49 protein-coding genes and 1 pseudogene (1 of these 50 cut by a window edge) are annotated in these 57,174 nt (G+C 68.7%); 27 read left to right on the top strand and 23 right to left on the bottom strand.

All coding sequences use genetic code 11. From position 1 onward, the window contains the following. The first annotated feature begins 661 nt into the window (after positions 1–661). The 3 genes from ACGH7X_RS40205 to ACGH7X_RS40215 all read left to right on the top strand — a co-directional run bounded on the left by ACGH7X_RS40205 (position 662) and on the right by ACGH7X_RS40215 (position 4,206). Positions 662–1,495: a hypothetical protein gene (locus tag ACGH7X_RS40205; protein WP_399895840.1), complete on the top strand. Its 834-nt coding sequence runs from the start codon at positions 662–664 to the stop codon at positions 1,493–1,495. A 201-nt stretch (positions 1,496–1,696) separates the two neighbouring features. Beyond that, a complete protein-coding gene (locus ACGH7X_RS40210) occupies positions 1,697–2,962 on the top strand; it encodes a ParA family protein (protein WP_399895843.1) in 1,266 nt (421 codons plus the stop codon). Continuing rightward, positions 2,959–4,206, top strand: a complete 1,248-nt coding sequence (locus ACGH7X_RS40215; protein ID WP_399895846.1) for a ParB/RepB/Spo0J family partition protein — start codon at positions 2,959–2,961, stop codon at positions 4,204–4,206. The genes ACGH7X_RS40210 and ACGH7X_RS40215 overlap by 4 nt, the downstream gene beginning before the upstream one ends. A gap of 163 nt (positions 4,207–4,369) precedes the next feature. On the opposite strand, the gene ACGH7X_RS40220 is transcribed toward ACGH7X_RS40215, so the two are convergent. Continuing rightward, positions 4,370–4,651: a WhiB family transcriptional regulator gene (locus tag ACGH7X_RS40220; protein WP_399895849.1), complete on the bottom strand. Its 282-nt coding sequence runs from the start codon at positions 4,649–4,651 to the stop codon at positions 4,370–4,372. A gap of 495 nt (positions 4,652–5,146) precedes the next feature. On the opposite strand from ACGH7X_RS40220, the gene ACGH7X_RS40225 reads away from it, so the two are divergent. Next, positions 5,147–5,779, top strand: coding sequence for a peptide deformylase (locus ACGH7X_RS40225; RefSeq protein ID WP_399895852.1), 633 nt, complete (start codon positions 5,147–5,149; stop codon positions 5,777–5,779). Positions 5,780–5,882: 103 nt separating this feature from the next. Here ACGH7X_RS40225 and ACGH7X_RS40230 read toward each other — a convergent pair whose 3' ends face one another. After that, a complete protein-coding gene (locus ACGH7X_RS40230; protein WP_399895855.1) occupies positions 5,883–6,797 on the bottom strand; it encodes an SGNH/GDSL hydrolase family protein in 915 nt (304 codons plus the stop codon). Positions 6,798–7,306: 509 nt separating this feature from the next. On the opposite strand from ACGH7X_RS40230, the gene ACGH7X_RS40235 reads away from it, so the two are divergent. The 7 genes from ACGH7X_RS40235 to ACGH7X_RS40265 all read left to right on the top strand — a co-directional run bounded on the left by ACGH7X_RS40235 (position 7,307) and on the right by ACGH7X_RS40265 (position 16,928). Then, entirely contained in the window at positions 7,307–8,173 is an 867-nt protein-coding gene (locus ACGH7X_RS40235; RefSeq protein WP_399895858.1) for an alpha/beta fold hydrolase, read from the top strand. A gap of 109 nt (positions 8,174–8,282) precedes the next feature. Further along, positions 8,283–8,729: a VOC family protein gene (locus tag ACGH7X_RS40240; RefSeq protein WP_399897691.1), complete on the top strand. Its 447-nt coding sequence runs from the start codon at positions 8,283–8,285 to the stop codon at positions 8,727–8,729. Positions 8,730–8,781: 52 nt separating this feature from the next. Then, positions 8,782–10,236 (top strand): dihydrolipoyl dehydrogenase family protein, encoded by a 1,455-nt coding sequence (locus tag ACGH7X_RS40245; protein WP_399895861.1) that lies wholly within the window; start codon positions 8,782–8,784, stop codon positions 10,234–10,236. Between the two features lie 492 nt (positions 10,237–10,728). Next, a complete protein-coding gene (locus tag ACGH7X_RS40250) occupies positions 10,729–11,844 on the top strand; it encodes a bifunctional DNA primase/polymerase (RefSeq protein WP_399895864.1) in 1,116 nt (371 codons plus the stop codon). Beyond that, positions 11,841–13,361, top strand: coding sequence for a phage/plasmid primase, P4 family (locus ACGH7X_RS40255; RefSeq protein WP_399895867.1), 1,521 nt, complete (start codon positions 11,841–11,843; stop codon positions 13,359–13,361). Before ACGH7X_RS40250 ends, ACGH7X_RS40255 begins: the two co-directional genes overlap by 4 nt. Further along, positions 13,361–13,762: a DUF6009 family protein gene (locus tag ACGH7X_RS40260; protein WP_399895870.1), complete on the top strand. Its 402-nt coding sequence runs from the start codon at positions 13,361–13,363 to the stop codon at positions 13,760–13,762. The genes ACGH7X_RS40255 and ACGH7X_RS40260 overlap by 1 nt, the downstream gene beginning before the upstream one ends. A 370-nt stretch (positions 13,763–14,132) precedes the next feature. Then, entirely contained in the window at positions 14,133–16,928 is a 2,796-nt protein-coding gene (locus ACGH7X_RS40265) for an ATP-binding protein (protein WP_399895873.1), read from the top strand. Positions 16,929–17,166: 238 nt separating this feature from the next. On the opposite strand, the gene ACGH7X_RS40270 is transcribed toward ACGH7X_RS40265, so the two are convergent. After that, positions 17,167–18,432 (bottom strand): hypothetical protein, encoded by a 1,266-nt coding sequence (locus ACGH7X_RS40270; protein WP_399895876.1) that lies wholly within the window; start codon positions 18,430–18,432, stop codon positions 17,167–17,169. Between the two features lie 308 nt (positions 18,433–18,740). On the opposite strand from ACGH7X_RS40270, the gene ACGH7X_RS40275 reads away from it, so the two are divergent. The 3 genes from ACGH7X_RS40275 to ACGH7X_RS40285 all read left to right on the top strand — a co-directional run bounded on the left by ACGH7X_RS40275 (position 18,741) and on the right by ACGH7X_RS40285 (position 21,840). Further along, positions 18,741–19,904 carry a ParA family protein gene (locus ACGH7X_RS40275; RefSeq protein ID WP_399895879.1) on the top strand — a complete coding sequence of 388 codons (1,164 nt, stop codon included), beginning with the start codon at positions 18,741–18,743 and terminating at the stop codon, positions 19,902–19,904. Beyond that, complete coding sequence (locus ACGH7X_RS40280; RefSeq protein WP_399895882.1) at positions 19,901–20,938, top strand: ParB/RepB/Spo0J family partition protein; 1,038 nt, start codon at positions 19,901–19,903, stop codon at positions 20,936–20,938. Before ACGH7X_RS40275 ends, ACGH7X_RS40280 begins: the two co-directional genes overlap by 4 nt. A 425-nt stretch (positions 20,939–21,363) precedes the next feature. Continuing rightward, on the top strand, positions 21,364–21,840 hold the full coding sequence (locus tag ACGH7X_RS40285) for a hypothetical protein (protein ID WP_399895885.1): 477 nt from the start codon (positions 21,364–21,366) through the stop codon (positions 21,838–21,840). Positions 21,841–21,931: 91 nt separating this feature from the next. Here ACGH7X_RS40285 and ACGH7X_RS40290 read toward each other — a convergent pair whose 3' ends face one another. Next, positions 21,932–22,141, bottom strand: coding sequence for a hypothetical protein (locus ACGH7X_RS40290; RefSeq protein WP_399895888.1), 210 nt, complete (start codon positions 22,139–22,141; stop codon positions 21,932–21,934). Positions 22,142–22,144: 3 nt separating this feature from the next. On the opposite strand from ACGH7X_RS40290, the gene ACGH7X_RS40295 reads away from it, so the two are divergent. Next, positions 22,145–24,217 (top strand): AAA family ATPase, encoded by a 2,073-nt coding sequence (locus tag ACGH7X_RS40295; protein ID WP_399895891.1) that lies wholly within the window; start codon positions 22,145–22,147, stop codon positions 24,215–24,217. A 91-nt stretch (positions 24,218–24,308) separates the two neighbouring features. Further along, positions 24,309–24,674, top strand: a pseudogene (locus tag ACGH7X_RS40300) (DUF3710 domain-containing protein); the annotation flags it as partial. Between the two features lie 352 nt (positions 24,675–25,026). On the opposite strand, the gene ACGH7X_RS40305 reads toward ACGH7X_RS40300, so the two are convergent. The 5 genes from ACGH7X_RS40305 to ACGH7X_RS40325 form a co-directional block, all read right to left on the bottom strand. Further along, a complete protein-coding gene (locus tag ACGH7X_RS40305) occupies positions 25,027–25,275 on the bottom strand; it encodes a hypothetical protein (RefSeq protein WP_399895894.1) in 249 nt (82 codons plus the stop codon). Positions 25,276–25,278: 3 nt separating this feature from the next. After that, on the bottom strand, positions 25,279–25,518 hold the full coding sequence (locus tag ACGH7X_RS40310) for an antitoxin MazE7 (protein WP_399895897.1): 240 nt from the start codon (positions 25,516–25,518) through the stop codon (positions 25,279–25,281). Positions 25,519–25,936: 418 nt separating this feature from the next. Beyond that, positions 25,937–26,425 carry a hypothetical protein gene (locus ACGH7X_RS40315; RefSeq protein WP_399895900.1) on the bottom strand — a complete coding sequence of 163 codons (489 nt, stop codon included), beginning with the start codon at positions 26,423–26,425 and terminating at the stop codon, positions 25,937–25,939. A 160-nt stretch (positions 26,426–26,585) separates the two neighbouring features. After that, a complete protein-coding gene (locus ACGH7X_RS40320; RefSeq protein ID WP_399895903.1) occupies positions 26,586–26,921 on the bottom strand; it encodes a hypothetical protein in 336 nt (111 codons plus the stop codon). 114 nt (positions 26,922–27,035) lie between these two features. Continuing rightward, positions 27,036–27,632 (bottom strand): hypothetical protein, encoded by a 597-nt coding sequence (locus ACGH7X_RS40325; protein ID WP_399895907.1) that lies wholly within the window; start codon positions 27,630–27,632, stop codon positions 27,036–27,038. A 211-nt stretch (positions 27,633–27,843) separates the two neighbouring features. On the opposite strand from ACGH7X_RS40325, the gene ACGH7X_RS40330 reads away from it, so the two are divergent. Continuing rightward, complete coding sequence (locus ACGH7X_RS40330; protein ID WP_399895910.1) at positions 27,844–28,932, top strand: integrase; 1,089 nt, start codon at positions 27,844–27,846, stop codon at positions 28,930–28,932. Between the two features lie 469 nt (positions 28,933–29,401). Continuing rightward, positions 29,402–30,118 carry a hypothetical protein gene (locus ACGH7X_RS40335; protein WP_399895913.1) on the top strand — a complete coding sequence of 239 codons (717 nt, stop codon included), beginning with the start codon at positions 29,402–29,404 and terminating at the stop codon, positions 30,116–30,118. A gap of 87 nt (positions 30,119–30,205) precedes the next feature. On the opposite strand, the gene ACGH7X_RS40340 is transcribed toward ACGH7X_RS40335, so the two are convergent. From ACGH7X_RS40340 to ACGH7X_RS40355, 4 genes are all read right to left on the bottom strand, one after another. Then, entirely contained in the window at positions 30,206–32,215 is a 2,010-nt protein-coding gene (locus ACGH7X_RS40340; protein ID WP_399895916.1) for an RHS repeat-associated core domain-containing protein, read from the bottom strand. A gap of 7 nt (positions 32,216–32,222) precedes the next feature. Further along, positions 32,223–32,465, bottom strand: coding sequence for an integrase core domain-containing protein (locus ACGH7X_RS40345; protein ID WP_399895919.1), 243 nt, complete (start codon positions 32,463–32,465; stop codon positions 32,223–32,225). After that, a complete protein-coding gene (locus tag ACGH7X_RS40350) occupies positions 32,393–33,403 on the bottom strand; it encodes an IS3 family transposase (protein ID WP_399895921.1) in 1,011 nt (336 codons plus the stop codon). Before ACGH7X_RS40350 ends, ACGH7X_RS40345 begins: the two co-directional genes overlap by 73 nt. A 170-nt stretch (positions 33,404–33,573) precedes the next feature. After that, positions 33,574–33,999 (bottom strand): hypothetical protein, encoded by a 426-nt coding sequence (locus ACGH7X_RS40355; RefSeq protein WP_399895924.1) that lies wholly within the window; start codon positions 33,997–33,999, stop codon positions 33,574–33,576. A gap of 446 nt (positions 34,000–34,445) precedes the next feature. Between ACGH7X_RS40355 and ACGH7X_RS40360 the strand changes: the two genes are divergently transcribed. The 5 genes from ACGH7X_RS40360 to ACGH7X_RS40380 all read left to right on the top strand — a co-directional run bounded on the left by ACGH7X_RS40360 (position 34,446) and on the right by ACGH7X_RS40380 (position 43,140). Then, entirely contained in the window at positions 34,446–34,919 is a 474-nt protein-coding gene (locus ACGH7X_RS40360) for a DNA starvation/stationary phase protection protein (RefSeq protein WP_399895927.1), read from the top strand. A 127-nt stretch (positions 34,920–35,046) separates the two neighbouring features. After that, positions 35,047–35,226: a hypothetical protein gene (locus ACGH7X_RS40365; RefSeq protein WP_399895930.1), complete on the top strand. Its 180-nt coding sequence runs from the start codon at positions 35,047–35,049 to the stop codon at positions 35,224–35,226. Between the two features lie 338 nt (positions 35,227–35,564). Beyond that, positions 35,565–39,590, top strand: coding sequence for a glycoside hydrolase family 3 C-terminal domain-containing protein (locus tag ACGH7X_RS40370; protein ID WP_399895933.1), 4,026 nt, complete (start codon positions 35,565–35,567; stop codon positions 39,588–39,590). Positions 39,591–39,687: 97 nt separating this feature from the next. Continuing rightward, positions 39,688–42,117 (top strand): DUF5010 domain-containing protein, encoded by a 2,430-nt coding sequence (locus tag ACGH7X_RS40375; RefSeq protein WP_399895936.1) that lies wholly within the window; start codon positions 39,688–39,690, stop codon positions 42,115–42,117. Positions 42,118–42,285: 168 nt separating this feature from the next. After that, positions 42,286–43,140: an LLM class flavin-dependent oxidoreductase gene (locus tag ACGH7X_RS40380; protein WP_399895939.1), complete on the top strand. Its 855-nt coding sequence runs from the start codon at positions 42,286–42,288 to the stop codon at positions 43,138–43,140. Between the two features lie 141 nt (positions 43,141–43,281). Here the strand turns inward: ACGH7X_RS40380 and ACGH7X_RS40385 are convergent, their stop codons facing one another. Then, positions 43,282–44,724 carry an aldehyde dehydrogenase gene (locus tag ACGH7X_RS40385; RefSeq protein WP_399895942.1) on the bottom strand — a complete coding sequence of 481 codons (1,443 nt, stop codon included), beginning with the start codon at positions 44,722–44,724 and terminating at the stop codon, positions 43,282–43,284. A 195-nt stretch (positions 44,725–44,919) separates the two neighbouring features. On the opposite strand from ACGH7X_RS40385, the gene ACGH7X_RS40390 reads away from it, so the two are divergent. After that, positions 44,920–45,408, top strand: coding sequence for a TetR/AcrR family transcriptional regulator (locus ACGH7X_RS40390; RefSeq protein ID WP_399897693.1), 489 nt, complete (start codon positions 44,920–44,922; stop codon positions 45,406–45,408). Between the two features lie 58 nt (positions 45,409–45,466). Here ACGH7X_RS40390 and ACGH7X_RS40395 read toward each other — a convergent pair whose 3' ends face one another. Further along, positions 45,467–46,984: an MDR family MFS transporter gene (locus tag ACGH7X_RS40395; protein ID WP_399895945.1), complete on the bottom strand. Its 1,518-nt coding sequence runs from the start codon at positions 46,982–46,984 to the stop codon at positions 45,467–45,469. Between the two features lie 290 nt (positions 46,985–47,274). On the opposite strand from ACGH7X_RS40395, the gene ACGH7X_RS40400 reads away from it, so the two are divergent. Further along, positions 47,275–47,763, top strand: coding sequence for a TetR/AcrR family transcriptional regulator (locus tag ACGH7X_RS40400; RefSeq protein WP_399897696.1), 489 nt, complete (start codon positions 47,275–47,277; stop codon positions 47,761–47,763). Positions 47,764–47,871: 108 nt separating this feature from the next. On the opposite strand, the gene ACGH7X_RS40405 is transcribed toward ACGH7X_RS40400, so the two are convergent. From ACGH7X_RS40405 to ACGH7X_RS40420, 4 genes are all read right to left on the bottom strand, one after another. Further along, positions 47,872–48,069, bottom strand: a complete 198-nt coding sequence (locus tag ACGH7X_RS40405) for a hypothetical protein (RefSeq protein WP_399895948.1) — start codon at positions 48,067–48,069, stop codon at positions 47,872–47,874. A 197-nt stretch (positions 48,070–48,266) separates the two neighbouring features. Next, a complete protein-coding gene (locus ACGH7X_RS40410) occupies positions 48,267–49,502 on the bottom strand; it encodes a cytochrome P450 (RefSeq protein ID WP_399895951.1) in 1,236 nt (411 codons plus the stop codon). Between the two features lie 169 nt (positions 49,503–49,671). Continuing rightward, the gene (locus ACGH7X_RS40415; RefSeq protein ID WP_399895954.1) at positions 49,672–50,538 is read right to left on the bottom strand and encodes a Bax inhibitor-1/YccA family protein; all 867 of its coding nucleotides are present in this window, start codon (positions 50,536–50,538) and stop codon (positions 49,672–49,674) included. Between the two features lie 219 nt (positions 50,539–50,757). Then, complete coding sequence (locus ACGH7X_RS40420; protein WP_399895957.1) at positions 50,758–51,870, bottom strand: alpha/beta fold hydrolase; 1,113 nt, start codon at positions 51,868–51,870, stop codon at positions 50,758–50,760. Between the two features lie 562 nt (positions 51,871–52,432). On the opposite strand from ACGH7X_RS40420, the gene ACGH7X_RS40425 reads away from it, so the two are divergent. Continuing rightward, positions 52,433–53,452, top strand: a complete 1,020-nt coding sequence (locus ACGH7X_RS40425; RefSeq protein WP_399895960.1) for a M28 family peptidase — start codon at positions 52,433–52,435, stop codon at positions 53,450–53,452. Between the two features lie 27 nt (positions 53,453–53,479). Here ACGH7X_RS40425 and ACGH7X_RS40430 read toward each other — a convergent pair whose 3' ends face one another. From ACGH7X_RS40430 to ACGH7X_RS40440, 3 genes are all read right to left on the bottom strand, one after another. Further along, positions 53,480–54,262, bottom strand: coding sequence for a creatininase family protein (locus tag ACGH7X_RS40430; RefSeq protein WP_399895963.1), 783 nt, complete (start codon positions 54,260–54,262; stop codon positions 53,480–53,482). Between the two features lie 83 nt (positions 54,263–54,345). Continuing rightward, entirely contained in the window at positions 54,346–55,425 is a 1,080-nt protein-coding gene (locus tag ACGH7X_RS40435; RefSeq protein ID WP_399895966.1) for an alpha/beta fold hydrolase, read from the bottom strand. A gap of 90 nt (positions 55,426–55,515) precedes the next feature. Further along, a complete protein-coding gene (locus tag ACGH7X_RS40440; protein ID WP_399895969.1) occupies positions 55,516–55,986 on the bottom strand; it encodes an SsgA family sporulation/cell division regulator in 471 nt (156 codons plus the stop codon). 252 nt (positions 55,987–56,238) lie between these two features. Between ACGH7X_RS40440 and ACGH7X_RS40445 the strand changes: the two genes are divergently transcribed. Then, positions 56,239–57,096, top strand: a complete 858-nt coding sequence (locus tag ACGH7X_RS40445; protein WP_399895972.1) for an alpha/beta hydrolase — start codon at positions 56,239–56,241, stop codon at positions 57,094–57,096. On the opposite strand, the gene ACGH7X_RS40450 is transcribed toward ACGH7X_RS40445, so the two are convergent. After that, positions 57,068–57,174: the 3' portion of a hypothetical protein gene (locus ACGH7X_RS40450; RefSeq protein WP_399897794.1), read on the bottom strand. Its footprint extends 43 nt past the window's final position; 107 of the gene's 150 nt are visible here — the last part of the coding sequence; the start codon falls outside the window, past its right edge; it ends in the stop codon at positions 57,068–57,070. The two genes, ACGH7X_RS40445 and ACGH7X_RS40450, sit on opposite strands and share 29 nt — an antisense overlap.

Consider the following 57,174-nt stretch of genomic DNA (forward strand, 5'->3'; position numbering starts at 1 on the left):
TGGCGTCTGACCTGTGAAAACGTCAGGGACTGAGTGTCAGGGACCGAAGGGGCCAGAGCCCCTTCGGTCCCCCGCAGGGACCCTGTCCTCTTCCTGTGGTCGACAACGGGCAAAATCCTGTGAACCTTTTCGGTCCCTGCCCCCGTCATAGGGATGTGGGGCTGCGCAGGGGCGCCACGACGGGCGGTGGGTTGGAGGGAAGACGAGCCTTGCCGGGCCCCCCTCGGGCCCTCCCCCTATTACGCCGTAATAGATCCGGCCGCCTTCCAAGCTGACTCGCCGAGGTGGAAGCGCCCCAGGGCAGGCCCGTCCGGCCAGGGCAGCTGTCGGCGTAGCACCGGGCGGCGGACTTCCGGGACTTCCTGGCCGGGCGCGACCGACAGCTGACGCCTTTGGAACGCGGGCTGGGCTATTACGCCGTAATAGCCCAGCCCCCCACGACCGGCGTTTCCCCGCAGCCGGAGGCCGCCGGAGTGAGCCCGGTCGGTTGCTCCCACAGCCCCCTGTTGATGGGGCTGCCTTCTTCAGTTTTCCCTCTGGGCCATCGTTGCTGGTCAGAGCCCCGTCCGGCAGACGGAGTCTGCAAGACAGTCCGTGGCCACTCCCCCACGACCCATGATTCACATTCTGTGAATCGGGCTCGGCACGACAGAATGCCGTCATGGCAAAGCGAGCGCGAAGGCTGTCCCCACCCACGAAGCCCCTGATCAAAGCGCCTATCAGGATCGGTGCTCTCGATGCGGCGGCTGTTGTCGGTGAGCTGCGCCAGATCCATGAGGACGCCGAGGACCCTGACGTGGAACGTATGCCGGCCGACGAGGAACTGTTCGGTGCCCTGCTGTACGCCGAGAAGCACGCCGACGCCCTGCGGAAGCTGTCCCGGGAAGTTCAGTGTGCTGCCGCTTTGAAGCGCGTACGGCTGTGGGAGTACCTCCGTGAGCAGAGCGACCAGCACCAGTTTCGTGCCGTGGCCGACGCACGGGACTCGGGCGCGGAGTGGGCGAGCCTTGCCCCGGAGCTGGCAGTCAGAACGCCGAGCGCTGCCTACAACAAGGCCAAGCGTTTGCAGGCTGTCGACTTCACGGACGAGACTCCCGGCGCTCGGCCAGTACGTCGAACACCCGAAGCGGTCCTGAAGGCGGAACGTCGGCTCCTCCTGGAACAGGCGGTGGAGCGGCGTGCACAGGAAGCGGCGCAGCGGCGGCACGAGTTGGTGATGCCGCTGGCTGTCCGGCTCCTGGAACAGCGGGACGGGCTGGTGGAGGACGAGGACTCGGAGTACTGGCTCGAGGAGATCGAAGCGGTACTGCCCAACTGTCGTACGCCGCTGCAGATGGTGAGCCTCAGCCGATATCTGGAAGCGGCCGTCCGTGCCCTGGACAAGGTGCAAACGAACACCGGTCGTCCTGTCGCGGTCACCGAGGAGGCTCGCCACACGGTGGCTGCAGTTGCGGAGTTCCTCCGCGGTGTCGAAGCTCCGAGCACGAAACAGTGAGCGGGCGGGACGACGGGGTCGCAGGCTATTACGCCGTAATAGCCTGCGACCCCACAGGGGGAGCGAAGAGCTTGCGTGGCCGAGTGAACTCCGCGGGGCTATTACGCCGTAATAGGGGTAGCGGGCGCTGACACACCAACAAGTGTCACTAACTAACGTGTCGATGCGGTCGATGATCTACCACGTTAGTAAGGTAGCGCCATGAGTATGCCAGCCACCTCAAACGACCGGGTCAAGGTCGTCTCCAAGCTGCCGGGCTGGCTCCGGCAGAACCTCAAGGTGAGAACCGCTCAGCTCGGCGTCGAGATCCAGACTGCGGTGGAGCAGGGCATTGCCGCCTGGTGCGAGCTCGCCTCAGCGACTGCCGCAGTCGACACCGCGGGAGCCGAGTCCTTCTCCACATTCCTGCCGCCGGGGCAGTGGGAGGCGTTCCGGAGTATCGCGGAGGACCGGCGGGTCTCCCTCATCCAGGGTCTCGCCCAGTCCGTCCAGCTCTGGCTCGACACCAACCCTGCTCCCGATGTGCAACGCCCCGACATCACCCGTCGCATCATCGTCTGCAATCAGAAGGGCGGAGTGGGCAAGACCGCCATCACCGCCGGAGTGGGCGAGGCCCTGTCGGAGAACTCCAACAGCCTGTACCCCGTACGGGTCGCCAAAGCCTTGGCGAAAGCGCTCCGCGCCGGCGAGGCCACGGCAGACGACGGCGAGACGGGTACAGATCCACTCGACATCGAGAAGCTGCCCGGACTCGGACTCCGCGTCCTTCTGGTCGACTTCGACCCCCAGTCCCACCTCACCAATCAACTGGGGGCCGCGCCCCTGGCGATGAACGGCGACAGCCTCACCAACCACATGGCCGGAGACCCCAAGGGCGAGCTGCGGGAACTCATCGTCTCCATCGACGACGAGCACTTCGGAGGACGGCTTCACCTCCTGCCCGCGTGCCACGATGCATTCCTTCTCGATGTCCGCTTGTCCGCGGTCCGGGCCAGGGAGGCGGCCCTCGAACGGGCGTTGAAGCCCCTCGAAGCCGATTACGACGTAATCCTCGTCGACTGCCCGCCCAGCCTGGGGCTCAGCATGGATGCCGCCGCCTACTACGGGCGTCGACGCGACGGTGAGCGGCCGGGCCAGTCGGGAGCGCTCATCGTCGTCCAGGCCGAGGACAGCTCCGCCGACGCCTACGACCTGTTGACGAACCAGATCGAGGACCTCCGCAACGACCTCGGCATCGACATCGGCTATCTGGGGGTCGTCGTCAACCTCTACGACGGTCGACGGGGCTACATCGCCACGTCGTCCCTTCAGGGGTGGGTCGACATAAAGGATCCTCGAGTCGTCGGTCTGGTCAGCGACCTGAAGGAACAGAAGGAGGCAGTACGGATGAAGCAACCCCTGCTCAGTTATGCTCCCGCCTCGCAGCAGTCCGTCGGCATGCGTGCTCTTGCCCGGGAGATCTCATGAGCAAGGCCGATCAGCTGGGTGCCGGACGTTTCGGGGGAGGCGCCCGACCGGTCAGCGCCCGCCGTGCGGCGATCGGTGCCGCCACCGGGGTCCCGACCGAGGGTGTGGCCCCTCCGACTCGGCTGCCGATCACCCGCATCAGTCCAAACCCCGACAACCCACGTACCACGCTCGGTGACCTCGCCGAGCTCGCGGGCAGTCTCCAGGAGCATGGGCAGAAGCAGGCCATCACGGTCATGAACCGGGACGCCTACGTCAAGGCCAACCCTGAGCGCGAGAGGGACCTGGAACGGGACGCGACCCACGTCGTAGTGGATGGGAGCAGCCGTCTGGCCGCGGCCCTCGAAGCGGGTCTCACCCACCTCAACGTGATGGTCGACGACGACCAGGGGAGCGATGCCGACGCGATCCTCGAGTCCGCGCTCGTGGCGAACATCCATCGCAACGACCTTGACCCGTTGGACGAAGCGCATGCCCTCCAGCGACTGCTTGCCCTGCACGGATCACAGGTCAAACTCGCCAAGCGGCTGCGGAAGTCGCAGGGTTGGGTGTCCCAGCGCCTGGCGCTGCTGAACCTGGCTCCTCAACTTCAAGCCGTAATCGGGGAAGAGCCCGTCGAGTTGCTCCGCTCGGTGGCCAAGGAGCCGCAAGACCGCCAGGAAGCCGCCCTTGCGGAACTCAAAGCCGCACGTGCACGCAAGGATGCGGAGCGACGCGCGCCCGAGGAAGTTCTTCCGCCGGCTCCGACCCCGACCCCGACCCCGGAGCCGGTAGCCGCCCCTGTTCCGCAGGCCGCCGACACGCGACCGGAAGTCGTTGAGACACCGCGGGCTGTCGCGGACACGCCTCCCGCCGGGGCTGAACCGACCCCCGAAGCCAAAGCTTCGGACAAGGACACGGCTCCGCCGTCCCGTGTGGAGAAGCGGAAGCGCCCGCAGGTCCCGGAGACGGCGGTCACCCCGCCCGAGCCGGACACTGGGGGAGCGGCAGATGGTTCGGCTCCCGACAGGCCTGCCGCGCGAGTCGAGACTGTTCCGGAGCCTCGATCCGATCGCATGACGGTTGTTGATCCGGACCTGACCGAGAGCGGCTCGGCACTGGCTCGGCGGCTTCCCTACGACGACGGTGCGTTCATCGCGATGCATCTCATCCGCAAGATGAGCGATGTGGAGATCGACAGGATGCTGGAGATCCTGAACAAGCATCAGCGAGACCGTCAGGAGTCCAAGAGCAGCTCTCACTGATCGGCCCGGGAAGTGGGGGAGTGGTGGGGGCAGGGATATTACTCAAATCGGTCGACTGTGCGGAAAGGGAGCGCTCGTTCGAACAGTTCGATTCTTCGCTCAGAGCGATTTTCCCGAGAACCCCGCTCAGCCTCCCGAGCGGGGTTCTGCGGAAATGGGCCCGCTACGCCGCCCGGGCGGCGTACGCATCGTTCCTGTCGGGGAACAGGCGGCGGTGTGTTCGGCGCTGCTGCGGCGTGAGGCCGCCCCAGATCCCGTGTGTCGTCAGGGTCGGATGAGCGAGGGCCCACGCCCGGCAGGTCACGAGGGCCGGACAGGAGGCGCAGAGCGCCTTGGCCTTTCCCACCTCGACCGCGTTTTGGTAGTCGTCGGGGAAGAAGACGTCTTGTCCTGCGCAGGGCTCGTCCCCTGTCGTCGGAAAGAGAGAGGGAATGTTCGTGTTCATGGCTGCTCTCTTTCATGACGCGGCCATGCCGCAGTCCCCTCAATGGGTGTGATGATGGTGGGTGATGTGTGATCGACTCATCATGACAACGTGACCCGTCACCAGTCAAGCCGGTGACTGAGGCGTCGCGAATGCGAAGGATCCGCGGTGGGCGTGTGCGGTCGCCAAAACGAGGCAGGCGGCGTGGGCGCCCGCGGTTGTGACACGCGGCGCCCGTAAGTACCTGATGACACGTCAACTCCATTACGGCGCAGGGAAGTCTGAACTCTGGGGAGTGCCGGGCCCGTAGGTGTCCTGCCCCTTTGTCGGGCACTCGCCGGCGGTCTGTGTCCTTGGTCACTGATCGTCGATCGGCATGAACCTCCATTGCCTCGCTCTCGCTTGTGCAAACGCGGGGAGCCACACACCGCGTCGGAGCCATCACCGCTGTAGACGGTGGCCTCCTTCGCGTGTGCGGTCTGAGACGTCCCAAGGAACACGTGCGAAAGGTCTGGCATGGAACACAAGGAACTCACCGACAAGGTGACCCAACTTCTCGACGCACCGGGGGCGTTGAGCATTGTCATGGCCGGAGATCCTGTCCTTCGGCAGAAGTCCGCGCCCTACGAGGGTCAGCTCGGCGACGACTTGCTGCAGCGCCTGATCGTCAGGATGCGCGAGACGATGAAAGAGATCGACTCGGCGGTCGGGCTGGCCGCCCCCCAGGTGGGAATCCCCCTGCACCTCGCGGTCATGGCGACCCCCGAGGCACTCGCCGCCCGGCTGGCCAAGCGGGGACAAGAGGCCGTGCCCTTCACCGTGTTGATCAATCCCTCTTATGAGGCCGCGGGCGGGCGGCTGGCCGCGGCCTACGAGGGATGCCTCAGTGTGCCGCCGTGGCAGGCCGTGGTCGCCCGCCCCGAGCGGATCAAGCTCACCCGAGAGGACGAGACGGGACGGCGGATCGAGGAGGAGCACGACGGTTTCGCCGCCCGGATCGTGCAGCACGAGACCGACCACCTGGAAGGAACGCTCTACCTCGACCGCGCCGAACTGCGTTCTCTGTCCACGGTGGAGCAGGTGATCAAGCGCTGGGGCGTGGCCGGACTGGGGACGGCGGCCGAGGAACTCGGCTTCAACCTGCCCTGACCAGGAGCCCACAGGCAGGAGCCCACAGGCGGCCCCGGGGCGGTCGGGCCGCCGGGGGAGTACCCCGGCGGCCCGACCGGTCAGCTCTTGCGAGAGCGGACGTTCAGTGGTGCCACGTGTGACGGGAGAGGGCATGCTGAAGGGCCCCGGCCATGGCGCGCTCACCCGAGGCGTTGGGGTGCACGGGAGCCGCTGGTGTCTCCGGTGTGAACGTCTCGATCCACCGTTCGTCGACCGGCTGGCAGAGGTCGTGTCCGATGGTCGGGGTGTAGGTGTTCACGTACTCGGCCCGCCCGTGCCGGGCCTGCCTGGCGAGCATCGCGTTCAGTTCCTGCTCCTTGTCCCGGAGATACGCGAAGTCTCCCGCGGCCAGCGGCACCTTGGCGCTCGTGCAGCCGACCCCGTCGTGGGGGAAGAGGTCCGGGTACCCGACCACCACGACGCGAGCGTGCGGAGAGCGGTGGTGAATGCCACGGAGGACCTGCGCGATCTTCGGCGCGGTCCGGGTGATGGAGTTCCTGATCTGGTCCGTGCCCGTGTCCGTGTCCGTGAAGTGGGACCGGCAGGGGGCACCCGTGGGATCGGAAGCCGAGAGCTGTGCGCAGGTACCCAGGATGGTCGAGAAGCCGATGTCGTTGCCGCCGATGGTGACGGTGACCAGTTCGGTGCCCCGGTCCAGGGCATCGAACTGGGCCGGCACGGCGCCCTGGGCGTCCGTCATGTTCGCGGTGGTGGCGCCCGAGCAACTGACGTCCGTCAGCGCCGATCCCGCCCTCCTCGCGACCAGAGAGGCGTAGTTGTGGTCGGAGCGCAGACAGGTCCCGTCGACCTGGGTCGGTACGAGCGGTGCTGAGGCGTACGAGTCACCCAGAGCGACGTAGTCCACCCGGTGCCTGGTGTCGGCAACCGTGCTCGCCTCCGCCGTCCCGGCCGTGGCGAGGGCGGTTCCGGCACACAGCAGCGCGGCGCCCGCGGACAGGGCGCGCCCCGCGCGTGAGGTGGGAAGCAGTCTTCTCAAGGTCGTTCCTTTCGTGACCGAGCCGGCCGGTACCGGTGATGGCGGAGCCGCCAGTCGCGTCGGGTTCCGCCGTACGGGCGTCCGGGGCTCGGATCGGGTATTCACTAGTCACACGTATCCGGGGATCGATGGGTGCCGAAAACACCGATAACGAAATGACACCTGTTCCGGGTCTCCAGGGCATCGGCCGTGCCGGTGAGGTGGGCGTCGACCGGGCACTGAGAGTCGAATGGCTTAGGGCCGCAGCGGAGCAGGACCGGCCGAGCGAGCTCGCAAGACGGTCGATCAAAGCCCTGACCAGTGCGGACGAGGCCACGGTCGCGAGGCACGAGACGATCTCACGGGTTCCTCCATTCAGTGTCTTCGGACCGTCATGTGACGGATGTGGGCGCGCCCGGTCGCGGGACAGGGTGGAAACACCGAACAGCCCGGCAGCTGACGGCCGCGCCCGATTCGGAAGAAGTTCCTCACAACACGGTTCTCGAAGTCTTTGGAAGGTGGTTGTCGTGATGGGTGTTTTGGGTGTGCGTTGGGGTCGTGGTCGTGTGGTGTCGGGTGTGGTGGCGTCGGTGGGGGTGGGGGTGGTTTTGGGGGCGTTTTCGTTGGCGGGGCCGGCGAGTGCGCGGCCGGAGGCCGGCGGCGGGGGCGGTCAGCGGTGGGTGAAGCCGACGGTGGTGCTGGAGCATGGTGCGTTCGCGGACGCCTCGAGCTGGAACGGGGTGGTCAAGGAGCTGAGGGCGGACGGGTATCCGGTGGTGGCGGCGGCCAACCCGCTGCGCGGCCCGGCCTACGACGCCGCCGCCCTGCGCAGCGTCCTCGACCACGTCAAGGGCCCCAAGATCCTCGTCGGGCACTCCTACGGCGGCAGCGTCATCAGCCAGGCCGCCACCGGCGACCGGGACGTCAAGGCCCTCGTCTACGTCGCCGCGTTCCTGCCCGCCCCCGGCGAGAGCGCCCTGGAACTGACCAACAAGTTCCCCGGCTCCACCCTCCCCGACACCCTCGACCCCGCCCCCACCACGCTCCCCGACGGCACCCAGGGCACCGACCTCTACATCCAGCAGGACAAATTCCCCCACCAGTTCGCCGCCGACGTCCCCCGCAACCAGGCCGCCCTCGCCGCCGTCACCCAACGCCCCATCGCCCAGAACGCCCTCGAGGAAAAGGCCACCACCGCCGCCTGGAAGACCATCCCCACCTGGGACATCATCACCACCCACGACCTCAACATCCCCCCCGCCGCCCAACGCTTCATGGCCCACCGCGCCCACGCCCACACCACCGAAATCCCCGCCTCCCACTCCGTCGCCGTCTCCCACCCCCACACCGTCACCCACACCATCGAACAAGCCGCACACACCACCACCCACCACTGACACACACCCACATCACAGACGCCACCCACATGTGGGCCAACGGACGGCCCGGTCGGGTCGCCGACGAGAAAACCCTCACCGTATGAACACCGGAAGTGAGATCACAGCCATGGACATGAAGCTCGAAGTCCTCGTGGTACCCGTGTCCGACGTCGACCGTGCCAAGGCGTTCTACACGCAGAAGCTGGGCTTCCGCCTCGACGCCGACTTCCCGGTCCAGGATGGCTACCGGGTCGTCCAGGTGACGCCCCCCGGCTCGGAGTGCTCGATCATCTTCGGTGACGGCCTCACGAACGCCGAGGCGGGCACACACCACGGGCTCCACCTGATCGTCACCGACATCGTGAAGGCCCTGGAGGAACTCGCCGGGCGCGGCGTCGAGGTGTCCGGTCCGTTCCGCGACTCGACCGGCGTGTTCCATCATGCCGGCGACACCGACCGGGTCCCCGGTGCGCACCCGGAGCGAGCCAGCTACGGCTCCTTCGCCTCCTTCTCGGACCCCGACGGCAACGGCTGGTTCCTCCAGGAAGTCTCCGAGCGAGCCCCCGGCCGCTGATCAGCGAGTTCCGTCCAACCCGCCCCGCCAGGGCCCAACCACCGGAGGATTCGTGACGACCGAGAGCATCCGCACCTATGACGTCGTCGTCATCGGCGCCGGGCCGGTCGGCGAGAACATCGCCGACCGCACCACTGCCGCAGGACTGAGCACCGTCATCGTGGAGAGCGAACTCGTCGGCGGCGAGTGCTCGTACTGGGCCTGCGAGCCCAGCAAGGCACTGCTCCGGCCCGCCCTGCTGCGTGCCGACGCCTCGCACGTGCCGGGGCTGGACCCCGCGGTGGCCGGGCCGCTGGACGTCGCCGCCGTGCTGGCGCACCGGGACCGGATGTCCGCCGGTTGGGATGACGAGGGCCAGGTCGAGTGGCTCAGGTCGGCCGGCATCGAGCTGCTGCGCGGTCATGGGCGTCTCGACGGACCCCGCAGCGTGGTCGTGCGAACCCCCGACGGTGACACCGTGCGCCTACGGGCCCGGCACGCGGTCGCCGTCTGCACCGGCAGCCGCGCCGCCCTCCCGGACCTGCCGGGGCTCGACTCCGTCCGTTACTGGACCAGCCGCGAGGCGACTGCCGCCCGGCAGGCGCCCGAGCGCCTGATCGTCGTCGGCGCCGGTGTCGTGGGCACCGAGATGGCCACCGCCTGGCAGGGCCTGGGCAGCCAGGTCTCTCTCCTCGTCCGCGGTGACGCCGTGCTGCCCCGCATGGAGCCCTTCGCGGGCGAGCTCGTGACCGAGCGCCTGCGGGAAGCCGGCGTGCACGTACGGTTCGACACGACGGTCTCCACCGCCAAGCGAGGAGGTGGACCGCAGGACGACCTCCTGGTCACCCTGTCCACGGGGGAGGAGATCACCGCCGACGAGATCCTCTTCGCCACCGGCCGCGCACCGCGCTCCGAGGACATCGGTCTGGAAACCGTGGGACTCGCTCCGGGGGACTGGCTCACCACCGACGACACCCTGACGGTCCCCGCCGTACCGGGGGAGTGGCTCTACGCGGCGGGGGACGTCAACCGCCGCGCCCTGTTCACTCATCAGGGGAAGTACCAGGCCCGCATCGCCGGTTCGGTGATCGCCGCCCGGGCCCACGGGACGGCTCCCGACACGACCCCCTGGAGCCGACACAGCAGCACGGCCGACATCGGCGCCGTCCCCCAGGTCGTCTTCACGGACCCGGAGGTCGCGGCGGTGGGTCTGACCACGCTGGAGGCCGAGCGCACCGGCCGTCACGTCGACGTCGTCGACTACGAGATCGGTCACCTCGCGGGCGCCCTCCAGTACCGCCCGGACTACCGCGGCAGGGCCCGGATCCTCATCGACCCCCGGCGACGGACCGTCGTGGGGGCGACCTTCGCAGGTCCGGGAGTCGCCGAGCTCCTGTACTCGGCCACCGTTGTCATCACGGGCGAGGTCCCTCTCGAACGTCTGTGGCACGCCGTACCGGCCTTCCCCACCATCAGCGAGGTGTGGCTGCGCCTGCTCGAGACGTACCGCGACCGGACGGAGCACTAGCACCTCCGGCAGCGACTGAAGCGACCCTGTGACCGGGCGCCGGTCGCTTCAGTCGCTTGGGTCGCTGCCTCACCGGCGACGCAGCGACTGAAGGAACAGCTACTCAAAGACTCTTCAGTCGCTTCCCTCCCTATTGGAAAGTAGCAGGTCAGAGGGGTAGTGGAAGGTGAACAGCGACTGAAGCGACTCAAGTTCCGGGTATATGAAGACATTCGCGTGTGCGTGTGTGCGTCATATATAGAGACCTTCAGTCGCTTCAGTCGCTGATTGGGTAGTTCAAACGCTTCTGACCTGGTGCTTCTCTGTCGGGCCTGGTTCAGCGACCGAAGGCTTCAGTCGCTGGCACTTCTCGTTCAGTCGCTGCCGGGCTCGTGTTGATCGCATCATCGACACGGGGCGCGGCCTATTCGCATGTGCTCCACGACCTCACCGGCCACGTTCGCTAGTCTGTGTCCATCGTTGAGTCGCTTCGGTCGCTGATAGGGGGTGTAAATGCCTGCTGAGCTGCGCTTCTCTCGCAGCGACTCACGCCCGCCGACCCCCGAGACTCCAGTCGCCGAGCGGTCGCTGGCCACGGCGCGATGGTGTGCCCGGCGAGGCTGGCCCGTGCACCCCCTCGCCGCCCGGCGCAAGACCCCGGCCGCGAACTGCGGCCACTGCCGCACGGACCGTCACCCGCCCGGAAGCTGTCCCTGCCACCGCGCGGGCCGCTGGTGTCACGGGTTTCACGCGGCCACGCTCGACCAGGACCGGATCCAGCAGTGGTGGGGCAGCCACCCGGAGCTGGGCATCGGCGTCTCCTGCGGCCCGGCGGGCCTGGTCGTCGTCGACATCGACGCACATCCCGCCCAGACGCCCGCCAGGGACCGGATCCTGCCCGGCATCGCCATCCCGGACAGCGTCGATCTCACCGGGCTCGCCAACGGGTTCCACACGCTCGCCGTGCTCGCCGCCCTGCGCGGGCAGCCCAGCCCCGCCGACGACCCGACCACGCTGCGGGTGCGGACCCCGTCCGGCGGGCTCCACGTCTGGTACCGGGCCGCGGACCAGCGCCGCTGGCAGTCCTCCGTCGGTTCCAGCCCGGGCCGCGCCCTTGCCTGGCAGGTCGACATCCGCGCGCACGGCAGTTACATCGTCGCGCCCGGCAACACCATCGGCGCCGGCACCTACACGTGCGTCGGCGACATCCGAGAACCGGCCCCCCTCCCTGTCTGGCTCGCCCAGGAGCTGGAACGCACCGGCCATCAGCCCGCCTCCAGCATCCCCGCCCCCCGCCCGGTCCCACCGCGTGCCCAGCAGGCCGTACTGGGCGCCGGAGGCGGCCGGGACCGTGTACGGCGGACCCTCGACGCCGTCCTGGCCCCCGTGGAAGCCTGCGGTCAGGTGAGGGAAGGCGCAGGGTTCTCCGACACGCTCAACCGGGCCGCCTACACCCTCGGAGGACTCATCGCCGCCGGCCGACTGCCCCAGGACGAGGCCGAGAGCGCCCTCCGGGCAACGGCGGCCGCCGCCCGACCGGGCCAGGAGCACCGAATCCAGCACATCATCAAGAGCGGCTTGACCGCAGGACTCGAACGTCCCCTGCGCGCCACCGGGGAGCGGCCATGACATCATCCGGCCGCGAAACGCTCTTCGAATTCGACCCCGAGGCCGTAGCCGCCCAGATCCGCGCCCAGACGACCGCCGTACCGGTGCCCGCCCAAGCGGAGCCGGGACGCACCCCGACCGGTGAGGTCACCGCGCACGGGCTGCTGCCCGACACGCTCTCCGACCGCGGCAACGCCAAGCTCTTCGTCAAGCTGTACGCCGACGACTACCGGCACGTACCCGGCATCGGCTGGTACCGCTGGGACACCACCCGCTGGCAGATCGACGAGGACGACACCGTGCTGTGGGCGGCGGGCGACCTCGCCGAGAACATCTCCACCCATGATCCGCGCGGTGCCTTCACCACCACGGCGCTGCAGCAGCACCGCCGCCGCGCCCTGTCCACCACCGGCATCAACGCCATGCTCACCCAGGCCAAGTCCGCCCCCGGCATGGTCCTCAACGCCGCCCGCCTGGACGCCGACCCCTACGCCCTGTGCACACCGGACGGCATCGTCGATCTGCGCACCGGCCTGATCAAGACCCCCGACCCGAACAAGGATTTCCACTCCCGGTCCACCACCGTCGGCCCCCAGCCCATGGCCACGCCCCGCTGGCAGCGGTTTCTGACGGACACCTTCGGCGACGACGCCGAAGGCCGGGAAATGATCGACTACCTGCAGCTGCTGCTCGGATACTCCGTCACCGGAGACGTCGGCGGCCAGGTCCTGCCCTTCCTCTTCGGATCCGGCAAGAACGGCAAGTCCGTGCTCCTGGACGTGCTGATGAAGCTCCTCGGCGACTACGCCGACGCCGCCCCGCCGGGTTTCCTCATGGCCCGCCCCTACGAGGGCCACCCCACCGACCTGGCCGAACTCCACGGCCGCCGCGTCATCGTCTGTTCGGAGGTCAAACCCGGTGACAAGTTCGACGAGGCGCGCGTCAAGCTGCTGACCGGCGGCGACCGTATCAAGGCGCGCCGCATGCGCCAGGACTTCTTCAGCTTCGAGCCCACGCACAAGCTCTGGCTGCTGGGCAACCACCGGCCCGAGGTCGGCACCGGCGGCTACGCCTTCTGGCGCCGCATGCGCCTGATCCCCTTCGAGCGCGTGGTGCCCGACCACCGCAAGATCGACAACCTCGCCGACATCCTCGTCACCGAGGAGGGTCCCGGCATCCTGGGCTGGCTCATCGACGGTGCGCGCCGCTACCTCGCCGGCGCCCGGGACCTCACCGGCCCCGAACGCGTACGCATCGCCACCACCGCCTACGCCGAAACCGAAGACCACACCGGGCGCTTCTACGACGAGTGCTGCCGCCACGCGCCGGAGCTTCGCGCGGAACAGACGGCGCTGTACGCGGTGTACCGGACGTGGTGTCAGAATGAGGGAGCTCCGGCCATGTCGTCCCGCGCGTTCGCAGCCCGCACCAGGGAACTCGTGGGCCTGGCCTCGCCCAAGGAGATGATCCTGTCCAATCAGCGCAAGCATTACCCGGGCATCGGACTGCTGACCGACGAGGAAGGGGACGCAGACTGATGAGCTCCCTGATCACCGAGGACGAGATCAGCCACGAGAGCGACTTCGTGTGGCTGGAGGACATCGCGTCGTTGGACTACGTCCGCCAGAGCCTGGACCGGCTGCCCACCCGCAAGGGCCGTCCCGCCTACCACCGTGACGGCCGCATGGTCGGCTACGCCCTGCTCGGCCCCACCGCCAAACCCTCCCGCGCCTCCGGCACGTTCCGCCGTCGCGTCTTCTGGCTCCTGCCCCACGACCGTGACAGCCAGCCCCAGGGCCTCTACGCCAAGAGCGCCCCCGCCGAAGCCGTCGATCCGCGCACCCTGGAGCCCCGGGTGAAGGGCTACAAGACGGAACGCTCCGAAGGCGGGCCGCCCTCCAGTGCCATGCGACGACTGGGGATAACGCTGCCGTTGTGACGGTTGACCAGAGCCTGACCGCCGCCGCACCGATCGCCCGTCGCGCGTTCCCCGGTCGTGCCCCCGGCCGCCGGGCCGCTGCCCGGATGGCCGGATTCAACCAGGGGCTACGGGAGCGCGGCGTCGAGAGGCGAGCGCGGAAGCCGCTGGAAGGCCGTCTCCGGCCGGATCGGCCCGGTCGTTTCGCTCCGATCGGTATCACCGACGGGTTCATGCCTCCCCAGGCCCACCGTGCAATGAGAGTATCCGTCGAAATCTGGACATCCTTTACCCTGGGTGATTGCATGGGCCATACAGAGCCTCGTGTGGGCATGGCCGAGTCGGCGGACACCGGGCCACTTCTTGCATCGTGGCCGTTGGAGGCAGCCCGATGAATGAGCTTGACCCGCGAACCTCCCACGACTCGACAGGGCTGATCGGCCGGGACAGGGACCTGAAGTTCGTCCGGTCGTTCTTCAACGACTCCGCGGTGCAGGGGGGCGCTCTGCTTCTGTCGGGAGAGGCAGGGGTGGGGAAGACCGCCCTGCTGGACGCGGTGGCGTCCGCCGCGACTCAGGACGGGGCCCGCGTCCTGCGCGCCGGGGGTGTGCAGTTCGAGGCGGACATCAGTTACGCCGGCCTGAACCAGCTTCTCGTGCCGCTCTTCGACGCCTTCGACGCGCTGGACCCGGTGCACCGTGACGCTCTGCGGGTGGCCGTGGGAATCGGCGGCGGGCCCTCACCGGACCGCCTGCTGACGTCGACCGCGGTGCTGCTGCTCCTGCGGGAGGCCGCGACGAGCACGCCGCTGCTGTTGATCGTCGATGACCTGCCGTGGCTGGACCGGGCGACGACCGCGGTTCTCGGGTTCGTCGCCCGGCGGCTTGTCGGCAGCCGCATCGGCTTCCTGTCGGCCTCGCGCGTGGGGTCCGACAGCTTCTTCGAGTCCAGTGGTCTGACCGAGCACCGGTTGCAGCCGCTGGACGCCCGGGCGTCGGCGCAGTTGCTCGCCCAAACGCATCCCGACGTCTCTCCCGCGGTACGACGCCGGGTCGCGGCCGAGGCGCGAGGCAACCCACTGGCACTGGTGGAGTTGCCGGCGGCACTGACCGGTGAGCAGCGGACGGCGCTGGCGGCGGTACCCACGGTGCTGCCCCTGGGGGAACGACTCCAGGCGCTGTACGCCTCGCGGGTTGCCGCACTGCCCAGGCCGGTGCGTGAGCTGCTCCTGATCGCGGCGCTCGACGGCACCGGTGATCTCGCGGTGATCGAGGCGGCTGGAGGCGTCCGGGCCGTGGTGGACGAGCTGGGGCCCGCGGAACGCGAGCGGCTGGTGTCGATCTCGGGTCTGACCCGGCGGCTGAGCTTTCGGCACCCGCTGATCGGTTCGGCGGTCGTGGAGGAAGCCACCACCGCGGACCGCAGGAGGGCGCACCAGGCACTCGCCGACGTCCTCACCGACCAGCCGGAGCGCCGTGCGTGGCACCTGGGGGAGGCGGCTTCGGGCCCCGACGAGTCGGTGGCGGCGCTGCTGGAGCAGGCCGCGCGCCACCGGATCCGGCGCGGGGACGCGCTGGGTGCGGTGGCGGCGCTGACCCGGGCGGCCGGCCTCAGTCCCGCGGCGGCCGACGAGAGCCGGCGCCTGGCAGAGGCGGCGTACATCGGCGCCGACGCCGGTGGCGAGCTGGAGGACGCCTCCCGGCTGCTCGCGGGGGCGCGGCTGGTCCATCCCACGGGTCAGGACTCGTTGCACGCGGCGGCGGCGGCCGCGTTCCTGCTGATCAACAGGGATGGTGACATCGGCACCGCGCACCGGTTGCTGGTCGGCGCCGTCGAGGCCGGAGACCACGGCTACGACGCGGCCAACGCCGCCCTGGGGGAGGCCCTGCACACCCTGGTCCTGCTGTGCTCGTTCGGTGGGGATCCGCAGCTGTGGGAGCCGCTGTTCAGGGCCGTGGACCGGCTGACTCCCGAAGTGCCCGAACTGCTGTGGGTGACCATCCGGACCTTTGCCGACCCCGCACGCACCGGAGCCGAAGCGCTGCCGCGCCTTGGTGAGTTGCTCGCCGCCATCGAGGAAAACTCCGATCCCGCGTGGGTGATGCGCATCGGCACCGCCTCGCTCTATCCGGACCGGCTGGCGGCCCTGCGGGACGCGTCGCGTCGCGTGGTCGAGCAGGGCCGGGCCGGCACCGCACCGGTCCGTCGGCACCTGGGCGCGCTGATGGACCTCGGCCTGGACTACTACCACCACGGCCTGTGGGACGAGGCGGCGGAACTGGCCCGCGAGGGCCTCGCCCTGTGCGCGGAGCACGACTACCGGTTCTTCACCTGGTACTTCCACTACGTGCATGCGCTGCTGGCGGCGGCGAGGGGCGACACGGAGACCAGCACCGCGCTGAGCGAGGAGATCGTCGGGTGGGCGAACCCGCGGGGTGTCCGGGGCGCCGGCTTCTTCGCCGGCCATGCCCGAGCCCTGGCCGCCATCGGCAGCGGTGACTTCGAGACCGCCTTCCGGCACGCCTCCACACTGAGCCCGCCCGGGACTCTGGCCCCCTACGTGCCGCATGCGATGTGGGTCGCGATGGACTTGGTGGAGGCGGCGGTCAGAACCGGCCGGGACGCTGAAGCCGCGGCGCATGTGGCGGCGATGCGCGATTCGGCGATGGCCGCGCTGTCGCCTCGGCTGGAGCTGCTCGTACGGGCCAGCGAAGCGCTGACCACGCCCGGTGACGACGCCGTCGCCTCGTTCGAGCGGGCTCTGTCCCTGCCCGGGCCGGAACGCTGGCCGTTCGATGTCGCCCGGGTGCGCCTCTTCCACGGCGAACGCCTCAGGCGCATGCGGGCGACGACGGAAGCCCGCGAGCAACTGGCCCGGGCGCTGGAGTCCTTCGAGCAACTGGGGGCGGCACCCTGGGCGGCACGCGCCAAGGCCGAGCTGCGGGCGAGCGGCCAGGCCGGCCCGGCCGCCGCCAAATCGGGTCCGGTGTCGCTGACGGCCCAGGAACTGCAGATCGCCACGCTCGCGGCCACCGGACTGACGAACAAGCAGATCGCCGAGCGGATGTTCCTGTCCCACAGGACCGTGAGCACACACCTGTACCAGATCTTCCCGAAGCTCGGCATCACCTCCCGCGCCGCACTGCGCGACGCCCTCGCCGCCCTCGACGCGAACGACGGGCACTGAACCGCTCGCCCGTCTCACGATCCGCCGGTCCGAGTGCGGGACTGGAACCCTCCGGAGACCAAGGTGTGCAGCCCCGCAACCATCGGCGTGGGAAGAGGGGCGAGGCCTGGTGAGGATTCATGACGCGGTGAGCCGACAGGACGGCTTGGAGCAGCATACGAAGACGATCACAGGCGCTCCGCTGGAACGAGGAGTCTCGGCACAGCTCGGCGAAGGCCGGACCGACGTGTCCCTGCGGTCACTTGTCTTTGTCGCGGGCGTTGTTGATGGCTGCCTGGAGCTGGAGCCACGTCGGATCTGTCGCCGATGCCGTGTTGACCGTCGCCAGGTCGTCTGGATTCCAGGTGGAGGCTCCGTCCGTGAGGACCAGATCGGTATCCAGGTCGGCATCGTCGGGAACTTCGGAGGTTGCGTCCAGGAACGCTGCGACCGCGGCCCGAGGAGCGACGTCGTTGGCGCCATGAGTCTTGGCGGAGGCAGGGTCCACGGACAGGAGCACGAGGTCACCTGCATCGGTGGCGACGACGAGTTCGCCTGTCGCCGTGCGGGCCAGCGCGGACACCGGAGAGCCTCCTGGCAAGTCGTGCTCCGTCGCGGCCGATGCCTCGATGTCGACCTCGATGAGAGCCCCGGTCGGAGTTCCGACCCAGAGCACGTCGGGGCGGATTCCGAAGGCGATGTTGTGGCGTGACCAGGCGCGCATCTGGTCGAGCCACTCTTGGGGACATGGGTAACCCGGGCTGGGTTCACCGAGAGACGTCGCGAAGATGCGGCGGAGGGAGGGGAACTCGAAGACGTCCAGGGAGTTGCCGTATGCGTTGCCGCGGATCGCGAGAAGGCGTCCGTCAGGGCTGAAGATCGGTGTCTCGTAGCCGTCGGCGTCCAGGATCAGTGCGTGCCGCAGCAGCCGTATCCCTGCGGGTGCGGCGTGGGGACCGACCCGGGCGAACAGTGTGAGTGTTGCTCCCTGATCGCTGGCGAGCGTGGCCACCAGGCCGCCGCCGGGATGTTCCGTGACGCCTGTGTCCCAACGCGGGCCAGTACTGACGGAGCCCGAGGCGAGGTCGAGGATGTCCGAGCGTTCCCATGCGTCGTCTTCACCGTCTGATGACGGTGACGCCCACATGGTGTGACCGTCTGGGCTGAAGGCCAGGCTGGCGTAGCCGGCAGCGGGTGGCAAGCTCTCCAGGCTGGTCAGCCCGGAGGACTTCCACTGCATCACCCTGCCCTCGCTCGCCACCATGAGTAGCGGCTGGGCGGGATGCCATGTCACTGCGGGCGTCTGTTGGGATCGCTTCCATCCGAAAGCCTCGCTGTAGGCAGCTGAGTTGGCGCCAACTGAACCGAGTTCGCGTATCTGCCCCGCGTCGCAGGTCCAGATGGTGACCGCGGGGCGCTCCGAATCCAGGCATGCGAAGAGCGGAAGCTGTGGATGGCAAACCAACCGTTCGACGGGGTGCCCACCCTTGGTCTGCGTGCGCGCAACGACCTCGACATCAGCCATTCGGACACGGTAGTTCGCGACGATCAGAGGTCAGTATCCGGGCCGCGCGAGCGGGCGGATGCGGAGGTCGGTCTGGGGGCGTTTGGCGGGATGCGTCGGCGGCTGACCTCGCAGACGACGGACTGAATCCTGAGACAGGTCACGGCGGATGCCAGATGCCAGATGCCAGATGCCTGGGCGGGGTGTCGAGCCGTGAGCCGTAATTATCACGGCGTGATAATCCAGGTCGGACGACTCATTGGGTGAAACCGCGTCAGAACTTGCAAAGCGGGTGTCATTGCGCCGACAGGAGTCAGTATGCTGACGTCATGGCATCCCCCTACCCTGATGGAGACCGGGAAAAGGTAGCGTCCAAGCTGCCCTCGGCGCTCCAGCAAGCACTCAAGGTTCGCGCCGCCGAGCTCAGCCTGGACATCCAGGACGCCGTCGAGGCGGCCATCAACGGCTGGCGCGCCGCCACGAGCGGTGGTGCCGACGTGGACACCGCCGGTGCGAGGTCGTTCTCCACGTGGCTTCCGCCAGGTCTGTACGAGCAGTTCAAGGAGACCTGCACCGACCGCGGCGTCTCCTACACCCAGGGTCTTGCCCAGTCGATCCGTGGCTGGCTCGACGCGAACCCCTCGCCCCAGCACGGGACTCGCGGAACCGATCCCGAGCGAAAGATCGTCGGCAATCAGAAGGGCGGGGTCGGCAAGACCGCCATCTCGGCCGGTATCGGCGAGGCCTACGCCGAAGCGGGCAAGCGCGTCCTCGTGGTCGACTTCGACCCGCAGGGACACCTCAGCGAACAGCTAGGAGTCCTCCAGATCGAACCCAACCACGACAGCCTCGTCTCCCACATGTGCGGCGAAGGCAGCGGAGACCTGCGTGACCTCGTCGTGGAGATAAAGGATCCACGGTTCGAGAAGCGCCTGCACGTCCTGCCCGCGTGCTTCGACGGGTTCCTCCTCGACGCGAAGATCGCCGTCGTGGCGACGCAGAAGCGCGGTTTCCAGAAGGAGGCCGCGCTCGAACTGGCGCTGCGCCCCCTGGAGGCGGACTACGACGTCATCATCGTCGACTGCCCGCCCAGCCTCGGCATCGCCATGGACGCCGCCCTCTACTACGGGCGTCGGCGTCGCGGGGAAGCCCCCGGCGGCTCCGGAGTCGTCATTCCCGTGCTCGCCGAGGACTCCTCCGCCACCGCCTACGGCATGCTCGCCCAGCAGATCGAGGACCTCTGCGAAGACCTCTCCCTGGACATCGACTACCTCGGCCTGGTCGTGAACCTCTATGACTCGCGCCGCGGTTACGTCGCCACCTCCTCCCTGGACAACTGGAAGTCGCTCGGCGACCCAAAGGTCCTCGCTGTCATCGGCGACCTGAAGGAGCAGCGGGAAGCGGTCCGCAAACGGATGCCGCTGCTGTCCTACGCGCCCCAGAGCGATCAGGCGGAAGCCATGCGGCAAGTAGCGAGGGGAGCCACCCGTTGAGCAAGGCCGACACCCTGGGATCGGCACCCGCGTTCGGCGCAGCCCGCGGCGCCCGGTCCTCCCGACGCAATCTCATCGACCAGACCATCGCAGGAGAGGAGTCGACCACGGCAGCCATCACCGAGCTGCCGGTCACCCTCATCAGCGACAACCCCGACAATCCGCGCAACCACCTGCGCAACCTCGACGAGACGGTACAGAGCGTCCGCGAGGTCGGCCTCATCATCCCCATCGCCGTCGCCACGGTCGACGCCTACCTGCGCAACCGGTCGGACCGCGCCGGCGACCTCGACGACGGGGCGCAGTACATCGTCGTCGACGGCCACCGGCGCCTCGAGGCCGCCCGTCGCGTCGGGCTGGCCACCATCCCCGTCCGCGTCGACAACGGACGGGTCGCCACCGACGAGGCCCTCCTCGAGGCCGCGTTCGTCGCGAACTACCACCGCGACGACATGACGGACCTGGAGGAGGCCCATGCCCTCAAGTCCCTGGTCGACTACTACGGTTCACAGACCAAGGCGGCCAAACGGCTGGGCATCCCGCAGAACACCATCTCCAGCAAGCTGTCTCTGCTGAAGCTCGCTCCCGAGCTCCAGAAGGACCTGGTGACCGGGACGCGGAAGGTGGAGCACGTCCGCAACCTGGGCAGGCTGTCCGCCGAGGAGCAGCGGGCGAAGGCGGACGAACGAGCCGAGGCAGCGCGCATCAAGGCGGAGGCGCAGACGCGACCGGTCATCGAGCGCGCTGCGGGCCCCGCCGATTATCACGGCGTGATAATCCCGGAGACGCCTACCGAGTCCATCCCGGTACCGCGTGCCGGCGCAGGAGAGTCCAGCCCCGCGAACGCAGAAGTGGCGGAGCCGAAGCAGCCCAAGCGGCTCCCCTACGACGACGCCTTCTACTGCGTTCACCATCTTCACCAGAAGATGACGACCGAGACGTTCGTCCGAGGGGGCAGGGTGTGGATGGACATCCTGCGGGATCAGCACCCAGAGGAGTACAAGGCCCTGTTGGCCGAGTGGGGAGCGGAATAGCAGAGCTGCACATCCCATACGGCCCCGACCGCCTTCACCTGCGAGGCAGTCGGGGTCGTGCTGTCAGTGGCGAAGCGCGCGGCCAAGACCGTGAACGACGACCAGGGCCGGAACACGGTTCACGGGCGTGACAGCCGACCGCGCCTGGTCCGTCTCCTCGCCTCGCCCCTCTCGTGTTGCCGTGAGAAGACCTGCTGGCCGCGTAAGGCGAGCAGACGATCAGCCAGTCGGTCGCCAGGAGCGGTACCGCCGCATCCCCGATCGATCCGAGCCGGTATCGTCGCGCTGCTTGCCGTCCAGGCTGAAGTGCTCGACTGACCGGAGGTTGATCGGTGGCAACGGACGTCTGGGCCGTGCTGGACGAGAAACAACGCCCTCCATGGGTGTTCGCGCCATTCGAGCGCGTGGGGCCTCTGGAGTTAGGCATGACGCACGAGCAGGCAGGGGTGGCAGTCGATGGCATCCTGCAGACCGTTCTCCGTGAGGGTTCTTCCGGAAACGAGGTGCGGGCCGACTTTTGGCTGGCACAGAGTCCTGATGCACGCTTCTCCGGGCCGGCGGTAACCGTGTACTACGGCCGGGCGATCGGCCTGGCAGGCATCGCGGTCAACGCGCTGCGGGGCCCACGGGTGACCCTGGATGGGACGGGCCTCGTGGGTCAGGTGCCATCACGCCTGGAGGATCAGTTCACCGACTACCTCGAGACGCACAACAAGGACCTGCAGTACTCGCAGTGTGCCGATCCGTGCTCGGCCCAGCTTGGCTTGGTGCTCCGGGCCCAGCGGGCTGGCGATCTCGTATTGAGCCGCCCGGTGATGGTGGCCGAAGCATGGGCCGACCGTTGCTGGGACACCACGGAGGGCTGCATCCCCCAACAGGAGTGGAAGACCTTCGAGTGGTGAGTGCCGGCCGGCACCTCCGGACTGTCTGACGAGAGGCCCGCCTCTCCCGCCCACGGCGGCCATACCCCCCTCCGACATCACCCTTTCAAGTTCAGTGGCGCGGAGCGCCGAAACGCTTGAGCAATGCCTGCGCCATGACATGACCGTAGCGTTCGGCGATCTGCATGGGCGATTCCCCGTCGTCGGCCGGCAGCTCAGGATCTGCGCCGTACGCCAGCAAAATGGCCGTGGCCGCCGTGTTCCACGGGTACCCCGTCTGCAGGTGGCCGTCGCCCTCGACGTCGAGTGCGTGGGTGAGCAACGTGTGGCCGAAGCGCGCGAACGTGTCGAACGGACCGGCGCCTGGGAGGTCCGCGGGGTGCCCGCCGAGCTGCGCGACGCGTTCAGCCGCCGAGAGGCGCTCGTGGACGAGAAGGCCGGTGCCGATGCCTCCCGTACGGAGAAGCAGGCCGCCTCGATGGCGACCAAGCGCGACAAGGTCGACGTCGACGCCACGACGATGCGCGACAGCTGGCGCCGGCGTGCCGAGGCCGTCGTCGGCGACGTCGACGCGATGGTGGCCGCGGCTGCCCCCGGTTCGCCCGGCCCGGACGGCGGCGTCGGCGTCGACGGGCCCGGCGGCGGACCGCGCATCCCGCCGCCCGCCGACCTCGCGGCCACCGTCTTCGACCCGAAGACCGGGCTGACCGCGAGGGAGAAGACATTCACCCGCGCGCAGCTGCTCGCCGCCGTGGCGAACGCGCTGGAGTTCGGCCTCGATGCCGACCCGGGCAGCCTGGAGCGGCTGTGCGACGACGTCCTGGAGGTCGTCGGCTACGCGGTGCGCGTGCCCACCCTGGGCTCCACCGTCATGTCCTCGACCACCCGATACACCACGCAGGACATCCTCGATGCCGAGGAGTCCGTGCGCGTCCAGGTGCTGGAACGCTTCGACACCGGCACGGTGCAGCTCACCACCGACCAGGCCTCCGCCGCCATCGACGTCTTCCAGGTCGCCGCCGGGTTCGAGCTGTCCCCGGAGCAGCAGGCCGCGGTGACCCGGGTGCTCACCGCCGGGCACGGCGTCGACGCACTGGTCGGTGTCGCCGGGGCGGGCAAGTCCACGCTGATGGAGGCGTGCCGGATCGGCTGGGACGCGACCGGCACGACGTACGCCGGCGCAACCCTCGCCGCGGTCGCCGCCCAGCAGCTGCACGACGCCTCCGGCATCCCCGCGAGGACCGTGGCGGCCTGGCTCGGCGAGATCGAGAACACCAACGGATTGCGCGGCATCGACGTCCTGGTCGTGGACGAGGTGACGATGGTCGACGACCGCGCCGCGGCCGTGTTGATGAGCGAGGCCGCCCGGACCGGCACAAAGGTCGTCGGTATCGGCGACCACCTCCAGCTTCAGGCGATCGGACCGGGCGGCTGGTTCAAGGAGACCCACCGTCTGGTGCACGGGCTCACCCTCACCGAGAACCGCCGCCAGGAGGACGCCGCCGAACGTGCCGCGCTGGACGTGTGGCGCACCGGCAACCACGAGCTGGCGCTGCGATTGCTCGCCGAGGGCGGGCGCCTCCACCCCGCCGAGAGTGCCGACGACGCCCGCTCCCAGATCCTCACGGCCTGGGACGAACTGCGGCTGCAGGAGTGGGCCGACCCGCACGACCTCATCGCCAACATGGTGGTGCTCGCCGCCCGCAACAGCGACGTCGATGCCCTCAACCTCGGCGCGCAGGCGATTCGCCGCGAGGCCGGCGAACTCGACGACGAGCACACGTACACCCTGCCCGGCGGCGACACCCTCACCCTCGCCGTGGGCGACATCGTCCGCGTACGGGAGAACGACTACCGCTCCCGCCGCGGCGAGGGCCCGGACCTGCTCAACGGCTACCGGGCCGTCGTCACCGACCTGGACGACCGGCACCGCATCGAGATCACCTGGCGCGTAAAAGACGTCAAGGCCCCCGGCGGCTACCGCGAGGAGTCCGGCTGGGTGCCGGCGCAGAAGGTCACCGGCGGGTCCCTGTCACTGGGCTACGCCATGACGATCGCCGCGAGCCAGGGCCTGACGTGCAACACGTCCCTGATGTACGGCCACGGTGCGAACGCGTTCGCCACCTACCCCGGCATCACCCGGGCCCGGCGCCAGAACCACCTGTGGCTGCCGCTGGCCGTCCTCGAGGACGAGCGCACCCGGACCCGACTCGGCGAGGCCCGCAGCGAGAAGGAACGCCTGGAGCGCGCCATCGACGCGTTCGCCCGCTTCCTGGGCCAGTCCCGGCCGGACAGCATGGTCTCCGACCTCCTGCGCGAACCGCCCGCGCCGAGTCCGAACGCAGGCTCCGGCAGACGAACACGAGCACGGCCAAGGCCGCCCGGGCGAAGTCAGTGAGCCTCTCCCCACCGCCGGGCCGAGGACGAAGCCCAGCTCCACCAGGTACGCCTCGACGAGGAGAAGGCCAAGCAGCTCCTCGCCCGCCTGAATCACCCAGCAGGGGGGCACCGTCGACGAGGTTGAGGGCCCGCTGGGCTGGGAGCTGCGGGCCCAGGTCCCGGTGCAGCTGCCGGACGGCAGGAGCGGCTTCCAGGTCGTGCGGTTCGTGGGAGTGGACGGCCCCCGTTGGTTCCTGCGCGGTGTGATCTCGGGCCAGGGCGCGGTGCAGCCGCAGACCGCCGGCCTGCTGGAACAGCTCTTCCGGGACACGGTGGTCGTCGGCGGCGAGGGTCCGATGGCGCCCCAGGACCCGCTCGTCCTGAAGCTGCCGAACGACGCGCAGATGGACCGCGAGGACTTCGAAGAGAACAACAGGCCTGATCGAGGGGGACAAGCCCCCCAAGCAGCCGGATGAACACACTCGCTCCCTGAGCTGCCGGGTCACAAGTCGGCAGCTGAAGGCGTGGAATCGGCGGGTGGTGGGGGCCGCGGCACGCGCCGGAGCGCCCCATGTTTCGTCCCTCCGGCGATCCGGCGGCTCCGCAGTTGTGGTTCAGCTGTCCAGTGCCCCGGGCTGGCGATGGGGGGCCTTGGGTCAAGGCCCGTTCACCAAACCTCTGGTCAGGCCGTCGGCAGCCGGAGTGAGCGCAGCCGCTCGGCGATGCCGAACGAATCGAGACGCATGGCGGTGACGTCGGCGATCAGGTCCCGCCAGGCCTCGAACTTGGTGTTCACCCGCTCTCCGTGTATCCCGAGGTACGCAACGGCTACGCCAAAGCCGTACAGCTCGTTGCGGGCGGGCGGGCGGGCAGTGGCCGGAGCACGGCGCACTCCTCCAGCATCACGGCCGCACGCCAGAAGGCGTCCGGGTGGTGCTGGTCATGGCGGGGCGGGTCGACCTTGTGCCGGGCGGCCAGGCCGACGAACACGGAGTAGTCGTTGACCGCGAGATCGTCCAGCAGCTCGGCCTGGCGTTCCAGGAACCACCGGTAGTCGACGTAGTACTCGGCAGGCACGGATCAGGCCGCCCGCGGGGCGGTCTGTGCCGACGCGGGGCCGCCGTACTCGGCGTCGAAGGCAGCGATGGTCTCCGGGGCACCGGTGACCCGGCGGAAGATCTCCGCACCCTCGGCCAGCGCGCGCTCGCGCTGCTTCTCCTCGGCGACCTGCGCGAGGTAGGCGTCCAGCGGCAGCCCGGCCGCTTCGGCCAGGGTCCGCAGCGCGTCCGCAGTGGTGTCGTCGATCTCGATGCCAGCCATGCCTCGAGTATGCCGCGTGAGACGACGCCAAAGCCAGCTACCTGGAAATATCGCCCTGACCTGCGGGTTTCCAAACCATTCCATCCGTGGCATGAGGCCGGGTGCCCGCTCCGGTCTTGATACTGGTGAGCGCGCGTACTCAGAGGTCGCCGGTCCCGGCGGAGCCCCGACTGGGCGGTATGACCGCAGGCGACCTCCGGCGGGGCACCACCGGGCGTGCGACAACGGCATGACGCCGACGATGGCCACGAGGTCGGGAACACGTAGCCGCCCAGGACGGCGACGCCGCCGTTCGGGAGTAGGCGGCAGTAGCGAGGCCACCCGCTAACACAGCCATCCGAGACAAGATCAGCACACACCGCCTTGGGCACCCTGCAGGCCAAGATCGTCGGCACAAGACCCGCGGCTCATCCCGCGCTCAACCTGATATGGCCTCCAGCGGGAGGTGGTCTCGGAAGTACTCCGAATCCAGCCACTCCTCCTTTACGAAGAGCGGATGCGTGAGGTAGGCCTCCCCAACTCGCTGCGAACGCAGAAGAAGCCCGAGATCAGTCAGGGAAACCGAGTCATCAGGCGTGTAGAGCAGGCAACACCCGTGCTCCGCAGCGTAGTCCAGCAGGAACTGATGCCCCTGCTCTGGATCGCTCCCCGCCAGCGGGAAGCCAGACAGGAAGACCTGCGGACCCGTGACCGCATCAAGTGCGACGCAGGCGAGCCTGCTCGCCTCGTAGAACGCCTTCACTCCGTCCGGGAAGTCTTCCTGCTCGTAGGGACCGCCAACCCGCTCCTGCGCTCCAGAGACCAGCAGTGCCTCGGTGACCTCGGCTGGAGACATCCCGAAGTGCAACGGCCTCACTCCGATGCCGGGGCGCATCTCCCAGCACTCCCGCTCCACATCTACGCCCAATCACCGACTCCTACGTCCGACCGGCCCGGATCTGCTCCGCTGCCCACGCCGCATGCTCAACGCCAGGGGGTCAAGGTGCCAACTCCGCTGCACAAGTGCCAACTGGAGAGCTCGATCAGAGACTCAATCTGAAACGATCACCTATGCGCAAGGGGTTCCGCTACTGGTGGTCAAGGGGCTCGGCTGCATACGTTCCGTCCTCGAGCTGTACATCAGTGAGCTCGTAGAGACGCTGGCGTCCGTCGACCCATCGAGTGATCTTGGACCCGGTCGGCCGGGTGGTCTCATACGGTACGGGTGCCCCGCCGGCGCCCTCGGTGCGCAGAAGGGTGAAGTGACGTACGCGGGGCGGCTCGGGCGGAGCGGCCCGAGCCCGTCGGTACAACCAGGCACCGGCGACGCCCGCGGCCAGAAGCAGGACGGGCAGCCACTGCCCCAGAGCCGTGCCGAGAAGATCCAGGCTCTTGTCGAGGGCGAGGGAGACGAGGGCGGGCATGGTGGCATCACTCCTGAGAAGCGGTGGTCGCGGCCCGCCGCGGTGACGGGCCGCGCCGACTGTCCGGGAGCAGGGGGTTAGCTGCGCAACCCCTTATGACCTGCCTCATCTGTCCTACGCGTGCTCGCTGTTGCTGCCGGCCATCGAGTCCGTTCCGCTCTCGTCGAGCATGGCCCGCGGTACGTTGTCGCCGGCGCCCCAGCCGGGTGGCAGGTCGAAGGCGGAGGGCGCCTCTCCGCTCCAAGGCGCCGGTGGCTCCGGCGCCACGGGGGCCCCTCGGCCAGTGGCCAGGGCAGCGATGGCGGAACGGAAGACGGGTACGTCCTCGCTGGACATCTCGTAGGCGATGTTCTTGTGCCAGCTCGGGTTGTCCGGGTCGTAGACCGGAGTGATGGGCGCGCTGATGCCTTCGGGCCACCAGCCCTTGCGCACACCGCGCGGGATGGTGCGGGACAGGGCGACCGTCGGACCGTTGAGCTTCCCGACGGCTGCGCGCAGTTGGTCCGCGTCGAGGTAGCCGTCGCCGTCGACGACGACCATCTCGGCGAACCGGCGGGCGCCGGCGGTCAGCGAGCGCAGGTAGCGCGTGGCACGCTCGACGGTCCAGCTGGTGTCGACGGTCGCGACAGTCAGCTCCGCGTCGTGCGCCGCGGCGAGTGCGACGAGATTTTCGGCGAAGTCCTTGTCTGCGCCCTCGATCGTGATCTTCATGTGGCCTTCCGTCAGATTCTTACCCAGCTCTCCGGGGTCTCCATAGAGCATGGGCCCGGCCGCCCTCGCTCCGCATGCAGTTCCCGGAGAATATGGCCGCAATTCTCCACGTGTACGAGTCATCCCTCTGGCGGCCCGGCATCGCCCGAGCGGGCGTGGCATCGGATAACCTCTCCTTATCCGATGCCAGGATCGATCGGGGGAGCGCCCGTTGAGCACCGCCACCGAGCACCCGTCAGGAAAGCCCGGCTCGGCTCCCGTTCCGGTGGAGCGGTCCCCCCTGGTCGTCCAGTGGGCGGAGCGCCACGGCGTGGAGATCGCGCAGCGTCTCGCGGACGCGGAGGACTTCGCGGACCAGGTGCAGCGGCGACTGCGGCCGGCCAATACGACGGACACCTATGCGAAGGCGTGGAAGGTCTGGGCGCGGTTCTGCGCAGTGCAGCGGTTCCCCGAACGGGAGGCCACGCGCGGCGCGTTGGCGTCCTTCGTCGTGTGGCTGCTGGACCGGGGCCGGGCGGACGGGAAGGGCTACGCGGCGTCGTCGGCGAGCACGATCCTTGCCGGGACCGTGGTCGAGCTGCGCCGCCGAGGCGCGGAGGTGGGCCGGGACGACCAGGCGCAGGCGCGGGCGACACTGGAGGCGGCAGCCGTGGAACTGCTGAAGGCGGGGGAGCGGCGCGGCCGCGGCCAGGCCGCCGCGGCCGAGGTCACCGACCTGTACCGGGTGGCGAGGGCATGTCCCGACACCCTGGCCGGCTCCCGGGACAAGGCACTCGTCCTGACCGGCTTCCACTACGCCTCGCGTGCCCAGGACCCCGCCGGCCTCCTCGCTGGTGACGTAGCTCTCACGCCGCGCGGCCTGGTCGTGTCGGTGCTCACCGGCAAGACCAAGCACAGTGTCCGTGACGCGAAGATCAACTACCAACAGGACCCGGAGGTCTGCCCGGTGGAGGCCTGGAAGGCGTACCGGGCCCACCTCGCCGCAGACGCCGAGCCGCGCTGGTCGGAGCCCGACGCCTCCGCGTTCGTCGGCGTCGACCGGCACGGCAACGTCACCGGCGGCATGGTCCCCGACTCCGTCACCCGGGCCGTGAAGCGGATCAGCGCCCGTGCCGGCATCCCGCTCGCCTGGACCGGCCACTCCCTGCGCATCGGCCTGGCCACCACGGCCCGGAAGAAGGGCAAGGACGCCGTGGCGATTGCCGACCAGGGCGGATGGGCCCGGCACTCGCGCTCCATGAACGGTTATTTCCAGCGGGTCGACGGCTGGGAGGACAACGCCACCTCGGGTCTCACCTGACGACCGGACATTGACCAAGACCCGGTCATGCTGCCGAATTCGAAGAGTCATTCGATCTGCACGCGGCGAGACAGCGTGACGATGAGAGACCAGCGTAGAACCACATGCCGCCCGTTTGAAGCCGTTGAGCGCTTCCGACCGCTACCAGCTCCGGGAACAGAAGACTGAGCTGGTCCTGATCAAGGAACTTCACGGTCACGCCCACATCTGCATGACCCGACTGTCTACACCCACTTCCGACTCTGCGTGCAGTGAGACTCCTCGACACCGTGCTCAGCGGCCCGGAGAACCTCAGAGCGAGACGCTCCGACGGCGGCGAACCGTCACGTTGCAGCACCCACGTCCACTGACGTTGCCGTCAACTACTGCCGTCACTCATCACAAGAGCACCGTCGGGCACGCTACCGACGGGGCTCAGGTTTGCGCATGCCGAGGATGAGAGCGCTTCTACATGATGCATACTAAACACATGGAGGAACTGCTTAATATCACCAGCGAGAGTCTTGGTAGGTTTTTGACACGCTGGTACGGCGACCCAGACCTGCCCATTTCTGTGAACCCAGACGCAGTCAAAATGCCACCTCCGCTAAGGTTTTGGCACGAAATCGCCTCACAATGGTCCACGCCCGTGACTACCCTCAACCATCCTCTTGGCCCGAGCGAGCTGGAGATCGAGGATGGGAAGCTGGTCTTCTGGGTTGAGAACCAAGGATGCTGGACGTGGTCCACAAACATTAACGGCGACGATTCAATAGTATTCGATCGACAGCCAGGTTCAGATCCCGAACCTTGGATTCCTACGGGTGAAACGCTTTCGGAATTCCTCCTCCATGCGACGGTGTTCGAAGCGATTGTCGGAGCGCCCTGCCAGATGTATGTCGAGAACATCACGGAAGAAGTTCTATCTGGAATTGCTTCCAACCTCCGCCCGCTCCCACTACCGCACTGGCGTTGGCCCTCCACGGAGGTCAGAATTCTCGTGGGAAACAGTCTACTCGCCCAAGTGTCCGACAGCATGGTGAGCGACCCGAACGACAAGACCCGTCGGTTCGACGTGTCTATTGCAGCGCCCTCAGCTGTTGCCCTCGCGCCACTATCCAACCTCGCTGGCGTTCCCTGGAAGAACTACACGCCAGTCGAACCGCAGGAGTCCAGCTGGGATGACCTCCCAGACTTCCTGCGATAAATAAACTAGCAGCAGCGGCAAACAGCACCAAAGGTGTTGGCCCGGTCTGCACGGGATGCAGGCCGGGCCAACACCTATCTAGGATCTCTAGTTTGCATTACCGGTGAATGGCCCGTATTTCCGACCGTTTGAATTCACCCACAACTGCGTCCCCTTCGGGAGCATGTCTTCAATCCTTGCAGCACAACCATCACGCCCCGGACACATTCCAAACTTGTTGTCGATATAGAGCACTGCTTTTCTGATGCCTGGGTTCATCCTCAGGAATGCAGCAGCGTGAGTCTCGGCATGGTCAAAATTCTGCTTAGTTCGGCCGGGAAGGTTAGCGAGCATCTGAGACTGGCCACCCGGACCGCTTGACAAGGGGAGCTGATCGCCCCCTACATCAAGAACCCCCACCGTCCTCCGCTTGAAATCCTTCGGCAGTTCAGCAACCGCTTTGGCGATCGGGTTGCAATTGTGAACCAGGACCGGCGTCTTGCCTGCCAGCATATAGTACGTGTGTAGATCGCCGACTGTCAGGTCGTAAGTGACCTGCTGAGCAACGAAACTGTCGACGGACTCGATCTTGGCAGTTCGCCCAATAGGCGTCCGAAGATCCATGCCAGGGTGAAGGTCGCCGGCATCAACCCATTTGTCCTCGGACGGTACCCAGAATGGGTGTGTGATCGTCGCGGTCAACGAGTCCTGCGGCTCGTCGCCGTCGGGTCCACTGACTGTGACCCGTACGAAGTCCTTGTCGTCTCGAGTCACGATGATGCCGGTGACTTCGTGAGCGCTAGTCTGCCCAGTTTCGGGATCGGTGGCTACAACCTTGTCGCCGACCTCGACGTCTTCGATGGGCTTGGTGTCGCCGTCGGCAAGTTGCACCTCGGTGCTCGCGACAAAGCTGTGCGTGCAGTTGCCGGCATTTGCCCTGCGGCTGCCGACGCCCCTTCCTGGTCCCTCAACTGAAAATCCAGCAACACCAGCTGAACTTGCCCATGACCACTTGAAGTGCTTCATGGAGGGACATCCGACGAGCTGGCAGGCGTCTGCCAGAGCCTTGTTTATATCGCCTCGAACGTACGGAACATCCTGATTGTCCGCAAAGTGACTCAGTCCGTAAATAGTGAGGCTGTTGAGCTGAGCGTAGAAGGCCTGGACGAACGGCTGCGTATCTTCCCACTCTGCAGGAATTGCCACGGACGGTAGCAATTGAATGTAGCCATCATTGTCGATGTCAGCCGCGCCATTGGTTCCTTCGTTGACCCAATCTGCAGGGGCTGGGTCAGATTCTCGCTCAGGGTGATAGGTCGACTCTGAGGTCGGAACTCCGTTGTTGCAGTGCTGGTAGACACCCGTGTGGCATCCCGGGACACCGAAACCGCTGGGGTCGGAGTTGGTGGCGGGGTTGTTGTGGGCATAGCTGTATCCGTTGAGGCTTTGCGGCTTCTGCGGTTCGAGGAGTGCATCGGCACTGATGAATTGGCCGATGGTGGGGTCGTATTCGCGGGCGTCGATGTGGGTGAGGCCGGTGGTGGTGTCGCGGGTTTTGCCGAGGAAGCCCTTGTCGTCGGGCCAGGGGCCGTAGAGGGGTGTGCCGCGGTCTTCGCCGAAGGGGGTGGTGTAGCGCTTGGTGAAGGCCTGGATGCTGGCGCGGTTGATGGCCAGGCTGGAGGTGCCGTGGTGGTCGCTGACGAAGTAGGTGTCCTCGATGGTGCCGGTCTGGTTGGAGCGCATGGCGGCGGTGATGCCGTCGGCGGTGTAGTAGCGCTGGGCCCAGGTGGTGTCGTCGGTGCGGAGGTGGAGTTCGGTGGCGCCGGCGTAGAGGACGCGTTCGCCGTTTTCGGTAGTGCGGATGAGGAGGGTGCCGTTGGCGCCGTAGAGGTAGTCGGTGGATTGGTCGTCCTCAGTGAGGCGGGTGAGCTTGCCCTCTTCCGACCAGGTCAGGTTCTGGGTGGCGTTGGCGGTGACGCCGGGGCGCTGGGTCGTGTTGCCAGTGGTGTCGTAGGTGTAGGTGCGCTCAGGGTTGGCGCAGTCGGTGCCGGTGCCGGTGAGGGTGTGGGGCTGGTCGGTGTCGTTCGATGTCTGAAGTGACCCCTCAGGTGCCGACACTTCCGTCTTATGCCGCGAGGTCCAGTCGTTGATGGCAGCGGACCCTCGCCTGGTACGGCGTGATGTAGCCGATGGTCGAGTGGATCCGCTCCCGGTTGTAATGTTCTGCGATCCACCGGAAAACGTCCTGCCGAGCCTGTACTCGGGTTTCCCGGACGGTCGTACCGATCTCTGCTTTCAGGACGGCGAAGAAGCTCTCCGCTGCGGCGTTGTCGAAACACGATCCGGTACGTCCTGTACTCTGCCGCATGTCCAACTCGCACAGCAGGGCACGGAATTGGTGAGACGTGTATTGGGCGACCCACGGTCGGAGTGAAAGATTGCGTTTCCTGCCGTGTGTCCGCCCGCGTGGGCCATCCGGATGGCGTCTGCGACCAGTTCGGTGCGCATATGGTCGGCCATCGACCAGCCCACGACCTCCCGCGTGCACAGATCGATCACCGTCGCCAGATACAGCCATCCCTCGGCCGTCGGCGAGCAGGTGATGTCCCCGACGAATTTCAGACCCGGCAGCGGTGCGGTGAAGTCCCGCAGAATCAGATCCGGCGCCGGCGGCGCCGTGCGGTCCTGTCTCGTCAGCGACCGCGACTTCCGTCGCGTTATCCCGACGATCTCACGCTCCCGCATGATGCGGGCGACACGCTTGCGGTTCACTACGCGCCCCTGATCGCGGAGTTTCCTGGTGATCCGCAGGGCCCCGTAGGATCCTCGGGAACCGGTGTGGATCTCCCGGATCCGACAGGCCAGGCCCTCTTCCTCATCGGCCTTTTCCTGCCGTGCCTCCTTGTTCTGGTGCCAGGTGTAGTAGCCGGAACGGTCCCATCCGAGAACGTCACACATCCGCTTCACCCTGTGGGTGTTCCGGTGCTCGTCGACGAAACGGAAGCGGATCACCGTGTCGTCTCCCGTGCGAAATAGGCGGCGGCCTTCCGGAGGATCCTCCTTCAGCCGGGCGTTCTCCCGCCGCAGGCGCTTGAGCTCTTCCTTCTCGCCAGGGGTCATGCCGGCGTCACCCTCGCCGTCCGCCGTTCGGGTGCGGGTCCGGTCCCCGCGGACCCACTTGCGCAGGGTCTCCAGATGGACACCCAGGCCGTGGGCGATATCGGTGAGGGAACGGTCCGGCGAGGAACGCACGAGATCCACCGCGTCCCGCTTGAACTCTTCGGGATAGTTCTTCCGCTTTGCCACCTTGGATCACTTCCCCTGGATGACGAAACATCCAGCGTCCAGGTGTCGGAGTCCCGGGGGTCACTCCACGTATGTGCTCACCAACGTGTGCAGGAAGGCGAGTTGGGGCGCCGGGAGGATCCCGTCGGCACTCGTGGGGGCCGGCCCGCGACACGTTCGGGATCCGACGGCTACTTGCCCTTGAACGGAGCCTTGAAGGACTTGCGCAGGGAGGAGACGCCGAGCGGCAGCAGTGCGGCCAGCATCTTGCCCTTGACCGTGCTGGGTTCCCGGGTGAGCTGGACGTCGATCCGTGTCCCCTCGCCCTCCGGAGTCGTCTGGAAGACCCAGCCACCGCCGGGGCCGAAGAGCTTGGAGTCGAGGGTGGTGATGGTGACCTTGCCGCTCGAGTCGTCCCACTGGTAGCGCGCCCGTTCCCAGGCGGCGCCGGTTCCCTCGGTGACCTCGGCCCAGGTGTCGCCCAGATCGTGGACGGTGAAGTGCTCGGCGTCGATCGTCGGCCAGGCCTCGGCGCGCGAGGGACCGAAGTCGGTCAGCACCGCCAGCACGCCGGCCGGGCTGAGCGAGGAGTTGAGGTGGAAGCGTACGACCGACATGTGAGCCCCTTTGGAAAAGTAACCTGCTTGAACAGTGACGACTCTCGCACGGGGAAAAGTAACCTGTCAAGCCGGTGATTCATGCTCCGATCGGCCAGACCTTCCAGGTCAGGGGCGTGCGGCCTCAGTGCCAGTGGTTGGTCTGCCAGAACGGCCATGCTCCGTAGGGCCTGGAAGAGGCCGTAGGTGCTGGAAACCATCTGCCATGCCATCGAGTGGATCTGGCCCGTGCTGTACGGGACTCCCATGTTTCTGCACCCAGGGCTCGGACACATCCGTCACTTGACGGTGAGGCACCGCAGGTCTCACACCCATCCGGCACGGCGGCAGTCATCTGCCCGGTCACTCGACGGTCATATGACGGATTCGGTGAATCCTGGCAGGTCGGAGGATGGTCCGACCGCAGGTGCCCCCGCCCGCAGTGGAAAGGCAGGTTCCTCAACATCATGTCCATCATCAGGAGTTCGCTCTCGCCCGAGGATCGGCAGGTGACCGGAGACGCCCTCCAGGGCACTCTGGTCGACCTGCTCGATCTCTCCCTGCTGGCCAAGCAGGCGCACTGGAACCTCTACGGGCCGCGGTTCCGCTCGATCCACCAGCAGCTCGACGAGGTGGTGACCACCGCCCGGGACTACGCCGACCAGGTCGCCGAGCGTGCCGCCGCGCTGGGTGTCAGCCCGGACGGCCTGGCGGCGACCGTCGCGGCGACCGGTGGCATGCCGGACTTCCCGGCGGGATACGTGTCGGACACCGAGGCCGTCCAGGTGCTGGTGGCGGCGTTCTTGACGCTGATCGCACGGATGCGCGCCCGGGTGGAGGAGACCGGAGCGTCGGACTCGGTCAGCCAGGACCTGCTGATCGGACTCACCGGCACGCTGGAGAAGCAGAGCTGGATGTTCCAGGCCGAGAACAGCGTCTGAGCGGGCGATGTGGTCCATGGGGCGTCGACCGACCCTCGCCCCAACCTGAATCACCTGTTAGAGTGGTGACGAAAGTGCGTCATCGCCAGTCACTGCCGGACCAAGCACACGAAAGCCTGGAGGAAACATGGGAACGAAGGGCCACAACCGTAGGCGCTGGGGTCAGGACAGGGACGCGGAGGCGATGCAGGCCCTCCTGCGCCGGGTCAACTGCAACGACCGGCGTGAGCCCGACACGAAGGTCGAGGAAGCGACGTTGAAGGCGCGTCAGCTCGCGGCCATCGCGTACCTCAGCGCGGTTCTCTGACCATCGCGCCGCCGAACCCACATCCATCCCGCGCTGCCTGCCCGCACCCCCTCATCTCATCCTCCCGCCGCTCCGTCACCCGGAGCGGCGTTTTCGTGTCCGGCCCCGGACGAAAGACGGACAAAGGCGTCGCACCGGACCGGTGTTCACCCCTGGAAGCCGGAAGCGTGAACACGGGTGAGGGCCAATCACGTCTCCACATCGGAGCACATCCGACAGGGTGCACGTGATCGCGCCCGGCCACTCTTGTCACAACTGGAGAAAGCATGCACCGTCCAAGACCACGCCCACGCGGCGTCGGTCGAAGAGCGGCAACGCTCTGCGCAGCGGCCGTAAGCGTGGCCCTGACCTCGTCGTCTGCCTCCGCGGCCCCCCTCGCCCAGGCGACCGTCGGCACGGCGGTGTCCGCCGACTCGGCCTCGACGCCCCTCTACTTGGACACCGGCCACTCGTTCCAGGAGCGGGCGGCCGATCTCGTCTCCAGGATGACGCTGGACCAGAAGGTCCGCCAGCTGATCACCAACGAGGCCCCGCCCATCCCCGGCCTGGGAGTGCAGGGCTACACCTACTGGAGCGAGGCACTCCACGGCATCCAGTCGCTCGGCAGCTCCAAGAGCGCCGGCGACGACAACGCGGGACTGGTCAGGGCCACCGGCTTCCCAACCAGCCTCGCGACCTCCATGGCCTGGGACCCGGCCCTGCAGTACCAGGAGGGCACCGCGATCTCCGACGAGGCCCGCGGGTTCCTGGACAAGTCGCTGTTCGGTGTGGGCCGCAACAACCTCGGTACCTCCGCGGACAACTACGGGTCCCTGACGTATTTCGCCCCGACCGTGAACAACGCCCGCAATCCGCTCTGGGGCCGCCACGACGAGTCGTTCGGCGAGGACCCCTACCTCCAGGCGCGGCTCGGCAACCAGTTCGTCGACGGCTTCCAGGGCCAGAAGCCCGACGGCACGTCGGTCAACGGGTACCTCAAGGCGGCCGCCACCGCCAAGCACTACGCGCTCAACAATGTGGAGAACGGCCGGACCGGCATCAGTTCCGACGTCAACGACTCCCAGCTGCGCGACTACTACACCAAGCAGTTCGCCGGCCTCATCGGCGAGGCGCACGTGGCGGGGCTGATGACGTCCTACAACGCCGTCAACGGCACACCCGCGGTCGCCAACACCTACACCAACAACCAACTTGCCCAGCGCACCTATGGGTTCGGCGGCTTCACGACGTCCGACTGCGGCGGCGTGGGCACGACCTGGAAGCTGCCGGACGAAGGCCACGACTGGGCCCCCGCGCCGTACAGCACCAACTCCTCCAGGAGCAACCCGCTCTGGATCGACGGCAGGACCGGTGACACCGTGCGCGCCCAGGCCGGCGGTCAGGCCATGGCGCTCAGGTCGGGCAACGACCTCAACTGCAGCGGCGAGGAGATGACGACCGCCAACGTCATGGAGGCCGTTCGCGCGGGCCTGCTCAGCGAGGGTGTCATCGACACCTCGCTGGTGCGGGTGTTCACCGTCCGGATGCGGACCGGTGAGTTCGACCCCGCGGGCAGCGTGCCGTACACCTCCATCGACAAGTCGGTCATCCAGAGCCCCGAGCACACCGCGCTGGCCGAGAAGGCCGCCGACGCCTCCATGGTGCTGCTCAAGAACAGCGACCTCGCCGCGACCGGCCGTCCGCTGCTGCCGCTGAAGGCGAGCGCGGTCAACAAGGTCGTGGTGCTCGGCAAGCTCGCCGACACCGTCAACCTTGGCAGCTACGGCAACGGCCCGGACCACCAGGTGTCGATGCGACAGGGCATCACCGACGCACTGAAGGCGGCCAACCCGAACGCCTCCGTGCTCTACGACGCGGCAGACGCCAGCACCACCGAGACCGCACCGGCCGTCCTCACCGCCGCCACCCAGGGCGCGATCAAGGCCGCCGACCTGGTGGTCGTGGTCGCCGGCACCGACCAGGACACCGCCGGTGAGGGCAAGGACCGCACCGGCCTGGCCATGCCCGGCAACTACAACTCGCTGATCGACCAGGTCGCCGCGCTCGGCAATCCCAAGGTCGTCCTGGACCTCCAGGCCGTGGGTGCCGTGGACATCTCCGCCCGGCAGTCCAAGGCGGCCTCGATCCTCTTCAGCGCCTACAACGGCCAGAGCCAGGGCACCGCACTGGCCGACGCCCTGTTCGGCAAGCAGAACCCCCAGGGGCACCTGACCTTCACCTGGTACAAGGACGACTCCCAGCTCGCGGGCGCGTCCGAGTACGGGCTCACCCCGGCCGAGACCGACGGCAAGGGGCAGACGTACCAGTACTTCACCGGTACGCCCTCCTACCCGTTCGGGTACGGGCTCAGCTACAGCACCTTCAGCTACTCGCCCGCCCAGGTGGACAAGAGCGCCATCACCGCCGACGGCACCGTGAACGTCTCCTTCGACGTGACGAACACCGGTGACGTGGCCGGTGCCACGGTCGCCCAGCTGTACGCGGCCAACTCGTTCACCGTCTCCGGCGTGACCATGCCGAAGCAGCGGCTGATGGGCTTCAAGAACACCGGAGTGCTGGCACCGGGGGAGAAGGTCCACGTCACGCTGCCGGTCGACGCGGCCGACCTCGGCGTCTGGAATCCCGCCACCTCCCGGCAGACCGTCTTCCCCGGCGCCTGGGCGTTGCGTGTGTCCTCCGACTCCAGCACCGTGCGGAGCACTGCCACGGTGAACGTCACCGGGACGCTCACACCCAAGGTGAGCACGGTCACCGTGCAGCCCGGCCAGGTGGTCTTCCAGGCCGGTGACAAGCTCGACCTGACGAAGAAGAACCCCTGGATCAAGGACGACACCGATCCCGCGAAGGAACAGCGGGACACCTCCGTCACGGCCGACGGCATCGTCGAGGCGGTGAACAACGACCAGTCGTTCGTGGACCTGGCCGCCACGTCGGTGCAGTACTCCAGCAGTGACACCAAGGTCGCGACCGTAAGCTCCACGGGCGTGGTCACCGCCGCCGCCGACGGCGTCGCGACCATCAAGGCGACCGTGGGCGGAGTCACCGGCTCCATGGTGATGGTCGTCAAGGACTCCCTGGCCGTCCACACCCCGCAACTCGTGCGGCCCGGCCAGACGGCCACGGTGACCACCACCCTGACCAACGGCACCGGCACTGCGCTGACCGGCGTGAACGTCTCCCTGCCCGCCCCGTCCGGCTGGACCGTCCAGGCCACCACACCGACCAGCTTCGCGACCGTCGAGGGCGGTACGACGGCGACCACGACCTGGCAGGTCACCGCCCCCTCGAACGCCGCTGCGGGCAGCTACCCGCTCACCGCCACGGCGACGTACACCGGCGGCTCCCACACCGCCGACGCCACCCTCCAGGTGCCCTTCGCCTCGCAGCAGGCGGCCTGGACCAACGTCGGCGTCACGGACGACGGCAACCCCGGGCCCGGCAAGTACGACGGCGGGGGATTCAGCTTCTCCGCGCAGGCACTGGCCGCCGAGGGACTCGCCCCGGGCAGGTCGTTCACCCACGACGGCCTGACCTACCAGTGGCCCGACGCCGCGGCGGGCACGCCGGACGCCATCGACACCAAGGGCCAGGCGATCCTGATGTCCGGCTCGGGCAGCGAACTCGGATTCGTGGGCAGCGGCACCAGCGGACCCCACCAGGGAATCGGCACCATCCTCTACACCGACGGCACCACCCAGTCGTACGGACTCAGCTTCTCGGACTGGTGGGACAGCTTCAGCGTCTCCCAAGGCAGCGATCTGCTCAGCAGCTTCCCGTACATCAACAACAGGGACGGCGGGAAGGTGACCCAGAAGGTCAACCTCTTCGCCGCGAAGGTCCCGCTCCAGGCGGGCAAGACGGTCGAGGCGGTCGTCCTGCCCGAGTCGGAAGCTCCCGAGGGCGGGGTCCCGCAAGGCCATGTCTTCGCCATGGCCATCGGCGGCACCCCGCAGACCCCGGCACCCCAGCCGGACGGGCCCACCGGCCACATCACCGGTATCGGCGGCAAGTGCGCCGACCTGGCGGCCGGTCCGGCCGCGGGCGTCCAGGTGGTCCTCCACTCCTGCGACGACGACGCGTCGCAGCAGTGGACGGCGGGCACCGACAAGACGCTGTGGAGCCAGGGCAAGTGCCTGGCCACCGAGAACGGCGGCACGACCAACGGCGTGAACGTGGTGCTCGACCACTGCGACGGTTCGAAGGGTCAGCAATGGACGGCCGACGCCGCGCACGGTTACGTGGTGAACGCGCAGTCGGGTCTGTGCCTGGAGGACGCCGACGGGAGTACGGCGGACGGCAACCCGTTGATCATCTGGCAGTGCAACTCGGGTGACGAGGGCCAGCGGTGGGAGCTTCCCGCCTGACGGGAGGCCCATTCAGGCACCCCCCCGGCGCTCCTCAGACACCCGTCACAGCCGCATCAGTCACCGCACCCTTCTTTCGGAAGAAATGGACACCTACGTGTTCCCAAGACCCAGACGCGCACCGGACCAAGTGGGCCGCAGGGCCGCGACGGGCACCGCGTTCGCGCTGAGCCTGCTCGCCTTCACGGCCATGGGACCGGCGGCCGTCGGCGCCCCGGCCGAGACCGGCACCGGGACCGCCGCCGCCGACACCCCGATCGTGGTGGACGGCGGGAGTGTGCTGCCCGGCCGGGTCGCCGGCAAGACGGGCGCACTCGGCGTCACGTTCGGATTCTCCGACTACACCCTCGCCGGCGGACCGTACGACCAGCCGGTGAACAAGAACTACAACCGGCCGATGTACGAACCGAAGGCCGACGATCCGGCCTCGTTCTGGGACAACTACGTCGAGGAACTGACCACGGCAGGGGTCGACTTCGTCGCCGTCGACCTCCGCGGCTTCGGACCGGACAACGCCGTTCCCGACGGTGCCGGAGACCCCCGGGCCCTCACCCCCCTCGTCGACGCGATCAAGCGGCGCGGAGTGGCCGACAGCCTCAAGATCGCGGCCCTGGACGACACCCCCGCGACGCTCACCGACAAGAAGAACCGCGCCGTCCACCACACCGGCGGCTACGAACCTCCCTTCGACATCGGCGACGCCGACGGCACGGGGGAGGGCGGCTACAAGTACTTCTGGGACAACAACCAGCGCGAGTTCTTCTCCCGCATCCCGGACGACATGCTGTACAAGGTCGACGGCCGCCCGCTGATCTACGAGTGGTCGGTCAACGACTTCGCCTTCACCAACCAGGGCGAGGGGAACCTGTCCAAGCTGCTTCAGTACGCCCGTACGCGCGCGAAGACCGAGTTCGGGGTCGACCCGTACTACGTCGTCGACAGCAGCTGGACCGACCGGGACCCGAGCGTGGTCTCACAGATCGACGGCATAAACAACTGGTTCACCCTGCCCACCGGCTGGACGAACGCCACGCACCAGCCTGTTGCCGACAACGGACAGTTGACGTTCGACGACGGTTGGGACTACCGGACCTCGGACGGCGCCGGGGACTACCGCAACACCTATCAGTCCACGTCCCGGGCGGGCGCCTCGGTGACGTACTCCTTCATCGGCACCGGCGTCCAGTACCTGGCCCGTACCGCCGCCGATCAGGGAAGCGCCGACGTCTCCGTCGACGGGCAGGCGCCGGTCACCGTGCGGCTCGGCACGAGCGGCCCGCTCAGGACCCAGCAGGTCGTCTTCGAGAAGAAGGGCCTGACGGAGGGCACGCACACCATCCAGGTGACGAACAAGGCCGCTTCCTCCGTCACCGTGGACGGCTTCCGGGTGCTCTCCAGCCGCCCGGAATCGGTGAACGGCCGCACCTACGGCGTCGCGACGCCCGGATTCCGCGTGGTCAACGACACCACCGACATGGTGATGGACGCCGACCACGGCAGGAAGCTGAACCAGACCCTGGACGCCACGGTCAACGGCGGCGCGGACATCACCCTGGTCGAGGGCTTCACGGACTGGGAGGAGAACGCGATGATCGCGCGTACGGCCGACGGGACGTATGAGGAGCGACTCACCGACTATCCGAGCCAGATGATCGACATCATGCGGCAGTACTCCAAGGACCCGTTCCACGGGGACTTCACGGTCGAGGCGGAGACGGCGGACGCCTATACGGGGGCCACCCCGGGCAGCGCCTGGAGCGTCTACCGCGCCGGTGACATCGACGTGCAGCCCACCGGGGACACCGGCGGCGGCTGGAACGTCGGCGACATCGCGGCCGGTGAGTCCCTCACCTGGAAGAACCGGCCCATGCAGGGCACGGTCGAGCTCTCCGCCAGGGTCGCCACACCGAACGACGGCGCCCAGGTCCGCTTCGTGGTGGACGGTGTCGCCGGTCCGACCGTCGACGTGCCGAACACGGGGGACTGGCAGAAGTACACGAGCGTCGACGCGGGCACGTTCCGGTTCCCCGCGGGCACTCACCACACGGTCCGCCTCGAGTTCCCGACCGGCCTGCTCAACGCGAACAACTGGTCGGCGAGCACGATCAGCCCGCCCGAGAACCCGGCTCCCGTGGGCCCGACCGGTCACCTCACCGGCATCGGCGACAAGTGCGTCGACCTCGCGGGCGGCAGCGCGGCCGACGGAACGCAGGTGGTCCTGAACTCCTGCGGTACGGCAGGGACCCAGCAGTGGACGGTGGCCCCCGACGACTCGCTGCGCGTCCTGGGCAAGTGCCTGGCCACACAGGACGGGGGCGTGACCAACGGAACCCGGGTACAGGTGACCGCGTGCGACGGTTCGAAGGGTCAGCAGTGGACGGCCGACGCCGCCAACGGCTACGTCGTGAACGGTCGGTCGGGTCTGTGCCTGGAGGACGCGGACGGGAGCACGGCGGACGGCAACCGGTTGATCATCTGGGAGTGCAACGCGGGTGACGCCGGCCAGAAGTGGAGGCTTCCCGCCTGACGGACGGCACTTCAGACCACGCCGTCGACGGCCCCGGGGCGCCAACCGCTCCGGGGCCGTCTTCCGTGCGAGTGAACCCCGGCCCCGCCCGTCTTCGTGACACATGGGGGGATACAGCGCCGGGCATGACGCCGTGTCCGGTCGGCCTCGTCGTGAGGAGAACCATCCGTGAAGATCGGCATCGGGCTTCCCAACCAGGTTCGCAACGTCCGGCCCGCCGTCGTCCCCGCGTGGGCCAGACGCAGCGAGGTGGTCGGCTTCAGCTCGCTCGGTTCCCTGGGACGCCTCGCCTACCCGGGCGTGATGGACACGGTCGCCCTGGCGGCGGCAGCGGGCGCCACGAGCCGTATCGGGCTGGTCAGCACGCTCCTGCTCGGTCCGGTGTGGCCGGCGGTGCTGTTGGCCAAGGAGGTCGCGGGCATCGACGCGGTCTCCGGCGGCCGCCTCACACTCGGCCTCGGGCTGGGCGGCCGGTCGGACGACTTCGTGGTGGACGGCCTCGGCCCGCGGGGGACCGGCAAGCGGCTGGACCGGGACATCGAGACGTACCGGAGCGTGTGGCGCGGACAGACCCCGTCCGGCTGCGACAACCCGGCCGTGCCCGAGGGCACCCGTGAGGTGCCGCTGCTGTTCGGCGGCATGGCGCAGGCCTCCTTCGACCGCGTCGCCAGGTCGGGGCGGGGCTACATCGGCCCGTCGGCGCCGCCCGCGGTCGTGGGTCCGGCCTTCGAGCGCGCACGGGCCGCCTGGAAGGAGGCGGGACGCGAAGGATCGCCGTACCTGGTCGCCCTGGCGTACGTCGCCCTCGACGACGTCGACACGGGCCGGGCCAACGTCCACGACTACTACCGGCCCGCCGGACCGGAGGTCGCACGGGCGAAGGCCTCCCAGGTCAGCGGCGGAGCCGAGGCCGTCAGGGCGACGGTCGAGGCGTTCGAGGACCTCGGCGCCGACGAACTCATGCTCAATCCGACCACCGACGACATCGAGGAGGTGACGCGCCTGGCGGAGACGGTTCTGTAGGCCGGTCCCTCCTGGACCTACGAGAAGGACGGTGACCTTAACCGCGATGCGCAGTTCAGGGGGCCAAAAGCTCCAGGCCGCGGGAGAACGCCGCGTCGGCGGTAGGTGGTCGGCCACCTGCCGCCGGCTGCGGGTCGTCGTTCAGACGGTGATCGTCTTGTACTCGGTGTAGGTGCCGAGTCCGACCACACCGTACTCGCGGCCGATGCCGCTCGCCTTGAAGCCGCCGAAGGGACCGTCGAAGGCGACGGAGGCACCGTTGACCGTGACGGTTCCGGTGCGGATGCGGCGGGCCACCTCCAGCGCGTGGGCCTCGTCGGAGGACCAGACACCGCCGGAGAGGCCGTACTCCGAGTCGTTGGCGATACGGACCGCGTCGTCCTCGTCCTCGTAGGCGATGACCACCAGGACCGGACCGAAGATCTCCTCCTGCGCGATCCGCATGGAGTTCTCGACGTCGGCGAACACGGTGGGCGTGACGTAGTTGCCCTTCTCCAGGCCCTCGGGGACCTGCGGACCGCCGGTGACCAGGCGGGCGCCCTCCTCGATACCGAGCTGGATGTAGTTGCGCACCCGTTCCTGCTGGTCGGGGCGGATCATCGGGCCGATGAAGGTGTCGGGGTCGTTCGGGTCGCCCACCTTCAGCGACTGCACCAGCTCCTTGAGGGCCGTCACGACCTCCTCGTACCGGCTGCGCGGGGCCAGGATCCTCGTCTGTGCGATGCACGCCTCGCCGTTGTTGAGCAGCGAGCCGAACTTCAGGCCCGCGACGGCCTTCTCCATGTCGGCGTCCGGAAGGATGACGGCGGCGGACTTGCCGCCCAGCTCGAGGCTGACCCGCTTGAGCTGTTCGCCCGCGATCGCGGCGATGCGGCGGCCTGCCCGCGTCGAACCGGTGAAGGCGATCTTGTCGACCTCTCGGTGCGACACCAGGTACTCACTGGTCTCCCGGTCCGCGGGCAGGACGCTGATCACGCCCTGCGGAAGACCGGCCCGCTCCAGCAGTTCGGCCAGGAAGCCCAGGCTCAGCGAGTTCTCCGGGGAGATCTTGAGGACCACGGAGTTGCCCGCGAGCAGAGCGGGGATGATCTTCGACGTGGCCGCGGAGAACGGTGAGTTCCACGGGATGACCGCGGCCACGACGCCGATCGCCTCACGGCGCACCACGCTGCGCGACGGGGACACCGGGTCGGTGGGCACCAGCGTTTCCTCCCAGGCGAATTCCTCCGCCGCCTTCAGATAGGCGTTGGCCTGCCGGGTCAGGCCCGGCTGCCCGGCCCGAGTGAACCATCCCGCCGAACCGTTCTCCAGGGAGATCAGGTGTGCGGCCTTCTCCGCGTTCTCCTCGCGCAGCGCGTTGAACCGCCGCAGGACCGCGACCCGCTCCGCCGGCGGAGTCGTACGCCACACACCCGCCTCGAAGGATGCGCGCGCCGCGGCGAGCGCGCGGTCGACGTCCGCCGGCTGCGCCTGCGCCGCACGGCCGACGACCGACTGGTCGTGAGGTGAGGTGATGTCGAGCAGCTCCGGGTTGCTCGGCTCCACCCAGGATCCGCCGATGAAGAGCCGGTCGTAGGTGATCATGTGCGTTCCCTCTTCGTGTCTTTCGTGTTCTTCAGCTGACTCGTCCAACTGTCACTTTAATGTAGCACTTCTATGGGAGTAGATGCACATTGATGAGGTTACACATCCAATATTCTCCACATGGACGTTACGCTTATGGGTATGAGAGCCGATGCAGCACGCAATCTGGAAGCCGTTCTGACCACCGGGGCGCGGATGCTCGCCGCCGATCCGGGGGCGAGCATCGCGAGCATCGCGGCGCAGGCGGGGGTGGACCGGCGTACGGTCTACCGGCGCTTCGACTCGCGCGAGGACCTCCTCGCCGCCATCTACGAAGCCCGTCTGACGGCGATCGAGCGGGCCATCGAGGACGCGCGGCTGCGCGAGGCACCCGTCGCCGTCGCGCTGCACCGCTACGTGGAGAACATCATCGGCGTCAACCGCTCCTGGCCCGTCGACCTCACCCGCATGCTCGCCGACGACACCGTCCGCGCCCGCCGCGACGCCGCCGTCCGCGAAGTCGACGCCTTCCTCCAACGCGCCACCGACGAAGGCCTCCTGCGCCCCGACCAACCCCAGCGCTGGGCCGCCACACTCCTACCCGAACTGGTGAACCTCGCGGCGCACCGGCAGACGCATCTCGGTCCGGGCCAGGCCGCCGACGTGGTGGTCGACACGCTTTTGTGCGGCCTCGGAGCGTCCTGACGCCGACGGCCGGCACCCGTGAGGGCGCCGGCCGGTCGTGAATGTGCTGTCCGGTGGGTCAGGCGGCCGGGACCGCGGAGTCCTCGGCGGAGGTGGGGTCGGCCGCGGGGTCGGCGGCGGGGTTCGTCTCCTTGCCGGTGTCCGCCTCCTCGCCGGTCGTGCGGGACGGCTTGAGGAAGAGGGCGAGGAGGGTGCCCACGGCGAGCGCGGGAGCGATCCAGAGGTAGCCGGAGGCCGTGGCGTGGGCGAAGCCGTCCAGCGCGGTGTCGCGCAGGCCCGCGGGAAGCCGGGTGATGGTGTCGGGGCGGGTCGCGTCGAAGCCGCCGGTGGCCGGAAGGTGGCGGGTGCGGTCGGCGAAGCCGGTGTTGAGGAGAGTGCCGAAGACGGCGACACCGAAGGCCGCGCCGATGGACCGGGCGAAGGTGACCACGGCGCTGGCGGCACCGAGGTCGGCGGTGGGCACGCTGTTCTGGACGGTGGTCAGCACCACCATGGGCACCATGCCGATCCCCACTCCCGTGACCAGGAAGTAGACGCTCAGGACGAGGGTGCCGGTGGTGGCCCCGATGGTGCTCAGCAGGAGCAGCCCGGCGAGGTTGGCGAGCAGGCCCGCCAGCAGGATCGGGCGCAGCAGACGGGCGTGCGCGGCCCAGCGTCCGGCCAGGTACTGGCTGACGACCAGGCCCACGACCAGGGGCAGCAGATGGACACCCGAGAGGGTGGCCGACACGCCGTGGACGATCTGCAGGTAGGTGGGCAGGTAGACCAGGACGGCGAACATGCCCGCGTTGGCGACGAACCCGATCAGCGAGGAGAAGACGACGGTCCGCGAGGTGAACATGGCCGGCGGCAGTACCGGGGCGGCGGCGCGCCGCTCGACGGGCACCAGCAGTACGGCCAGCGCGACGGTGGCGACGATCAGACCGATGATGGCCGGGGAACCCCATCCCCAGCGCTCACCGAACGACGTGACCAGGACCAGGCCGGTGGCGATCGCGGCCAGCATCAGGGAGCCCAGGTAGTCGATGCGGGACTTGGCCCGCTGGCCGGCCGAGGGCAGCGCTCGCGCGGCGATGACCAGGGCCACGGCGCCGACGGGCAGGTTGATGAGGAAGGCCCACCGCCAGGAGAGCTGGTCGGTGAAGACACCGCCCAGCAGGGGGCCGGCGATGCTGGCGACGCCGTACACCGAACCGAACATGCCCTGGTAGCGGCCGCGCAGGCTCGGGGCGACGATGTCACCGACCAGCGCGAAGGTCAGCACGATCATGCCGCCGCCGCCCACACCCTGCAGAACGCGGGCGCCGATCAGCTCGGGCAGGTTCTGGGCCAGGCCGCAGGCCACCGAGGCGATCAGGAAGATCGTGGTCGAGACCAGGTACAGCCGCTTGCGGCCGAACATGTCGCCGAGCTTCCCCCACAAGGGGGTCACCGCCGTCGAGGCGAGGAGATACGCGGCGCTGACCCATGCGATGTCGTCGAAGCCGTTCAGGTCCTGCGCTATCCGCGGCAGCGCCGTCGAGACGATCGTCTGGTCCAGGGCCGCCAGGAGAACGGCCAGGATGAGGGCGCTCATGGCGGCTGCCACTCCTCCCGCCCTGGGTGACGCTGACTGCTGTGCCTTCGGCATCGGAACGTGCCTTTCAAGAAGTGAGGTGCGGGGTGCCGATCATCGGAAGGACGGTCTCGTCTCAGCCGACTGGCACTACCCGAGCTATCTGTCACTTCAATGTAGCACTTAATGGATGGTGCTTCACACCTGTGGGGCTCTAGGTGTCTCAGGCTTCACACTTCGCCACTAGACTTGGCGTGGTGAGAGCCGATGCAGCACGCAATCTGGAAGCCGTTCTGACCACCGGGGCGCGGATGCTCGCCGCCGATCCGGGGGCGAGCATCGCGAGCATCGCGGCGCAGGCGGGGGTGGACCGGCGTACGGTCTACCGGCGCTTCGACTCGCGCGAGGACCTCCTCGCCGCCATCTACGAAGCCCGTCTGACGGCGATCGAGCGGGCCATCGAGGACGCGCGGCTGCGCGAGGCACCCGTCGCCGTCGCGCTGCACCGCTACGTGGAGAACATCATCGGCGTCAACCGCTCCTGGCCCGTCGACCTCACCCGCATGCTCGCCGACGACACCGTCCGCGCCCGCCGCGACGCCGCCGTCCGCGAAGTCGACGCCTTCCTCCAACGCGCCACCGACGAAGGCCTCCTGCGCCCCGACCAACCCCAGCGCTGGGCCGCCACACTCCTACCCGAACTCATGCATCTGGTGTCCCGGCAACTGCCCGAGCTGAGCCCCGCGCAGGCGGCGGACGTCGTCGTCGACACCCTGCTCCACGGCCTCGGAGCGTCCTGACACACCGGGCCCCGACACGCCGACGGCCCCCAGGCGCGCATGTGTTCGCGCGTTCCCCGGGGGCCGGTCGTCCCTGCGCCGGCGGCACTCGTACGGCCGTACCTCATCTCACGCGACGACTCCTGGAGCCGTGTCCGTGTCTGTGTCCGCGTACGCGCCGGGCTCGGAGGCGTCCTGCCGCTCCTCGTCGTCACCTGGGCGCGGGGTGAGCGACGCGGGGATCCGCGGCACGGTTCCGGGGAGATGGACACGGCGCAGCCGGGGCGGCTCGCTCCTGGAGTCGGGGTTCTTCACGGCCTCTCCCATCCATTGCGTCCGTCGTTGTGGCAACCCGCGTCGGCGTCGGCGCATTCCGACCGCCGGTGGGCGTGAACCCGGCGCCTCCACAAGAACGTTTGCCGATGTGTGAGATGCAGGGCAAGCGTGCGGAGAAGGGCACGACGCTGCAGATCTGGACCCTGCCCGGGGCCGCCTGATCTGACACGGGCTCCGTGCCAGGGACCTCAGGCGGTGCGGTAGCGCACCGGTAGGGACAGCACGCCGCGCATCATGCCGGAGGGGATCCACTCGAGGGAGTCCGCGGGGACCGCCAGCTCCAGCTCGGGGACGCGGGAGAGCAGGACGCGCAGGGCGATGGTGGCCTCGAGTCGCGCCAGGGGAGCGCCGAGGCAGTAGTGGATGCCGTGGCCGAAGGCCAGGTGGCGGGCGTTGCGCCGGGTGACGTCGAGCGCCCCGGGGTCCTCGCCCCGTGCCGCGGAGGCATCATGGCCGGCGGACCCCAGAGCGATGGTGACGATGCTGCCCCGGGGGATCGTCACACCGCCCAGTTCGCAGTCCTCGGCCGCGTAGCGGTTCGTGGACCGCTCCACGGACGTGTCGAACCGCAGGAACTCCTCGACCGCGCCGGGCAGCAGCTCGGGCCTGTCACGCAGCAGCTGGAGCTGGTCGGGATGCTGCAACAGGGCCAGGGTGGCGTTGCCCAGGAGGTTCACGGTGGTCTCGTGCCCGGCGACGACCAGCAGCATCGCCGTGCCGACCAGTTCGTCCTCGGAGAGCCGGCCGTCCTCCTGGTCGCGGGCCGTGACCAGTGCGGACAGCAGGTCGTCTTCCGGTGCCTGCCGTTTGGCCTTCACGAGGTCGCGCAGCAGTCCGTGCAGGCCGAGCAGCGCGGGACGGTGCTCCGGCGAGGCCACCTGCATCGAGTGGGCAGACCAGTGGCGGAAGTCCTCGCGGTGTTCCTGCGGGATGCCCAGGAGTTCGGCGATGACCGTGACCGGCAGCGGTGCGTTGAACGCCTCGACGAGGTCCGTCTCGCCGGCGGGCGGCAGAGCGTCGAGCAGGTCGTGGGCGAGCCGCTCGATGCGGGGCGCCAGTTGTGCCGTGCGCCGGGGTGTGAAGGCACCCGCCACCAGGCGGCGGAGCCGGGCGTGTTCGGGAGGGTCGGCGTCCAGCATGTGTCCGACGAGTCCGAGGCCGGGCTCGTTGAGGATGAACCCCGCGGCGGCCAGGGCTTCGGTCGCGGGCTCGGAGTCCTTGAGCAGCGCGGGGTGGGTCATGGCCTGCCGGGCCAGGTCGTAGCCGACGACCAGCCAGCCGGTCAGGCCCTGGTGGTACTCGACGGGGTGGAGGGGGCCGAGCGCCCGCAGCCGGGCGTACCGTCCGGGTGCGTCGGCCTTGAAGGCGGCGTCCAGGACCACCCTGTCGGCCGCGACGGGGCACTGTTGCTTCTGCGGGTTCATCTTTGTCTCCCCGATCCCCGATCCCCGGTGCCGGTCGGCGCCTTGTGCGGTGTGCACTGCATGTGTGGTGCGTGTGCGCTGTGGGGCCGCTGGTCCGGCCCTTGTCATCAAGACGGTTGGCGTCCGCGCGAAGGTTCACCCCGGTGCGGGGCGTCGCGCTTTCCCGTCGTCAGTTGTCGCTGTTCAGGATGGACAGCACGCGCAGTGCCTCCAGGTAGATCCACACCAGCGTCAGGGTGAGACCGAAGGCCGCCATCCACGACTCCTCGCGCGGCGCTCCGTAGGCGATTCCGTCCTCGATCTGCTTGAAGTCCAGGGCGAGGAAGCAGGCGCCGAGCAGGATGCCGACGATCCCGAAGACGACACCGAGGGCGCCGCTGTCGAAGCCGAGGCCGTTGCCCGCGCCGAAGGCGGAGAAGAGCAGGTTGGCCACCATGAGGATCAGGAAGCCGGTCGCGGCGGCGAGCACGAACCCGTAGAACCTCCGGGTGACGCGGATCCAGCGCATCCGGTACGCGATCAGCACGCCCGCGGAGACCGCCAAGGTGCCCAGCACCGCCTGCACGACCACGCCCGGCGAGATGTAGGTCGACGTGGCGCTGGAGATGACGCCGAGGAAGACGCCTTCCAGCGCCGCGTATCCGAGGATCAGGGCCGGAGAGGGCCTGCGCCGGAACGTCTGGACGAGCGACAGGACGAAGGCGACCAGGGCCGCGCCGACGGCGATGCCGTACGAACGCCCGATGTTCGCCTCGTCGACGGGCAGCAGCACCCAGGACAGTACGGCCGCCACCGCCACGGTGCCCAGCGTCGTCGCGGTGCGGACGACCACGTCGTCGATCGTCATCGCGCCGCTGTCGGTCCGGGCGGCGTCCTTGACCGGGCTCGGAGCACCGTTCGTGAGGTAGGGGTTGACCGAGAGGTCGGTCGGCCCCTCGCCGGCCGTGGCGGGGACCGGCCGACGCGTGATGACGTCGGCCCGGCTGTCGTCGTGCTCGAAGCCTCGCCGGGAGAAGATCGGGTTGCTGCTCTTCACGTCGTTCCTCCTTGTCCGCCGCACGGGGCGGCCACAGGTGTCCGGTGACATTCGCGTTCTCGGGGCGGTTCGACGGATGTCGGTGACTGGCCCGGTCGGAGGAGATTCCCTCCCGCGTCACCACTCTGACAGGTGACGTCATGAAAGGCAAGAGATGTCACCGCTCGAACTGGTGATGAAGGTGGGTTCCGGCACATGCCGGAACACCCGACCGGCCGCTCACGGTCGGCCGGGTGTGTGGGCGGGCGAGTGTTTGTGTGTGTGGCTGGGTGTGCGGTCGGTGTCAGGAGAGCGCGGCGACCTCGAGGACCGCGGAGACGAAGGCGTCGGGGCGTTCCTGGGGGAGGTTGTGTCCGGCGCCGGGAACCACGTGATGCACGCGGGTGCCCGGGAAGTGGGTGGCCGAGGACGTCCCGTCGGTCCACGGGGTGCCCCGTCGGCCTGGCCGTCCAGGGTGACGGTCGGCACGGTGATCGGCGGCTGCTCGGCGAGCCGCGCCTCGATGTCGTCGTACCGTGGATCACCCGGCGCGGCGCCGAGCCGGTGGCGGTAGCTGTGGATCACGACGTCCACGTAGTCGGGGTTCGTCCACAGGCCGGCGGCCTCGTCGAGTTCGGCCTCGGTGAACTGCCACTCGGGCGAGTTGCGGTGCCAGACGACCCGGGCCAGTTCCTTCCTGTTCTGTTCCAGTCCCGCCCGCCCGCGCTCGGTGAGGAAGTAGAAGAAGTACCAGAAGCCGGTCTCGAGGGACGGCGCCAACGGCTCCTGGGCGGCGGCGATGTTCTGGATCAGGTAGTTGTTCACCGAGACCAGGCCGATGCAGCGTTGCGGCCACAGGGCCGCGACGACGTCGGCCGCCCGCCCGCCCCAGTCGTAGCCGGCGAACAGGGCGCGGCGGATTCCGAGCGCGTCCAGGAAGGCGATGTGATCGGCACCGAGAGCGCCCTGCTGACCCGAGCGAAACGTGTCCGCGCGCCGGAACCGGGTCTCGCCGTGACCGCGCAGGTAGGGGATGAGGCAGCGGTAGCCGTGCCGGGCCAGGACGGGGGCCACCTCGGCGTAGGAGCCGACGGGGCTGAACGGCCAGCCGTGGCTGAGGACGACAGGTGTGCCGTTGGCGGGGCCCACCTCGTGGTAGGCGATGTTGAGGAGATGCGTACGCGCATGACGTACCGGTCCCAGGCCCCGTGCCCGGCCGTCGGTGCCGCCCCGCCCTGCTCGGGGCCCCGGGCGAGCGGCGGCGGCGGCCGGGCTTCCGCCGCCCGCGAGGAGTCCGCCGTAGCCGGCCGCCGCCGTGGTCATCGCCTGGGTGAGTCTCCGCCTGCTGATCATGTCGGCCGTCTCGCTCTCGTTGCGTTGCGGGGGGTTCGGGGGAGTGTGGACACCCACACGTGCGTCACCTATTCAACTGGTGACGAGAATTGCCGACGGGACACCTCATGTCAAGGAGGCGAGGTTTCTCCGGTGTCCGCCGGCGTGTGTGTGACGTCGTGAGCGGTGCGAAGGGGATCGGGTGAGGGCGTCGAGACCCGCGACGAGGGAGGTGGACGGGCACGCCGGCAGGCAGGGCGACGACGTCGGGAGGGTGTGTCCCCGGCCGCGGCGGCCGCCTGTGTGTTTCCGAAGCGGTCGCCCTCACAGCGGGGGAAGCATATGAGGGCGACCGCTCCTTCCCCACTGCCGGGGCCCAGCCAATCTCCGCCCCGGCAGCAGGAGTCTCCACCTGGATCAACGGGCCGGGAGGCGGACAAGGTTCACGGCCCGGTGAGGAATTCCGGCCGCGACGGCGACTATGCGCCGACGCGGTCGCCGGAACAAACCCCGGGAGACACCTGTGATGCCGGGAACTGCTAGCTTTGCCCACATCCCTTCCTTGCCGAGCCCGGAGTGGCGGATGACGAACGGCCTGCCGGTCATGGACGGACCCGGGCCGTTCGTGGACCCGGACCGACTGCGCCGGGACGTGGAGTTCCTCGCCGGCGAACCGCGGAGCCGACGCCGGACCCCGCGTGCGATGGAGCGAGCCGAGGCGTACGTCCATGACCAACTCCTCCGGGCGGGCTGGCGGGTCGAACGGCAACCCTTCGATCTGCGCTGGCGGCTGGGCTCCACCGACCGGCACGGCCACCGGGCGCTCGCCCTCAAGCCACGGCTGCACCGCCGTCTGCGGGGCGCCAATCTCATCGCCACCCGGCCCGGCGCCGGCGACGCCCCCACGGTGGTGGTCGGAGCACATCTGGACAGCGTCAGCGGAAGTCCGGGCGCGGACGACAACGCGTCGGGGGTGGCGGTCGTGCTGGAGACCGCGCGACTGCTGTCCGCGCTGCCCGCCTCCCCGCCGGTCACCCTGGCCGTGTTCGACATGGAGGAACTCGGCCTCATCGGCGCCCGCCACGCGGCCGGAGAACTGGGCAGGGGACGCCGCGTCCAGGGGATGATCTGCCTCGAGTCGGTCGGCTACTTCACGGACGAACCCGGCACCCAGCGGCTCCCCGCCGGATTCGCGCGGGCCTTCCCGGAGGCCGCCGCGACCACCCGCGCCCACGGGTACCGGGGCGATTTCACCCTGGTGGTGCACCGGCGCTCGTCCGCAGCGGCGGCCGAGGTCTGGCAACGAGCCGCGGCGGCGGCCTCACCGGCGCTCCCCGGTCTTCTGCTGCGCGACCCCAGACCCGACGGTCCGGCGGGCCTTCTCATCGGGCTGGCGGTTCCCCCCGTCAACCACCTCGGACGCAGCGACCACGCGCCCTTCTGGAACCGCCGCATCCCCGCGCTGATGCTCACCGACACCGCGAACTTCCGCAACCCGCACTACCACCGGCCGACCGACGTACCGGGGACGCTGGACTTCGAACGCCTCGCCGCCGTCACCGCGGCCACGGTGACGACGGCCGTCTCCTGGCCCGGTGACTGAGCAGCACGGCGGCGCGGGTCGAAACCCCTAGCGCCACTGAGGGGCGTCGGCGGCCTTCCCCCACGGATCTGCGAGGATGATGTCGGCCAGCGCCCGGGCGCAGCCGGCCAGCAGCCGTTCGCCCTTCTCCGCGCTCGCCACGCGGGCGTTGCCCGCCACCCCGGACTGGGTGATCCGGTCGAAGGACACGGCCATGTACACCGGGTCGGTCGACTCCGCGGGCAACGTGATCTCCGGACCCCAGGCGGTGTCCAGGTTCTCGGTGCGGACCAGATCGGGGAAGGCGGCCATCATCAGTGAGGTCTCGCCCTCGCAGGCGTGCATGAGACCGGGCTGAGCCTCGAGCGTGTCACGCACCACCTCCCGGCCGGCGGTGAAGTAGCTCGTGCACGCGATGGGTGTGGACAGTTCCGCCGTCAGCTCGGTCGTGAGGGCGTTGAGTGCCGTCATGTTCCCGCCGTGGCCGTTGACGATCAGGATGCGGGAGAAACCCGCCCGCAGAATCGACCGGCAGATGTCCCGCAGGAGGGCGTGCAGCGTGGACAGGGACACGCTGAACGTGCCGCCGAAGCTGATGTGGTGCTCCGACAGGCCCGACCACACGGACGGCGTGACCACCACCCCGGTGTGTTCGGCGGCGAGCACGGCCGCCCGCCGGGAGACCTCGGCGGCGAGGAGGTCGTCCACGCCGGTGGGCAGATGGGGCCCGTGCTGCTCGGTGGCTCCCACGGGCAGCAGCACGACCGCGTCCCGGGCCGCGAGGTCGCGCAGTTGGCCGGCGGTCAGACGGTTCCACAGGACTTCGTTCATCAGGAAGGAGACGCCTTCTGTGTGCGGCCCGCAGGCCGGGATCGACTCGGACGGTACGCGGTGTGCCGGTGACGCGGTCCGGTTCAGAGGTGGTCGGCGTCGATGACGGCTTGGGTGAAGGCGGTGGGGGCTTCTTGGGGGAGGTTGTGGCCGATGCCTTTGAGGGTGCGGTGGTCGTAGGGGCCGGTGAAGTGGTTGCGGTAGGAGGAGCCGTCGCCGGGGGGTGGGGTGAAGGGGTCGAGTTCGGCGTCGAGGGTGATGGTGGGGGTGTGGATGTGGGGGGTGGCGAAGAGCTTCTTCTCGTAGCGGTCGTAGCGGTGTTCGCCGTCGGCGAGGCCCAGGCGCCAGCGGTAGTTGTGGATGACGATGTCGGGGTAGTCGGGGTTTTCGAAGGCGGCGGCGGTGCGCTGGAAGGTGGCGTCGTCGTAGTTCCAGGTGGGGGAGACGAGGTCCCAGACCAGGCGGCACAGCTGGGGGCGGTAGGTGTCGTCGTTCATGGCGGCGCGCCCGCGTTCGGTGGCGAAGTAGTACTGGTACCACCAGGTGTGTTCGGCCTGGGGGGCAAGGGGGGTCTTCTGGGCTTCGACGTTGGTGATGATGTATCCGCTCACCGAGACGAGGGCCTTGACGCGTTCGGGCCACAGGGCGGCGATGATGTCGGCGGTGCGCGAGCCCCAGTCGAAGCCGGCGAGGACTGCCTTGTCGATTTTGAGGGCGTCCATAAGGGCGATGATGTCGAGGGCGATGGCGGACTGCTGGGCGTTGCGGAAGGTGCGCTGCGACAGGAAGCGGGTGGGGCCGTGGCCGCGGAGGTAGGGGACGATGACGCGGTAGCCCTGGTCGGCGAGGAGGGGGGCGACGTCGACGAAGCTGTGGATGTCGTAGGGCCAGCCGTGCAGGCAGATGACGACGGGGCCGTGGGCGGGGCCGGCCTCGGCGTAGCCGACGTTGAGCAGTCCGGCGCGCACGTGCTTGATGCGGTGGAAGGAGGTGTGGGTTCCCGGCGCCACCGAGGGCACCGTCGGGACTGGCCCACCGCTGCCCGCCCCGGCCCCGCCGCCCGGGGCCGCGGCTGCCGGGGACGCCTGCAGACCGGCCAGCGAGACCGCCGCCGCACCCGTGCCCAGACCCACGGCCTTGCTGAACGTACGCCTGTTGATCATGTGAAGCCCTTCGTCGTACCAGTGAACTGCCGTTGTACGGTTGCGTGGGAGGTGTGAGCCGCCGGATCGCGCCGGGTCACCGCGACGTGTTCAGTCGGGCGGTGCCTTCGGAGTCCGGAGCAGACCGGCGATGACCTCGTCCCAGTCCAGCCCTTCCACCTCCGTACCGGCGGGAACCAGCTCGTAGGAATGCTCGAGCCACTCCGTCAGAGGGGGGACGGGCAGCTCGAACAGCGCCGTCACGTCGTAGGAGTCGAGTTGCAGCCATGCCGTGGCCCGCTCGTCCAGATGCGCCGGCCACACCTGGACGTCCCCGAGGCCGCTCATCCAGAACAGACCCTGGTAGAGCAGGTCACGGCCGACACTCCAGGTGATGCAAGGAGCACCTTCTACGAGGAAGGTCAGGGACACCACCAGGGGAGCCCGCGTGTCGAACCGGAACTCCGCCTTCATGGTGTGCCGGGCGAACGCGTCCAGCATGCAGTGGATGTCCAGCGACAGCAGGGGGAGTTCCTGCGGCGTCGCCAGATGGGCCCGTACACCGGGTCGGTTACCGCTCATGACGGGTTTTCCTTCCGTGTGTGGTGGGGGCTGGCGTCACACACTCTTGTCCGGCGCACGGCCTGGCGCATCAGTCAGTTGACGGTGAGCCGTGCCCCCGTCATCGTCGGCGCACGGCTCTCGGAGGCCGGGCGCGGGCGGCCCGGAACATTGAGTCATTCGACTGTTTCCGCCGGGCCGGGCCTGGATCACCCTTGAGTGGTCGCCCGCCTGTCGGTGCCGGGTACTCATCCACCCTCGGAGGGCTCAGCCGTGAACCGAACTCCCGTCCTCTTCATCCATGGCGCGTGGCTGCACGCGCTGTCGTGGGAGTCGTGGGCCGAGCGTTTCGCCGGGCGGGGGTTCACCACCTTCGCTCCGGGATGGCCGGGGGAGGCGGACACGGTGCGGGAGACGCGCCGGCGGCCCGGGACGCTCGGGGAGATCGGGCTGGACGCCCTCACGCACCACTACGGGCGGATCGTGCGGTCCTTCGACAACTCGCCCGTGCTCGTCGGGCACGCGGTCGGCGGTCTCATCGCGCAGCACCTCATCGGCGCGAACCTGGGCAGGGCGGCGGTGGCGATCGCGCCGGCCCCTGTCAACGCCGTCCCTTTAACGGCCTCGGCCGCCCGTCTGTGGACCCCGGAGTCGGGGGACCCGGCGAGCGGGCACGAGCTGATGTCGCTGCCGCGGGAGCAGTTCCGGCACGTCTTCGCCAACGCGGTCGGACAGGAGGAGTCCGGCAGGCTCTTCGAGCGTTACGTGGTGCCCGCTCCGCGCCGCCTGTTCACCGACCTCGACTACGAAGGCACGGTCCGTCACCCCCGCGCCTTCGCGGACGTCGGCAACGCGGCGCGCGGCCCCCTGTTGCTGGTGTCCGGACAGGAGGACCGGATGGTGCCCGACTCCGTGACCCGGGCGGTGTACAGGCTGTACGGCGATTCCACGGCCGTCAGCGATCTCAAGCAGTTCGCGGACCGTGGCCACTCCATGGTCGTGGACAGCGGCTGGCGCGCGGTCGCCGACCACGTCCTGGCCTGGCTGGAAGCCCACGGCGTCCACGCGGCCCCGGCCGGCCAGGGACCGAAGGGACTCGGGCCTACGCCTCTTCGTCGACCCAGCTCATGAGCTTGCGCAGCTCCTTGCCGGTGGTCTCAAGGAGGTGCTCGGAGTCCTGGGTTCGACCCGGGGGTCGGCCGGACGAAG

The sequence above is a fragment of the Streptomyces sp. BBFR51 genome (assembly GCF_044591655.1).
Taxonomy (GTDB): Bacteria; Actinomycetota; Actinomycetes; order Streptomycetales; family Streptomycetaceae; genus Streptomyces.

Bases quoted from the DNA above. Each gene is read 5' to 3' on its own strand.
- ACGH7X_RS40205 (WP_399895840.1), top strand. From the start codon at position 662: ATGGCAAAGCGAGCGCGAAGGCTGTCCCCACCCACGAAGCCCCTGATC.
- ACGH7X_RS40210 (WP_399895843.1), top strand. From the start codon at position 1,697: ATGAGTATGCCAGCCACCTCAAACGACCGGGTCAAGGTCGTCTCCAAG.
- ACGH7X_RS40215 (WP_399895846.1), top strand. From the start codon at position 2,959: ATGAGCAAGGCCGATCAGCTGGGTGCCGGACGTTTCGGGGGAGGCGCC.
- ACGH7X_RS40220 (WP_399895849.1), bottom strand. From the start codon at position 4,651: ATGAACACGAACATTCCCTCTCTCTTTCCGACGACAGGGGACGAGCCC.
- ACGH7X_RS40225 (WP_399895852.1), top strand. From the start codon at position 5,147: ATGGAACACAAGGAACTCACCGACAAGGTGACCCAACTTCTCGACGCA.
- ACGH7X_RS40235 (WP_399895858.1), top strand. From the start codon at position 7,307: ATGGGTGTTTTGGGTGTGCGTTGGGGTCGTGGTCGTGTGGTGTCGGGT.
- ACGH7X_RS40240 (WP_399897691.1), top strand. From the start codon at position 8,283: ATGGACATGAAGCTCGAAGTCCTCGTGGTACCCGTGTCCGACGTCGAC.
- ACGH7X_RS40250 (WP_399895864.1), top strand. From the start codon at position 10,729: ATGCCTGCTGAGCTGCGCTTCTCTCGCAGCGACTCACGCCCGCCGACC.
- ACGH7X_RS40255 (WP_399895867.1), top strand. From the start codon at position 11,841: ATGACATCATCCGGCCGCGAAACGCTCTTCGAATTCGACCCCGAGGCC.
- ACGH7X_RS40260 (WP_399895870.1), top strand. From the start codon at position 13,361: ATGAGCTCCCTGATCACCGAGGACGAGATCAGCCACGAGAGCGACTTC.
- ACGH7X_RS40265 (WP_399895873.1), top strand. From the start codon at position 14,133: ATGAATGAGCTTGACCCGCGAACCTCCCACGACTCGACAGGGCTGATC.
- ACGH7X_RS40270 (WP_399895876.1), bottom strand. From the start codon at position 18,432: ATGGCTGATGTCGAGGTCGTTGCGCGCACGCAGACCAAGGGTGGGCAC.
- ACGH7X_RS40275 (WP_399895879.1), top strand. From the start codon at position 18,741: ATGGCATCCCCCTACCCTGATGGAGACCGGGAAAAGGTAGCGTCCAAG.
- ACGH7X_RS40285 (WP_399895885.1), top strand. From the start codon at position 21,364: ATGACGCACGAGCAGGCAGGGGTGGCAGTCGATGGCATCCTGCAGACC.
- ACGH7X_RS40310 (WP_399895897.1), bottom strand. From the start codon at position 25,518: ATGGCTGGCATCGAGATCGACGACACCACTGCGGACGCGCTGCGGACC.
- ACGH7X_RS40320 (WP_399895903.1), bottom strand. From the start codon at position 26,921: ATGCCCGCCCTCGTCTCCCTCGCCCTCGACAAGAGCCTGGATCTTCTC.
- ACGH7X_RS40325 (WP_399895907.1), bottom strand. From the start codon at position 27,632: ATGAAGATCACGATCGAGGGCGCAGACAAGGACTTCGCCGAAAATCTC.
- ACGH7X_RS40335 (WP_399895913.1), top strand. From the start codon at position 29,402: ATGGAGGAACTGCTTAATATCACCAGCGAGAGTCTTGGTAGGTTTTTG.
- ACGH7X_RS40345 (WP_399895919.1), bottom strand. From the start codon at position 32,465: ATGCGGCAGAGTACAGGACGTACCGGATCGTGTTTCGACAACGCCGCA.
- ACGH7X_RS40355 (WP_399895924.1), bottom strand. From the start codon at position 33,999: ATGTCGGTCGTACGCTTCCACCTCAACTCCTCGCTCAGCCCGGCCGGC.
- ACGH7X_RS40360 (WP_399895927.1), top strand. From the start codon at position 34,446: ATGTCCATCATCAGGAGTTCGCTCTCGCCCGAGGATCGGCAGGTGACC.
- ACGH7X_RS40365 (WP_399895930.1), top strand. From the start codon at position 35,047: ATGGGAACGAAGGGCCACAACCGTAGGCGCTGGGGTCAGGACAGGGAC.
- ACGH7X_RS40385 (WP_399895942.1), bottom strand. From the start codon at position 44,724: ATGATCACCTACGACCGGCTCTTCATCGGCGGATCCTGGGTGGAGCCG.
- ACGH7X_RS40390 (WP_399897693.1), top strand. From the start codon at position 44,920: ATGCTCGCCGCCGATCCGGGGGCGAGCATCGCGAGCATCGCGGCGCAG.
- ACGH7X_RS40395 (WP_399895945.1), bottom strand. From the start codon at position 46,984: ATGAGCGCCCTCATCCTGGCCGTTCTCCTGGCGGCCCTGGACCAGACG.
- ACGH7X_RS40400 (WP_399897696.1), top strand. From the start codon at position 47,275: ATGCTCGCCGCCGATCCGGGGGCGAGCATCGCGAGCATCGCGGCGCAG.
- ACGH7X_RS40405 (WP_399895948.1), bottom strand. From the start codon at position 48,069: ATGGGAGAGGCCGTGAAGAACCCCGACTCCAGGAGCGAGCCGCCCCGG.
- ACGH7X_RS40410 (WP_399895951.1), bottom strand. From the start codon at position 49,502: ATGAACCCGCAGAAGCAACAGTGCCCCGTCGCGGCCGACAGGGTGGTC.
- ACGH7X_RS40420 (WP_399895957.1), bottom strand. From the start codon at position 51,870: ATGATCAGCAGGCGGAGACTCACCCAGGCGATGACCACGGCGGCGGCC.
- ACGH7X_RS40425 (WP_399895960.1), top strand. From the start codon at position 52,433: ATGACGAACGGCCTGCCGGTCATGGACGGACCCGGGCCGTTCGTGGAC.
- ACGH7X_RS40430 (WP_399895963.1), bottom strand. From the start codon at position 54,262: ATGAACGAAGTCCTGTGGAACCGTCTGACCGCCGGCCAACTGCGCGAC.
- ACGH7X_RS40435 (WP_399895966.1), bottom strand. From the start codon at position 55,425: ATGATCAACAGGCGTACGTTCAGCAAGGCCGTGGGTCTGGGCACGGGT.
- ACGH7X_RS40440 (WP_399895969.1), bottom strand. From the start codon at position 55,986: ATGAGCGGTAACCGACCCGGTGTACGGGCCCATCTGGCGACGCCGCAG.